At 60.0% G+C, this 57,671-nt stretch carries 46 protein-coding genes, 3 tRNA genes and 1 pseudogene (1 of these 50 only partly in view); 8 read left to right on the top strand and 42 right to left on the bottom strand.

Annotated elements, in window-relative coordinates:
- Nucleotides 1–24 precede the first annotated feature (24 nt).
- Complete coding sequence (locus BQ9846_RS00760) at nucleotides 25–912, top strand: ion transporter (protein ID WP_075878720.1); 888 nt, start codon at nucleotides 25–27, stop codon at nucleotides 910–912.
- Here BQ9846_RS00760 and BQ9846_RS00755 read toward each other — a convergent pair.
- Nucleotides 909–1,535, bottom strand: coding sequence for an L-threonylcarbamoyladenylate synthase (locus BQ9846_RS00755; RefSeq protein ID WP_075878719.1), 627 nt, complete (start codon nucleotides 1,533–1,535; stop codon nucleotides 909–911). The genes BQ9846_RS00760 and BQ9846_RS00755 overlap by 4 nt on opposite strands.
- Before the next feature lie 54 nt (nucleotides 1,536–1,589).
- On the bottom strand, nucleotides 1,590–2,489 hold the full coding sequence (locus tag BQ9846_RS00750; RefSeq protein WP_075878718.1) for a PHP domain-containing protein: 900 nt from the start codon (nucleotides 2,487–2,489) through the stop codon (nucleotides 1,590–1,592).
- 118 nt (nucleotides 2,490–2,607) lie between these two features.
- Between BQ9846_RS00750 and BQ9846_RS00745 the strand changes: the two genes are divergently transcribed.
- Entirely contained in the window at nucleotides 2,608–2,907 is a 300-nt protein-coding gene (locus tag BQ9846_RS00745; RefSeq protein WP_075878717.1) for a YciI family protein, read from the top strand.
- An 18-nt stretch (nucleotides 2,908–2,925) separates the two neighbouring features.
- Here BQ9846_RS00745 and BQ9846_RS16665 read toward each other — a convergent pair whose 3' ends face one another.
- The gene (locus tag BQ9846_RS16665; protein WP_159437899.1) at nucleotides 2,926–3,069 is read right to left on the bottom strand and encodes a hypothetical protein; all 144 of its coding nucleotides are present in this window, start codon (nucleotides 3,067–3,069) and stop codon (nucleotides 2,926–2,928) included.
- A 26-nt stretch (nucleotides 3,070–3,095) separates the two neighbouring features.
- Here BQ9846_RS16665 and mnmC point away from each other — a divergent pair, with 26 nt between their 5' ends.
- The gene (mnmC, locus tag BQ9846_RS00740; protein ID WP_235818878.1) at nucleotides 3,096–5,141 is read left to right on the top strand and encodes a bifunctional tRNA (5-methylaminomethyl-2-thiouridine)(34)-methyltransferase MnmC2/FAD-dependent 5-carboxymethylaminomethyl-2-thiouridine(34) oxidoreductase MnmC1; all 2,046 of its coding nucleotides are present in this window, start codon (nucleotides 3,096–3,098) and stop codon (nucleotides 5,139–5,141) included.
- Nucleotides 5,142–5,170: 29 nt separating this feature from the next.
- Here mnmC and BQ9846_RS00735 read toward each other — a convergent pair whose 3' ends face one another.
- The 14 genes from BQ9846_RS00735 to ccmA form a co-directional block, all read right to left on the bottom strand.
- Nucleotides 5,171–7,759, bottom strand: coding sequence for a putative bifunctional diguanylate cyclase/phosphodiesterase (locus tag BQ9846_RS00735; protein WP_075878716.1), 2,589 nt, complete (start codon nucleotides 7,757–7,759; stop codon nucleotides 5,171–5,173).
- Between the two features lie 147 nt (nucleotides 7,760–7,906).
- The gene (locus BQ9846_RS00730) at nucleotides 7,907–8,182 is read right to left on the bottom strand and encodes a YheU family protein (RefSeq protein ID WP_075878715.1); all 276 of its coding nucleotides are present in this window, start codon (nucleotides 8,180–8,182) and stop codon (nucleotides 7,907–7,909) included.
- Nucleotides 8,179–10,227, bottom strand: coding sequence for an NAD-dependent DNA ligase LigA (gene ligA, locus BQ9846_RS00725; protein ID WP_075878714.1), 2,049 nt, complete (start codon nucleotides 10,225–10,227; stop codon nucleotides 8,179–8,181). Before ligA ends, BQ9846_RS00730 begins: the two co-directional genes overlap by 4 nt.
- A gap of 111 nt (nucleotides 10,228–10,338) precedes the next feature.
- Entirely contained in the window at nucleotides 10,339–11,955 is a 1,617-nt protein-coding gene (zipA, locus tag BQ9846_RS00720) for a cell division protein ZipA (RefSeq protein ID WP_075878713.1), read from the bottom strand.
- A gap of 289 nt (nucleotides 11,956–12,244) precedes the next feature.
- On the bottom strand, nucleotides 12,245–15,739 hold the full coding sequence (gene smc / locus BQ9846_RS00715) for a chromosome segregation protein SMC (RefSeq protein ID WP_075878712.1): 3,495 nt from the start codon (nucleotides 15,737–15,739) through the stop codon (nucleotides 12,245–12,247).
- A gap of 19 nt (nucleotides 15,740–15,758) precedes the next feature.
- Nucleotides 15,759–17,021 (bottom strand): c-type cytochrome biogenesis protein CcmI, encoded by a 1,263-nt coding sequence (gene ccmI / locus BQ9846_RS00710; protein ID WP_075878711.1) that lies wholly within the window; start codon nucleotides 17,019–17,021, stop codon nucleotides 15,759–15,761.
- The gene (locus tag BQ9846_RS00705; RefSeq protein ID WP_075878710.1) at nucleotides 17,018–17,485 is read right to left on the bottom strand and encodes a cytochrome c-type biogenesis protein; all 468 of its coding nucleotides are present in this window, start codon (nucleotides 17,483–17,485) and stop codon (nucleotides 17,018–17,020) included. Before BQ9846_RS00705 ends, ccmI begins: the two co-directional genes overlap by 4 nt.
- Nucleotides 17,476–18,003, bottom strand: coding sequence for a DsbE family thiol:disulfide interchange protein (locus tag BQ9846_RS00700; RefSeq protein ID WP_075878709.1), 528 nt, complete (start codon nucleotides 18,001–18,003; stop codon nucleotides 17,476–17,478). Before BQ9846_RS00700 ends, BQ9846_RS00705 begins: the two co-directional genes overlap by 10 nt.
- Nucleotides 18,000–20,024: a heme lyase CcmF/NrfE family subunit gene (locus tag BQ9846_RS00695; RefSeq protein ID WP_075878708.1), complete on the bottom strand. Its 2,025-nt coding sequence runs from the start codon at nucleotides 20,022–20,024 to the stop codon at nucleotides 18,000–18,002. Before BQ9846_RS00695 ends, BQ9846_RS00700 begins: the two co-directional genes overlap by 4 nt.
- 55 nt (nucleotides 20,025–20,079) lie before the next feature.
- Nucleotides 20,080–20,589 (bottom strand): cytochrome c maturation protein CcmE, encoded by a 510-nt coding sequence (ccmE, locus tag BQ9846_RS00690; RefSeq protein ID WP_075878707.1) that lies wholly within the window; start codon nucleotides 20,587–20,589, stop codon nucleotides 20,080–20,082.
- 7 nt (nucleotides 20,590–20,596) lie between these two features.
- Nucleotides 20,597–20,818, bottom strand: coding sequence for a heme exporter protein CcmD (ccmD, locus tag BQ9846_RS00685; protein ID WP_075878706.1), 222 nt, complete (start codon nucleotides 20,816–20,818; stop codon nucleotides 20,597–20,599).
- A complete protein-coding gene (locus tag BQ9846_RS00680; RefSeq protein ID WP_075878705.1) occupies nucleotides 20,819–21,556 on the bottom strand; it encodes a heme ABC transporter permease in 738 nt (245 codons plus the stop codon).
- Nucleotides 21,557–21,569: 13 nt separating this feature from the next.
- On the bottom strand, nucleotides 21,570–22,310 hold the full coding sequence (gene ccmB, locus BQ9846_RS00675; protein ID WP_075879439.1) for a heme exporter protein CcmB: 741 nt from the start codon (nucleotides 22,308–22,310) through the stop codon (nucleotides 21,570–21,572).
- 26 nt (nucleotides 22,311–22,336) lie between these two features.
- A complete protein-coding gene (ccmA, locus tag BQ9846_RS00670; protein WP_075878704.1) occupies nucleotides 22,337–22,957 on the bottom strand; it encodes a cytochrome c biogenesis heme-transporting ATPase CcmA in 621 nt (206 codons plus the stop codon).
- 283 nt (nucleotides 22,958–23,240) lie between these two features.
- Between ccmA and BQ9846_RS00665 the strand changes: the two genes are divergently transcribed.
- A complete protein-coding gene (locus BQ9846_RS00665) occupies nucleotides 23,241–23,582 on the top strand; it encodes a LexA family protein (protein ID WP_075878703.1) in 342 nt (113 codons plus the stop codon).
- A 35-nt stretch (nucleotides 23,583–23,617) separates the two neighbouring features.
- Nucleotides 23,618–24,253 (top strand): IMPACT family protein, encoded by a 636-nt coding sequence (locus tag BQ9846_RS00660; RefSeq protein ID WP_075878702.1) that lies wholly within the window; start codon nucleotides 23,618–23,620, stop codon nucleotides 24,251–24,253.
- Between the two features lie 74 nt (nucleotides 24,254–24,327).
- Here the strand turns inward: BQ9846_RS00660 and BQ9846_RS00655 are convergent, their stop codons facing one another.
- From BQ9846_RS00655 to BQ9846_RS00645, 3 genes are all read right to left on the bottom strand, one after another.
- Nucleotides 24,328–25,653: a sodium ion-translocating decarboxylase subunit beta gene (locus BQ9846_RS00655; RefSeq protein WP_075878701.1), complete on the bottom strand. Its 1,326-nt coding sequence runs from the start codon at nucleotides 25,651–25,653 to the stop codon at nucleotides 24,328–24,330.
- A gap of 14 nt (nucleotides 25,654–25,667) precedes the next feature.
- Nucleotides 25,668–27,479: a sodium-extruding oxaloacetate decarboxylase subunit alpha gene (gene oadA, locus BQ9846_RS00650; protein ID WP_075878700.1), complete on the bottom strand. Its 1,812-nt coding sequence runs from the start codon at nucleotides 27,477–27,479 to the stop codon at nucleotides 25,668–25,670.
- A gap of 111 nt (nucleotides 27,480–27,590) precedes the next feature.
- Nucleotides 27,591–27,842 carry an OadG family protein gene (locus tag BQ9846_RS00645; RefSeq protein WP_075878699.1) on the bottom strand — a complete coding sequence of 84 codons (252 nt, stop codon included), beginning with the start codon at nucleotides 27,840–27,842 and terminating at the stop codon, nucleotides 27,591–27,593.
- Nucleotides 27,843–28,026: 184 nt separating this feature from the next.
- On the opposite strand from BQ9846_RS00645, the gene BQ9846_RS00640 reads away from it, so the two are divergent.
- Nucleotides 28,027–28,995, top strand: coding sequence for a tRNA dihydrouridine synthase (locus tag BQ9846_RS00640; RefSeq protein WP_075879438.1), 969 nt, complete (start codon nucleotides 28,027–28,029; stop codon nucleotides 28,993–28,995).
- 177 nt (nucleotides 28,996–29,172) lie between these two features.
- Here the strand turns inward: BQ9846_RS00640 and BQ9846_RS00635 are convergent.
- The 9 genes from BQ9846_RS00635 to BQ9846_RS00595 form a co-directional block, all read right to left on the bottom strand.
- Nucleotides 29,173–29,249 (bottom strand) — tRNA-Arg (locus BQ9846_RS00635).
- Nucleotides 29,250–29,283: 34 nt separating this feature from the next.
- Nucleotides 29,284–29,360: transfer RNA gene (locus tag BQ9846_RS00630), tRNA-Arg, on the bottom strand.
- A gap of 52 nt (nucleotides 29,361–29,412) precedes the next feature.
- Nucleotides 29,413–29,505, bottom strand: a tRNA-Ser gene (locus tag BQ9846_RS00625).
- A 144-nt stretch (nucleotides 29,506–29,649) separates the two neighbouring features.
- Nucleotides 29,650–29,838, bottom strand: a complete 189-nt coding sequence (gene csrA / locus BQ9846_RS00620) for a carbon storage regulator CsrA (RefSeq protein ID WP_075878698.1) — start codon at nucleotides 29,836–29,838, stop codon at nucleotides 29,650–29,652.
- A gap of 226 nt (nucleotides 29,839–30,064) precedes the next feature.
- Nucleotides 30,065–31,315 carry an aspartate kinase gene (locus BQ9846_RS00615; protein ID WP_075878697.1) on the bottom strand — a complete coding sequence of 417 codons (1,251 nt, stop codon included), beginning with the start codon at nucleotides 31,313–31,315 and terminating at the stop codon, nucleotides 30,065–30,067.
- A gap of 156 nt (nucleotides 31,316–31,471) precedes the next feature.
- A complete protein-coding gene (alaS, locus tag BQ9846_RS00610) occupies nucleotides 31,472–34,084 on the bottom strand; it encodes an alanine--tRNA ligase (RefSeq protein WP_075878696.1) in 2,613 nt (870 codons plus the stop codon).
- Between the two features lie 147 nt (nucleotides 34,085–34,231).
- Nucleotides 34,232–34,717 (bottom strand): regulatory protein RecX, encoded by a 486-nt coding sequence (locus BQ9846_RS00605; protein ID WP_075878695.1) that lies wholly within the window; start codon nucleotides 34,715–34,717, stop codon nucleotides 34,232–34,234.
- Nucleotides 34,718–34,719: 2 nt separating this feature from the next.
- Complete coding sequence (gene recA, locus BQ9846_RS00600) at nucleotides 34,720–35,817, bottom strand: recombinase RecA (RefSeq protein ID WP_075878694.1); 1,098 nt, start codon at nucleotides 35,815–35,817, stop codon at nucleotides 34,720–34,722.
- A 108-nt stretch (nucleotides 35,818–35,925) separates the two neighbouring features.
- Entirely contained in the window at nucleotides 35,926–36,441 is a 516-nt protein-coding gene (locus BQ9846_RS00595) for a CinA family protein (protein WP_075878693.1), read from the bottom strand.
- A gap of 98 nt (nucleotides 36,442–36,539) precedes the next feature.
- On the opposite strand from BQ9846_RS00595, the gene mutS reads away from it, so the two are divergent.
- Together mutS and fdxA are read left to right on the top strand one after the other, a co-directional pair.
- The gene (mutS, locus tag BQ9846_RS00590) at nucleotides 36,540–39,104 is read left to right on the top strand and encodes a DNA mismatch repair protein MutS (protein ID WP_075878692.1); all 2,565 of its coding nucleotides are present in this window, start codon (nucleotides 36,540–36,542) and stop codon (nucleotides 39,102–39,104) included.
- 219 nt (nucleotides 39,105–39,323) lie between these two features.
- A complete protein-coding gene (gene fdxA, locus BQ9846_RS00585) occupies nucleotides 39,324–39,653 on the top strand; it encodes a ferredoxin FdxA (protein ID WP_075878691.1) in 330 nt (109 codons plus the stop codon).
- Between the two features lie 3 nt (nucleotides 39,654–39,656).
- Here fdxA and BQ9846_RS00580 read toward each other — a convergent pair whose 3' ends face one another.
- The 13 genes and pseudogenes from BQ9846_RS00580 to BQ9846_RS00515 form a co-directional block, all read right to left on the bottom strand.
- Entirely contained in the window at nucleotides 39,657–40,748 is a 1,092-nt protein-coding gene (locus tag BQ9846_RS00580; RefSeq protein WP_144049358.1) for an alpha/beta hydrolase, read from the bottom strand.
- Complete coding sequence (locus BQ9846_RS00575; RefSeq protein ID WP_075878689.1) at nucleotides 40,712–41,053, bottom strand: winged helix-turn-helix domain-containing protein; 342 nt, start codon at nucleotides 41,051–41,053, stop codon at nucleotides 40,712–40,714. The genes BQ9846_RS00580 and BQ9846_RS00575 overlap by 37 nt, the downstream gene beginning before the upstream one ends.
- A 523-nt stretch (nucleotides 41,054–41,576) precedes the next feature.
- Nucleotides 41,577–42,866 (bottom strand): phosphopyruvate hydratase, encoded by a 1,290-nt coding sequence (gene eno / locus BQ9846_RS00570; protein ID WP_075878688.1) that lies wholly within the window; start codon nucleotides 42,864–42,866, stop codon nucleotides 41,577–41,579.
- A 53-nt stretch (nucleotides 42,867–42,919) separates the two neighbouring features.
- A pseudogene (gene kdsA / locus BQ9846_RS00565) lies at nucleotides 42,920–43,778 on the bottom strand (3-deoxy-8-phosphooctulonate synthase).
- Nucleotides 43,779–43,783: 5 nt separating this feature from the next.
- Complete coding sequence (locus tag BQ9846_RS00560; RefSeq protein WP_075878687.1) at nucleotides 43,784–45,439, bottom strand: CTP synthase; 1,656 nt, start codon at nucleotides 45,437–45,439, stop codon at nucleotides 43,784–43,786.
- A 243-nt stretch (nucleotides 45,440–45,682) separates the two neighbouring features.
- Complete coding sequence (locus BQ9846_RS00555) at nucleotides 45,683–47,101, bottom strand: FAD-dependent oxidoreductase (protein WP_075878686.1); 1,419 nt, start codon at nucleotides 47,099–47,101, stop codon at nucleotides 45,683–45,685.
- A gap of 67 nt (nucleotides 47,102–47,168) precedes the next feature.
- The gene (gene gltB, locus BQ9846_RS00550) at nucleotides 47,169–51,611 is read right to left on the bottom strand and encodes a glutamate synthase large subunit (protein WP_075878685.1); all 4,443 of its coding nucleotides are present in this window, start codon (nucleotides 51,609–51,611) and stop codon (nucleotides 47,169–47,171) included.
- A 502-nt stretch (nucleotides 51,612–52,113) separates the two neighbouring features.
- Nucleotides 52,114–53,220, bottom strand: coding sequence for a 3-dehydroquinate synthase (gene aroB / locus BQ9846_RS00540; RefSeq protein WP_075878683.1), 1,107 nt, complete (start codon nucleotides 53,218–53,220; stop codon nucleotides 52,114–52,116).
- Nucleotides 53,221–53,229: 9 nt separating this feature from the next.
- Entirely contained in the window at nucleotides 53,230–53,802 is a 573-nt protein-coding gene (gene aroK / locus BQ9846_RS00535; protein ID WP_075878682.1) for a shikimate kinase AroK, read from the bottom strand.
- Nucleotides 53,802–55,799, bottom strand: a complete 1,998-nt coding sequence (locus BQ9846_RS00530) for a type IV pilus secretin PilQ (RefSeq protein WP_075879437.1) — start codon at nucleotides 55,797–55,799, stop codon at nucleotides 53,802–53,804. Before BQ9846_RS00530 ends, aroK begins: the two co-directional genes overlap by 1 nt.
- 112 nt (nucleotides 55,800–55,911) lie before the next feature.
- The gene (locus tag BQ9846_RS00525; RefSeq protein ID WP_075878681.1) at nucleotides 55,912–56,463 is read right to left on the bottom strand and encodes a pilus assembly protein PilP; all 552 of its coding nucleotides are present in this window, start codon (nucleotides 56,461–56,463) and stop codon (nucleotides 55,912–55,914) included.
- On the bottom strand, nucleotides 56,460–57,107 hold the full coding sequence (locus BQ9846_RS00520) for a type IV pilus inner membrane component PilO (protein ID WP_075878680.1): 648 nt from the start codon (nucleotides 57,105–57,107) through the stop codon (nucleotides 56,460–56,462). Before BQ9846_RS00520 ends, BQ9846_RS00525 begins: the two co-directional genes overlap by 4 nt.
- On the bottom strand, nucleotides 57,097–57,671 hold the 3' portion of the coding sequence (locus BQ9846_RS00515) for a PilN domain-containing protein (RefSeq protein WP_075878679.1). The gene runs 46 nt beyond the window's last position; only the last 575 of its 621 coding nucleotides appear in the window; the start codon falls outside the window, past its right edge; its stop codon occupies nucleotides 57,097–57,099. Before BQ9846_RS00515 ends, BQ9846_RS00520 begins: the two co-directional genes overlap by 11 nt.

The following is a 57,671-nucleotide window of genomic DNA, read 5'->3' as shown; positions in this document are numbered from 1 at the left end:
ACGGCGATGACCTAAGGAGAGACGATGAGCCTGAAACCCGCCGGCAATGGGCTGCGAACCCAGCTTTTCCACGTCATATTCGAATCCGACACACCGACCGCGAAAGGATTCGACATCGCACTGATCGTGGCCATCTTGATCAGCGTCGCCGCACTGCTGCTCGATAGTGTCGATGCCTACCATCAACGCTTTGGTGATCTATTTCTGCATATCGAGTGGGCATTCACGCTGCTTTTCACTATCGAAATAGGCTTAAGGATCTACTGCTTGGAGCGGCCTTGGCTCTATTTAAAAAGCTTCTACGGCATTGTGGATCTCATCGCGATCGTGCCGGCCTGGCTGGTCCTGGTGCTTCCCGGTGCGCAGGCATTGGTGATGATACGCGTGCTGCGGGTGCTGCGTATTTTCCGCATTCTGCGCCTAATGGAGTTTGTCGGTGAAGGGCGTTTGCTGATCGATGCGCTAAAGCGCAGCTTGCGGCAGATCATGCTGTTTTTTTCCAGCATCTTGATGGTGGTCACGCTTTTTGCCACCTTAATGTACGCCATCGAAACGCCCGAAGCCGGCTTTACCAGCATTCCGATGTCAATCTACTGGGCCATTGTGAGCATGACCACGGTAGGCTATGGGGATATCGTGCCGGTTACCCCGCTGGGTAAAGCCATCACCGTGCTGTTGATGCTACTGGGCTACTCGATTATCGCGGTGCCCACCGGGGTGTTTTCCGCGCAGGTGATTCGCTCGATTCGCGAAGAGCGCTACTCCGACGAGGCGTGCCCTGGCTGCGGCCATGACCGCCACGAAAAACGCGCCCGCTACTGCCTGCGCTGCGGCACGTGGCTGGATGAATATACGGAAGACCCGCGCTTGCGCGAGCCTTCAGCGCAGGAGGAGAAAAAGCCCGACACTTAAAGCGCTTGAAACGGTGCCACATCACCGCGCCCTTCGCGCACAATCTTGGGCGGCAGATCGCGTAAATCGATCACGCTGGTCGGGTCCAGGTGGCAGGCGCCGCCGTCAATCACCAGGTCCAGATGGGCGCCGAAGCGGTCGCGGATCTCTTCGGCGTCGGTCATGGGCAGCGTCTCGTCCACCGGAATCAGGGTGACACTCATCAGCGGCTCACCGAGGGCATCCAGCAGCGCATGGGTTATGCGATGATCCGGCACGCGCACGCCGATCGAGCGGCGCTTGGGGTGTAAAAGCAGGCGCGGCACTTCGGTGGTGGCCTCGAGAATAAAGGTGTAAGGCCCTGGGGTATGCGCTTTGAGCAGGCGAAAGACATCGTTATCGACTTTGGCATAGGTGCCAATTTCCGAGAGGTCCGAGCACACCAGGGTAAAGTTGTGTTTGTCATCCAGCGAGCGTAGCCATTTGATCTTTTCGATGGCTTTTTTTTCGCCCAGGTGACAGCCCAAGGCGTAGCCGGAATCGGTGGGGTACGCCACCACACCGCCCTTGCGAATAATCTCGGTGGCTTGGTCGATCAGGCGCTTTTGCGGATTTTCCGGGTGAATCTGAAAAAATTGGCTCATTTGTCAGCCTCCTTTTTGGCACTCAGAAGAAAACAAGGGATAGGGTAGTTCAGTCTAGCCGACAGCGCCGAGCGCGGATAAACGCGGATGGCACCACACCGGCGGCGCGGCGGTACGGGGCACAACGCTCATGCTGCCTGGGGCGGCGTGGCTACCGGGAAAGTGAAAATCGCTGCCGAGTGAGGCGTACAAATCCCGCTCAACCAGTTGACGCGCCAAGTCGCGGGTGGCGTCGGGGTTTTGCTGGCCGTTGACCAGCTCCACCGCTTGACCACCGGCCTCGCAAAAGGCATCCATCAACAGCCCGCGCTTACGCCGCGTTAATTGATAGCGCAGCGGGTGAGCGATCACCGCGACCCCACCCGAGCCTACGATCCACTCGACCGCCTGGCCGACTTCGGGCCACTGGGCTTTTACGTCGCCTTTTTTGCCGCTGCCGAGATAGCGCTTGAAGGCATCGGCCCAGTCCTTGGCCACGCCTTCAGCGACCAGGGCGCGGGCGAAATCCGGGCGACCCAGGGGGCGCTCGCTGCCGGCATGGGCGCGGGCTTTGGCGAGCGCATCGGGCAGGCCCATTTTCTCCAACCGCTTGGCGATGACCAAGGCGCGCTCGATTCGCGCTTGGCGCTGCTGCGCGAGCCCTTCGACCAGCGGGCCTTGCAAGCCGTTGGGCATCAGCGCCACGACATGAATCCCCACGCCCTGCCAGCGTGTGGATATCTCGCACCCCGGCAGCAAACCCACCCCGGCCTCGCGCGCGGCCTTTTCAGCCTCGTCGACGCCCGCCATGGTGTCGTGATCGGTCAGCGCGATATGGCTAAGCCCCCGCTCAGCGCACAGCGCCACGAGCGCCGCCGGCGAGAGTGCGCCGTCGGAGGCGGTGGAGTGCATGTGAAAATCGACGCCGTAGTGCTGATCAGCGGCAAGCGTTGCAGGAAGCGCGGTAATAGGCATGACGCCGTTGGAGGAGTTTGTCAAAATAGCGGCTCACACAGGGCGGAATATGCCGCCATAGTGCGTGCTGCCCACCAAAGGGTCAATGGCACGCTTTCGATATCAAGGAGTTATGCCCATGCTGTACGCCATTATCAGCGAAGACGTTGCCGATAGCCTAGAGCGGCGCTTGACCGCTCGCCCCGACCACCTCGCCCGTTTGGAGGCGCTGCGCGATGAAGGCCGCTTGGTGCTCGCCGGCCCGCATCCGGCCATCGATGCCGATAACCCCGGTGATGCCGGCTTTAGCGGCAGCCTCGTGGTGGCCGAGTTTGAAAGCCTGGACGCAGCGCAAGCCTGGGCGGATGCCGACCCCTACGTGATCGCCGGGGTTTATGCCCACGTCACGGTGAAGCCGTTTAAGAAAGTGCTGCCTTAACCGCGAGCGCGTCCGCGGTTATGCACCGCCCTTTTCCACAGTGGCTTTCTTCACAATGGCTGTGGAAAACTCTGTGAAAACTCGGCGGACGCCTTGCGCTAAGCCAGAAACAGCGCCCGGCGCATCAAATTGGTTATTTTTTAACCACACCACACCTTCCATAGCGCTTCTCGCCGGCGGAGACTTTTGTGCCCCCCTCTCACGTGACACCCTCCCATGACCCTTTGCGTTTTCCTCCGTTGCCCGCGCTCGCCACGCTACACGCACCGGCGCTGCAGTGGGAGAACGGCGCGCCTCACTCGCAAACCTTTAATGACGTGTACTTTTCCCGTGAAGACGGGCGCGCCGAAAGCGAGCATGTGTTTCTCCACGCCAACCGTCTGCCCGAGCGATTTGCCGCCTGGCGGCAGGCGCGCGCGTTCGTCATCGGCGAAACCGGCTTTGGCACTGGGCTTAACATGCTCTGCGCCTGGGCGTGCTTTGAGCGCCACGCTCCCGCCGGGGCACGCTTGCATCTTGTCTCCACGGAAAAATATCCCCTGCCGCGCGATGCCTTGGAGAGAGCGCTCAGCGCTTGGCCAACGCTTGAACGTTATGCCCAGCCGCTATGCGCGCAGTGGCCGGCGCCCGTGAGCGGTGTCCACCGTCTGCACTTAAGCGAGCGCGTAACGCTCGATCTGCATTTTGGCGATACCACTGAGCGGCTTGCGCTCCTCGACGGCCAAGTCGATGCCTGGTTTCTCGACGGCTTCGCGCCGGCAAAAAACCCCGAGATGTGGCAGCCGTCGCTGTTCCATGCCATGGCGGCGCGCTCGCGGCCCGGAGCAACCTTTGCCACTTTCACCTGCGCGGGCTTGGTCAAGCGCGGGCTGAAAGCCGCCGGCTTTGGCTGGCAGAAAGTGCCAGGCTTTGGGCGCAAGCGCGAAATGCTCGCCGGCCAGATCGATTCCCCGCCTGCGGATACACGCCGCCACGATACGCCGTGGTTCACCCCCCCCCCGCCCCAACCGGCCAAGCGCGTCGCGGCAATTGGTGCCGGCATTGCGGGGGCAAGCGTGGCTGCGGCACTTGCTCGACGCGGCGTGGCGGTCACGGTGGTGGAGAAAACCGCCCCGGCCGCGGGCGGTTCGGGCAATCGTCAGGGCGCGCTCTACGTCAAACTCGCCGCTGAAACCAACGCCCAAAGTCGGGTCTATCTCAGCGGGCTTGCGTACAGCCGCCGCTGGCTTGCGTGGCTCGACCCGACGCGGACGCTGTGGGGAGAGAGCGGCGTGCTGCAGCTGGCGCTCAATGACAAAGAGGCCAACCGTCAGCGCCGCTTTATCGAGGCGCACCCATTGCCCAACGCGTTGGTCACGCTCCACTCGCCACACGCGCTTGAAGCAACGGCGGGAGTCCCCGTGGAAGGCGAACAGGGGCTTTTCTACCCCCAAGCTGGCTGGGTGCGCCCCAAGCATTTATGCGAGCGCTTACTGGAAACGCCGGGGATTTGCTATCGCCAGGGCGAGGTGACGGATCTGCGTCGCCTTGACGACGGCTGGCAGCTGGTGATGGCAAGCGGTGACACCCTGGCGGCGGATCAGGTGGTGATTGCCAGCGCCCACCTCGCCAACCGTTTCGCCCAAACCGAGTGGCTCGCGCTGCAGCCGGTGCGCGGCCAGGTGTCAAGCGTGGCCCTGCCAGACGGCGTGAAAGGCCCTGACACGGTGGTCTGCGCGGGAGGGTACGTGCCACCCGCGCTGGAGGGGGTGCTCACCTTCGGTGCAAGCTTTGTGCCTAATAGTGACACGACATCGCTGCGTCGCGAGGAGCATAAACGCAATCTCGACGAGCTTCGCCAGAGCGTGCCCGCGCTTGCCGACGCACTGGAAAGCGCAGGCCTAAACGCCGAGGATTTCGCGGGCCGCGCGGCGGTGCGCGCGGCAAGCCCGGATAAATCCCCCTACGCCGGGCCCGTGCCCGACGCCGCTGCATGGCAAACCGATTACGCCGTGCTGGGTAAGGACGCCACCCGAGTACCGGCGCAGGCAGGCCAGCACCATACTGGGCTTTGGATCAGCGCGGCCCACGGCTCGCGCGGCTTGGCCAGCGCGCCACTATGCGCGGAAGTGATCGCCTCGCGCCTATGCGACGAGCCGCTGCCCCTTGAAGGGCCGCTTGCCGATCATCTGCACCCCGGGCGGCGCCTGATCAGCGCGCTGATTCGCCGTCAGGCGCTATCAAAGCCGGCGTAACCTCGCCGGGCTAACGCAAGAAATAGCGCTTAGGAGATAAAGTTAGGGCCGGGGCGGCCTAGGTGGTAACCCTGGCCGTAATCGATGCCCAGCTCCCGCACCGCGTTCATCACTGCCTCATCCTCGATAAATTCGGCGATCGTCTCGACCTGCAGGCTCTTGGCCAGGGTGACGATACTCTTCACAAAGGCCAAGTACTTGTCGTCGGTGATCATATTGCGGATAAATTCGCCCTCGATCTTGATCACGTCGATGGGGAACTGCTTAAGGTAGTGAAACGATGAGTACCCAGAACCAAAGTCGTCGATGGCGAAATTAAAGCCCTGCAGCTTGAGGTCGAGGACAAACTTCTCCAGTAGCTGCAGGTTGCTGACCGTTTCGCGCTCGGTGAGCTCAAAGACGATCCGCTGCGGGTCGATGGCGTAATCCAGTGCCAGTTGGTGAATGCGATTGATGAATTCACCAATGATCAGCGAGCGCGGCGAAAGGTTGATAAACAGCGTGCCGCTGTAGTTCTGGGCGTGAATCTGCTGAAAAGCCTTTTCGATCAGCAAATAATCCATGCGGTGGATCACCCCGATGCTCTCGGCGATATCGATAAACTCCCCGGCGGGCACGATGCGACCATCCTGCTCGATGCGCATCAAAAGCTCGTGAATCCGCGTCTCGCCGCTAACCACGTCCACAATCGGCTGGAAGTAAGGCACGATGCGCTCCTCTTCCAGCGCGTTAAGCACCATCTGGTTTTTCTCGCCGACTTCGCGGTAGATGGCCGCGACTTCGTCCTCCTCCGGTAGCGCGAGGCAGTTTTTGCCCTGTCGCTTGGCCTTGTACATCATGTTATCGGCGAGCAGGAACAGATCCTTCGGATCCTCGGCGTGCTCGGGGAAGACGGCGATGCCCACCGATGTGGTCGCCCGCACAGGGGAACCATCCGGCGCCATCAGCACCAGCTCGGCGAGCTCCCGGGTAATGCGCTGCGCCACCGAATACGCCTGCGAGGCGCCGGCGTCGGGCAAGATGACCGTGAACTCGTCACCGCCGTAGCGCGAGAGGAAATCCCCCGGCCGCACGGCCTCGGAGAGCGCTTTGCCAAAGGCCTGCAGAAACTGATCGCCGAAAGCGTGACCGTGGCGGTCGTTCACCAGCTTGAAGTTATCCATATCGAGCATCAAAAGGCTGAAGGACTCGTTATGGCGCCTGGCGCGCCCCACTTCGTAGTGAAGCAGGTCTTTGAACACGCGCTGATTGTGCAGCGAGGTGAGCGGATCGCGGGTGGCATAGAACTCAAGATCGCGGGTGTATTTGTAAATGGCTTTGACCGAGCCGACGAGATTCAAAAGCGTCGAGAGAATACCGTCGATGACGATATGGCGGATCGGGTCTTTGGCGATTTCCGACTGCACGCCAATGCCCACGACACCGCCGATACGCGGCGCATCAAGTAGTAGCGATTTGGTTTCAAGCTCGATCTCTTCCGGGCTGATGGTGATCGCCGGGCTATCCACGGCGCCGTTGTGCTCGACGCTGTGATGGGTGATGCGCACGATCGCTACGTCTTCCTGGAAGTGCGGATTCTGCTCTAGTTGGCGAGTGACAATGGACTCCAATAGCGTCCGGTCGCCTTTGGTCGGCTCGCGGTACCAGAAAATCTCTAGCTCATACCCCTCATCCTCTACCTGGAAGATGGTCATCAAGGTATGCGCGTCGATAATGGTATTGATATCGACGAGCAGATCCTTGATGAACTCGCGCCAGTCGCGCACCACGTCCGAGGTGATAATAAACTTGCTTAGAAGGCGAATCTCAAACTCAAGGATGTCTTTATCCACGGCGACGTTTTTCAGCCGCTGCGCCAAGGCGTTGATATCGCCAAAGGCGTGGTTAAGCTCATCAAAGGAGAGATCCACGTCGCTGACATCCAGGGTACGGAAATCCTTCACCGTGTTAACGGTGCTCAAGCGCTTGCGAAACAGATCCAGCGCCCGCTTGACCCGCCGCGCCGCCAGCGAAGAGACAAGCCCGGCGGCAAGCAACATAATCAACGACACAATCACAAACAGCACCACGTAGCCCTGACGCGCCTCAGAGGTCAGCGGACTCATGTCGTGCTGAATATCAATCACGCCCAGCACGTCGCCTTCCTCGGCGTTGGTGTGGCAAGCCAGGCACTCGGCGCGGGCGGTCATGGGGTAGATGCGACGGGTGATATTGTCATTGTAAGTGACGCTTTGTTCGCCCTCGGCGAAGGCGTTTTGAATCGGGCGATCCATCTCCGGCTGGGTAATATGGCCGTAAAGCTCCGCCACCAGCGCGCCGCGATAAATTTCGAGATCAAAGGGGGAGTTTTCGTGGGCCGATTTTGTTGCCTCGACAAAGCGCTCCAGCTCTTCCCGGTTCCAGCCGCGACGCATCACCTCAAACATAGAATTAAACGTTTGTTCGGCGATATTTTGCGATGTCTGCGACGCCTGCCGGCGCATGATGTCTTCGTACAGCAGCGAAGCCGCGAGCGTCACGCCTAAAAAGACGGCGAGTGCCGACGCCGAAATGACGCAAAAAACAAAGCCGCGCAGCGTGCTGAACGGCTGTAGAAGTCGGAAATACCAAGAGCGCATCGTAGCCTGTCGCTTTCTTAATTAAAATTATGTTTAAGTAAAAAGTACTAATACAAAGCGTAAAGGGCAGATTATGTCAGTCGTTAGGCGGGGATAAAGACGCTTTTGGTCGCAGAGCGGCAAAAGCGCGCCTGAGATTGATTTACATCAACTATAGTCACCTTCTTCTTCGTCATCGCCGACATCACGGCCAAAGCTTTGCCACTGCGACAGCGTCATCACTTCGGTCATTTCCAGCTCCAAGTCATGGGCAATGATCAAATCACCCCGCTCAAGCTGCTGTTTTAACTCAGCGACCCAGCCGCGCATCCCTTCGCCAGTATCGGTGGTGTCGTAGCCCTGACGGGTGACAAAGGTCTCCAGCAAGGCATCCAGCGTGTCGGCCGGCAGCATGCGGGCGGGGACTTGGATAAATCGGCTCATGCGTCCTCCTCTTCGCCTTTTTCCCACGCTTTTAAGCGCTCAAGAAACGTCGCTTCATCGATAACGGGCACGTCTAGCTCCTCGGCTTTGGTCAGCTTGCTGCCTGCGGCCTCTCCCGCGACCACGCAAGCGGTTTTTTTCGACACGCTACCGGCGACCTTGGCGCCCAGCGCCTGCAAGCGCGCCTTGCCGTCGTCGCGGGTCATGCTCTCTAGGGTGCCGGTGAGTACCCAGGTTTGCCCTTCTAGCGGCGTAGGGCCTTGCTCGACTTCGCTCTCCTCCCAGCGTACGCCTGATTTCAGCAGCGCCTCGATGGTCTCTTGGTTATGCTCCTGGCGGAAAAACGTATGCACGTGCGCCGCCACCACGGGTCCTACATCCTCCACCGCTTCCAAGGCGTCTTGGTCGGCCGCTTGCAAGGCGCTAAGCGTACCAAAGTGCGTCGCCAGATTGACCGCGGTGGCTTCGCCCACTTCGCGAATGCCCAAGGCATAAATAAAACGGGGCAGCGTGGTGTTTTTGGCTTTCTCTAACGCGTTAACCAGGTTCGTTGACGACTTCTTCGCCATGCGCGGCAGCGTTTGCAGTTGCTCAACGCTTAAATGGAAAAGATCCGCCGGCGTTTCGACCCAGTCACGCTCCACTAACTGATCAATCAGCTTTTCGCCCAGCCCGTCAATATCCAGGGCACGACGGCCGGCAAAGTGTTTAATCGCCTCTTTACGTTGCGCCGGGCAGTAGAGACCACCAGAACAACGCGCCACTGCTTCGCCTTCTAGCCGCTCAACGTCGGAGTCGCATACCGGGCAGCGGCGGGGGAACTCAATCTCACGGGCATCTTTTGGGCGTTTGTCTTTATCGACACGGACCACTTGAGGGATCACATCGCCCGCGCGACGAATCGCAACCGTATCGCCAATGCGCACATCGAGCCTGGCTATCTCATCGGCATTGTGCAGCGTGGCGTTGGAGACGGTGACGCCCGCGACGTTCACCGGCTCCAGGCGCGCCACGGGGGTTATCGCACCGGTACGCCCCACTTGAAACTCGACATCGTTTAGCTGCGTGGTCTCTTCCTGGGCGGGGAATTTGAACGCGATAGCCCAGCGCGGCGCACGCGCAACAAACCCAAGCTCCCTCTGCAGGCGAAGGTCATCTACCTTGATCACCACGCCGTCGATATCAAACCCCAAGCGGTCGCGCTTCTCGCCTAACGCATCGCAGTAATCCACCACTGCGCTGGGGCCGTGCATGACACTCAGTTCCGCGCTGGTGCGAAAGCCAATGTCGGAGAGACGCTGCATCAAGGCGCTGTGGGTCTTATCGTTCATATCCGGCTCGATTCGCGCGGCTTGATAGGCGTGAAACTCCAGCGGCCGTGTCGCGGTGACGCGTGGGTCAAGCTGGCGCAAACTCCCCGCTGCGGCGTTACGTGGGTTGGCAAAGACCTTACTGCCCTCCTCCCGGGCGCGCTCGTTGAGGGCTTCAAATCCCGAGTGGCGCATAATCACCTCACCGCGCACCTCCAAAAGCGACGGCGCTTTTTCGCCTCGCAATCGCAGAGGTACCGAGCGCAGCGTGCGCAGGTTCGAGGTAATGCCCTCGCCGGTGCGGCCATCCCCTCGGGTAGCGCCGCTGACCAAGACGCCCTGCTCATACACTAATGACACTGCGGCGCCATCGAGTTTTGGCTCGCAGGAAAAAGCGATATCGTCCGGCTCGCACTCTAGCCGCTCGGCCACACGCTGGGCGAAAGCGACGATATCGTCGCGGCTAAAGGCATTATCCAGCGACAGCATGGGAATGGCGTGGGTGACTTCCGGAAAGCCCTCTGCAGGGGGTGCTCCCACCCGCTGGGTGGGAGAGTCCGGCGTGACTTGATCGGGGTACTTCTCTTCTAACTGCTTGAGACGCTGAAACTTACGGTCGTACTCGGCATCGGTGAGCGTCGGGTCGTCGAGCACATAGTAGCGATAGTTGGCCTCTTCTAGCTCGGCACGGAGCGTGGCAATTTCCTTAAGCACGGCGGCATCGGGCTGACTCATGAGGGCGAATCCAAGCAAGGGAGAAAAAATGAGGATCAATTATACAAAAAAACACCCGTCAGCCGGTTAGGCAGCGGGTGTTTTTCTTACGCAGTGATCGTTAAAACCGGATCAGTGCGCCTGCATTTGCTGGTGCAAGCGATGGCGACGCTCAAATTCGTGCACACGCTGGCGAGCAAACTCAATGGTTTGCGCGGTCATCACGCTATGGTTTTCGTCTTTGAGTTCCCCGCCCAAGTGGCGCACCACCACCATCGCCGTCTCAACCATGGCTTCGAAAGCAGCACTGCTATCCTCGGCACCGGGCAGCGGCATCAAGAACGTCACGCCTGGTGTGACAAACTCATCCATGTCTTCGATCGGGAATGAGCCCGGCTTGACCACATTCACCATTGAGAACTGCAGCTCGCTATCGGGGCTTTCGGTCTCGAAGCGGTGGAAAATCCCCATGCCACGGCTGTAGCGCAGGCCGCACGCCATGAGAAGCTCAAGCAACGTGCTGCCATCAAACCCCTCTTCGCTGCGTGACATAACGCTAATCACGATCACTTCTTCTGCGTTACTGAGCGTTTTACGCGCATGTCCGCCGCAAACATCGTGGCGCAGCGCCTTCTCCAACGTGGGGTGCGGACGCACGGTGTCGTCAAAGCCGTTATCAAAAGCGGGCTCAGCGTCGTCACGATGCCCGTTTTCATCTTCACCCGCTGAGTAAGCGGCGTGGCGTTGAACTTCTTGAGACTGCGCCCTTATCGGCGGCTCATTCATCGCCTCAGCGGTTTTGGCCGCAGCGGCTTCTTGAGCGCTGGCCTGCTCGGCGACAAGACGCGCTTTCTCCGCCTCGGCGGCCGCCTGCGCTTCAAGGCGCTGCCGCTCTTTTTGAGCTTTACGCTCCGCTTTTTGTTGAGCCAGCGCTTTGGCCCGACGCGCTTTTTCCTCTTTCTTTAGCTGCCTGGCCTTACGCCGTTCGGCCATGCGCTCAATGAACGAGTGCTTGATGCCGTCAAAATCAACCAGCCGGTAGCTGTCATCTTCGTACTGCTCGTCATTGTGCGACGCTTCCTCGCGCTCACCGGCAATATCAGGGCGCAGTTGGCGGCGTGGGGTATCGCTTTTCCCAGCGTGGGCTTTAATGTCATCCTCGTCGGCACGGATGGCCCTAAGGGTCGGCGGCTCGCTTGTATCAGTTGTTGCCGCAGGGGGAATTTCAACGGCCTCACCGCTTTCTGCGTGAGCTGCCGGCGCTTCCCGGGCTTCGTGCCGCGCTTCATGCGCCTTGGGTTCGTTAGTAGCGTCCACCGGAGGTACCGATAGCGTAGGTTCGGCGTGGCGGGGAGGCTCAGCTGTCGCTGTACCGACTTCGGGGGCTTTAGCGTCAGTGTCGGACGGGGTTTCGTCCTGGGACTTCGAGCGGCGAAACTCCGAGAGCACCCGCGAAGGGCCCGGATGCTCTTGGCGTTCTAGTTTGGGTTTACCGTTTAAGCCACTATAGTCCGCCGGTTTCACCACGCGGGCGCCACCGTTGGGTAGTTCCCAATTGAGCTCTGCGTGACGCTGCGCCTCTTCGGGATCTGGACCGGAAGCGCTTTTATTTTCGCCGCCAAGGTCCCCTTCCGCCGCTTGATCTAGCCGAGGAACACGGCGTTGGCGCTGAAGGCGGCGAACGCCGTCAATGACAATCAGCGAAACCAACGCTAGCCCTAAAACTATTAGCCATTCTCTTAGTTCCATGTCGCACGTTCCATGGGTCGTTTTGCCGATTTAAGACCTTACTCTAAATACGCCGAATCGCAATACATCGCACTTTACACAACACGCAATGAACACTGAGATTGTCTATATCGATTATCTTAAAGTGCAGTCTGCCCAATCTCTTTAGCCAAGCATAGCGCTATTACCACAGCTAGGGCCGTTTTTTTGCTATTTTTCACGTTTTAGCACAGTTTCTCGCATTTATTAACACTATTTGTGGGGGCTTGAATACTGCTTTTATGCGGTATTATTAGTCCTAAAGCATGAGTCAGGCATCCGCCAGTGCCGCGGCTTCGTCCACGCCGACCGCCACTAAGCGGGATACCCCGGGCTCTTGCATGGTTACCCCCATCAAGCGTTCTGCCGCCTCCATCGCAATCTTGTTGTGGGTGATATAAATAAACTGCACGTTCTCTGACATCTCTTTAACCAGCTTAGCGTAGCGCCCCACGTTAGCGTCGTCCAAGGGTGCGTCCACTTCATCCAACATACAAAACGGCGCCGGGTTCAGTTGGAAAATCGCAAATACCAGCGAAAGCGCGGTTAGCGCTTTTTCACCGCCAGAAAGTAGGTGGATAGTGCTGTTCTTCTTGCCCGGTGGCCGCGCCATGATCGCCACGCCCGTTTCCAGCAAGTCCTCGCCGGTTAAGGTCAGCCAGGCGGTACCGCCGCCGAACACTCGCGGGAAAAGGGCTTGCAGACCACTGTTCACCTGCTCGAAGGTCTCTTTAAAACGCACCCGCGTCTCTTGATCGATACGCCGAATCGCGCGCTCCAGGGTCTCCAGCGCTTCGGTTAACTCGGCGTGCTGCGCCTCTAAATAGTGTCGCCGCTCGGCCTGCTGATCGTACTCCTCAATCGCTGCGAGGTTGATCGCCCCCAGGCGCCGAATTTTATCGCTGGTGGCGTCCAGCATCTCCTGCCAACGAGCTTCTGTGGCCCCTTCTTGTAATTCCGCCGCCAGCGCATCGGCATCGTGCCCCAGTTCTGCTAGCTGCTCGTCTTGGGTGGCGGCCTTCAGCGCCAACGCTTGCACTTCCATTCGGCGGTTTTGCAGCTGCTCGCGGCTCTGGGTCAGGTTGCGCTCATGGGATTGACGCGCTTGCTCATCGTGGCGCATCTGCTCAGCGATGGTGTGGGCTTGCTCGCGCGTCGCGTTGAGCCGCTGCTCTTGCTGCTCGCGCTGAAAAAGTAGCGCCTCAAGTTCTTCGGCCGCGAGCTCATCCGGCTCGATAAGGGCTTCGCGGGTTTGCTCCAACTCACTGATACGCTGCGATAACCGCGCTTCGCTTTCCGCGCTGCGCGTCTTTTGCGCGCTTAGGCTCGCCTGCTCGGTGCTTAAACGTTCACGCTCAAGCGCCAAACGCTGCTGTTCGGCTTTAAGCGGTGCGTGCTCGTGAGTGAGACGCTGGCGCTGCTCGCGCTGCTCCTCACGCGCGGCACTCGCGTCTTCTCGCTGCAACGCCGCCTCTTCAAGACGCTCCATCGCCTCGTTCCAGCGTGCGCGCTGCTCCTCTAAGGTAAGGGCAAGCTCAGCCTCATCCTCTTGGAGCTGAATTAGCTCTTCATCCAACTCGGTGGCACGGTCCTCAAGATGCTTCACTTGCTGAGCGAGCGTCTGCTCTTTAAGCGCTAGGCGCTGACGTGATTCGCTGCTTTCGCGCTCCTTTCGCGCGTGCGCTTCGCGCGCTTCCTCAAGAGACTCCAGCGCGGCGAGCGCTTCATCGCAGCGCGCTTGCGCTAGTGTTACGCTCGCTTGTTGTGCTTGGCACTGCGTTTGGCACTCAGCGAAACGCCGGCGCGTCACCAACAGCGCGTCGATCGCCTCTCCCTCGGCTTGCTGGCGCAGCCAGCCTCGGGACTGCCAGACACCGTCGCGGCTGATGACGCTTTCACCGATCGATAGTGTCGCCAGCCGCGACTCCACCAGTCCTGCCTTTTCGACACAATAGATAGTGCTTAACCAGCCACGTAGCGCGCCCGCACCCTCCACCAAGGCGGCAAAGCTGTTTTCCGGCACGGTGACGCTGGGCGTCTCGGCCAGCAGGCACCAGTCCGTTGCCAGCGCTTGGGGCAAGGCGGCGAGCTTTTCTGGCGCGACCATCCTGGCGTTCATCCACGGGGCAAGCAGCCAGGAGGCCACGCTCTCCCAACCGGGCGCGACCTGGATGACTTCGCCCAAGCGCGGGGCATCACTCAGGCCCTGCGCCTCAAGCGCTGCCTCCAGGGCGGGATCGTGATCGGTTAGCTGGGCATCAATCAACGCCTTGAGCGAGGCCTGCTCGCCCTCCAAGCGGCTGAGCAGCGCCCGCGCTTCATCACGCTCATCGTTAGCGGCTTGTTGCTCGCGCTTTGCCTCGGTAAGACGCTGCTGCCAGGTGTCGCGCTCAAGGCTGAGCCGGGAGGTTTCGGCATCGGCGTCGCTGAGCTGCTCTTGCGCCTGCGCGTGTTCGGCGCGCAGGGCGTTCAAATCGGCGATATCGCTGCGCTGCTGACGGCGCCGCTGCTGTTCGCTATGCAATCGCTGCAGTTGTTGCTCGATATCGCGGAGCTGATCTTGGCTGCGCTCGGCGTGACGACTCGCTTGACGCCACTTTTCGTCGGCGTCCACCCAGGCCGCTTCGGCGCGCTCCAGCGCCGGGGCCGCTTCAGTCATCGACGCTTCAAGCGTTTCAAGCTGCTCTTCCAGCGCTTCCGCCTCCGGGAGCAGTGAATCCAGGCGCTCCTCAATCGCCAGTAAGCGCTCACTGTCTGACTCACCTAGCTTAAGCTGCTCATCGAGTTCGCGGCGGGCGTTATCGATCTCGCTGGCAAGCTGAGCCAGGCGGCTACGCCGGTGCGACTGATCTTGCTCAAGGCGGGCAATGCGGGTCGTGGTGTCGTAAAACTGCTGCTGGTGGCGCTCTAGCACTTCAGCGAGCTCGTCGTGCTGCTCGCGCGCAAGTTCTAGCCGCGCTTCGCACTCGCGCACACCAAAGACGTCTTTCTCCACGCTGATCTCAAGCTCGCGAACGCGGCTTTCTTGGAGCTGCTGCTCAGCCTTAAGCGCGCGCCCGCGCAGCAACGCAAGCTCGCCTTTGAGCCGGTGCTCCTGCTGCTGCAAGGTTTGATAGCGCTTGGCGGCCTCGGCCTGGCGCTTCAAGCGCTCTAGCTGTTTATCCAGCTCTTCGCGAATATCGTCGAGGCGGTCCAGGTTGTCCTGGGTGCGCCGCATGCGATTTTCGGTTTCGCGGCGGCGCTCTTTGTATTTGGAAATGCCGGCGGCTTCTTCCAGGGTGGCGCGGAGGTCATCGGGGCGCGCCTCGATAAGCCGCGAGATCATGCCCTGGCCGATAATGGCGTAGGAGCGGGGCCCAAGGCCGGTTCCCATGAAGAGATCGGCGATATCGCGCCGACGGCACTTTTGCCCATTGAAGAAGTAGTGAGATTGACCGTCGCGGGTGACTTGGCGCTTCACCGCGATTTCGGCGTATTGCGCGTAGGGGCCGCCCATCACGCCCTCGCGATTGTCGAATTTCAGCTCAATCGCGGCTTGCCCCACCGGCTTGCGTGCCGTGGAGCCATTGAAAATAACATCCGCCATCGACTCACCGCGCAGGGTTTTAGCCGAGGACTCGCCCATCACCCAGCGCACCGCGTCGATGATATTGGATTTACCACAGCCATTGGGCCCCACGATGGCGGTCATATTGCCATCGAAGGGGACCGTGATGGGGTCGACAAAGGATTTGAATCCGACCAGGCGGATGGAGGTTAAACGCATAGCAGGGGGCGACGATGACTCAACGGGTGGGCTCGTCAACAACACGGTCGACCACGACATCGACGCCCTGCTGCGTGTCGACCGGCGCCACGTTGGCGCCTTCGTGCACGCCGAACAGATCACCCGGCTGCGGCGTGGCCTGCCCGGAGGAGGAGACCCGCACGATCAAACGCGCTTGCTCAACCTGCGACAACGAAGCTTGAGGAGACATGGCGTTGGTTTCATCCAATACCACGGTCATGGGTAACTCCGACACCTGCGCTCTCACCACGGCCAACGGGGGCAGCTCGCCTTCCATATCGCGGGCGGTAACAAACACCGTCGCATCATCCGGTACGCTGTCGGCCAGCGCTTCATCCAGCGATACATTGACCACGATACCGGGGGCTCTCCCCTGGTCTTGGGTTTGGGTCTGCTCCGGTGCAACACCCAGGCGCTGCTGGGCAACGCGAATCCCTTCTCGCAGCGAGTCCGCCGTGGCTTGGTCCTCAATATTGGCGATGGCGCGGCGCCAGCGATCGATGGCGGTTTCATACTCGCCCTGATCGAAGGCGTGTACGCCCAAAAGCCCTAGCACAGTGGGCTGACGCGGATCCTTTTCCAGCGTCTCATCCACCAATGCCTGCACCTCAGAAGTGAGCTCACGCCCCTCCATAAAGAAGCGCAGCTGCGCAAGCTGAGCCAGCAGCGGGGCTTGGCGGCCTTCGATATCGATCAACCGCTCAAGCGCATTTACCGCTTTTTGCGTTTGGCCCGTTTCGCGGTAGAGGGGAAAAAGCTCCGACCATACATTGGGGTTATCCGGCTGACGCTCGGCCTGCGCTTCCATTCGCTCGATGTACAGGGCAAGCGACGCTTCCGGGTCTGCCTGTACCTCGCGGCGGGTTTCCAGCAGCATTAAGTCGCCTTCAGCGCCCTGAAACTGATACCAAACCACGCTCACCGCCACGACGCTGACCATGACCAGCGGCACCACAAAGCGTCCGGAGGAGTAAGTTTTCAACGGGCGGCGCTTCAGGTTTTGCGTATCCTCCAAAAGGTTACGCTCAAGCTCCAGCCGATCCTCATCAAAACGCGCCTCATCGATATCACCGCGCTCGCGAGCTGCTTCCAACGAGGCAAGTCGACGCTCAAAGATCGCGATATTTTGCTCTACCGAGGTGTCGTTGTCTTCGAAGTCTTTTTGCTTGTCATGCAGCTTGCGCGCCTGGCGCAGCGGCAACACCAAAAGCCACAGAGCCGGCAACAGCAGCACGGCGAACGCAATCCACAGCAGCGTCATGAGGACCTCTCGCGATTGATTAATTCATCCAGGCGAGCACGCTCTTCCGCGCTCAGCGCTGCCGCCGATGCATTGCGCCGCGCCCGCACCATCCATACCACGAGCAAGGTACCCAGCAGTACCAAGCCCACCGGAATGCCCCACAAAAGATAAGTGCGGTTTTCCAAGCGCGGGTTATAGAGAATATACTCGCCGAAGCGCTCGACCATATGGTTGATAATTTCGGTGTCCGATTGCCCATCCTGCAGCAAGCGGTAAACGCGCTCGCGCATATCACCAGAGATCGGCGCGTCGGAGTCGTTGATCGCCTGATTTTCGCACAGCGGGCAGCGCATCGACGCCGTAAGGTCGTGGTAACGCTGTTCGGTCACGGGGTCGTCGAACTCGCGTAACTCAATCGTCTCTGCCAGTGCGCTGCTTGCAAGCAAAAGCAGCATGGCCATCAGCCAGCGGGTTAACGCCATTTTTCTACCTCCGGCATAATGGTATCGCGCACGTCAGCGGGGGAAATATACCCTGTATGGTGGTAGCGAATGATGCCCTCCGCGTCGACCAAAAACGTCTCCGGTGCGCCATAAACCCCAAGATCGAAGCCAATATCGCCCTCGGGATCGAAAATATTCAACTCAAAAGGATCGCCGAATTCGCTTAAGAATTCGCGCCCCTTTTCCCGGGTATCGCGGTAGTTGATCCCCACCAGGCGCACACCCCGGTCAGCCAGGTCCAAAAGCTGAGGCATCTCCTGCTTACAGGCGGGGCACCATTCGCCCCAGACATTGACCAGCGTCACCTCGCCGGTTAGCACCGATTGATCCACGCGGCGATCTGGGTCTTCCAGCGTGCTAGCCTCAAAGGCAGGAAAGTCGCGCGCCATCAACGCAGAGTCACGATGGGACGGGTCTTCCGAAAGCCGCAAATAGAGGAACACCGCGAGCAGTAAAAAGCCCACCAGGGGCAAAAAGAGCAGTAAGCGACGCTTCATGCTAGCGCCTCCTTGGATGCGCTGTCGTTGGGGGAAGCCGCATTGCCTACCGCGTCGCGCGGCATCTGGCGAACGCGCGCTCGGCGGTAGCGCTTATCCGCCACGGCCAGAAGACCGCCGGCGGCCATCAATAAACCACCCAGCCACAGCCAACGCACCAGCGGTTTGTACTGAACGCGCATGGCCCAGCTTTCATCACCCAGGTCCTCGCCCATCGCCACATAGAGGTCACGGAAAAAGCCAGGCCGCAGTGCCACTTGCGTCATCGGCATGCCGGTGGCCAGGTAGAGGCGCTTTTCCGGCTTCATGGTGAAGGTACGCCCGCTTTCGCCGCGCTGAACCTCAATCTCGGCCGTATCGGCGAGAAAGTTCGGTCCACGGCGGCTAGTGAGCTCGGTCATGGTAAAGTGGTAGCCGGCCACCTCGACGCTATCGCCCGGTCCCATTCGCACGTTGCGTTCGATACTGTAATTAGAGACCACGGCGACGCCTACAATGGTAAAAGCCACGCCCAAGTGCCCTAGCACCATGCCCCAGTAGGTCAGGGACAGCTTTTTCAGGCCTGCGCCAAAAGAGCGCGCATGGCGGGTTTTGTCCCAAATATCGCGCAGCATCGGCAGCACGATCCATAGCGCCATGAGCAACCCAAGCGCCACCCATACGTTCCACTCGGAGCCATAAAAGAGCGGGATTAAAGCGCCCAGCACCAGCGCCGCGACGCCCGATAGCCAAAGCTTGGTGTACAGCTCTTTGGCTGCCATACGCTTCCAGCGCGCCACCGGCCCCAGGCCCATGAAGACACACATGATGGCCATCAGCGGGACAAATAGCGCATTAAAGTAGGGTGGCCCCACGCTGATCTTGCCTAACCCGAGCGAGTCCAGAATCAGCGGGTAGAGCGTGCCCAGTAGCACCGTGACGGTCATGATCACAAGCAGGATATTGTTGATCAGCAGCAGCGCATCCCGCGACAGCCAGTTAAAACCAACCTTGTGACTAACGCGCGGCGCGCGCAGGGCAAAGACCAAAAGCGACAGTGTGACCGTGATCGCCAGCAGCATCAAAATGAAAAAGCCGCGCGAGGGGTCATTGGCGAAGGCGTGTACCGAGGTCAACACCCCCGAACGCACCAGGAAGGTCCCCATCAGCGAGAGCGAGAAAGTGGCAATCGCCAAAAGCACCGTCCAACTCTTGAACGAGCCGCGCTTTTCCGTCACCGCTAGCGAGTGAATCAGGGCGGTACCGGTCAGCCAAGGCAGCAGCGAGGCGTTCTCTACCGGGTCCCAGAACCACCAGCCGCCCCAACCGAGTTCGTAGTACGCCCACCAGCTACCCAAAGCGATACCCACGGTAAGAAAGGCCCAGGCGATATTCGTCCAGGGGCGGGCCCAGCGCGTCCACGCCGCATCCAGGCGCCCGCCCAGAAGCGCGGCGATGGCAAACGCAAACACCACGGAAAAACCCACATAGCCCATATACAACATCGGCGGGTGCACGACGAGACCAAAATCCTGCAACAGCGGATTAAGGTCGGCGCCATCTTGCGGGATATTGGGCAGCAAGCGCTCAAAGGGGTTGGAGGTGGCCAGAATAAAGAGCAAAAACCCGACGCTGACGGCCCCCAAAATCCCCAACACACGGGCGACCATATCGCGCGGTAGCTGCCGCGAGAAGACACCGGCAACAAATCCCCAGCCGGCCAGCATCAGGCTCCAGAGCAGCACCGAGCCTTCATGGTTGCCCCAGACGGCGCTCAACTTGTAGTACCAGGGCAGCATAGAATTGGAGTTATTCGCCACGTTAGCCACGCTGAAATCATCGAGCATGTAGCTGGCGGTTAAGCAGGCATAGGCAATCGCTAAAAATAGAAACTGCCCCGCCGCCATGGGCCGGCCATACGCCATCCACAGCGGACGCCGGGTTGCCGCCCCTGCCAACGGCATGATGGCCTGAGCCACGGCCAAAATTAGGGCGATAACAAGGGCAAAGTGGCCGATTTCGGGAATCATCTCAGTGAACATGCGCACTCCGGGTTAGCACGTAACAGTCGGCATAGGCAGTTGGCAGGACGTGGCACTAGTATTCACTCGCTTTGGGCACGCCCTCAGCCTCTAGGCGCTTGCCGACTTCAGCGGCTTTGGCCTGGAAGTCGGCCGGCTTGTAGCCTGCCTCCTCAAGCGCTTGAGCCACTTCCGGCGGCATGTAGTTCTCATCGTGGCGGGCCAGCACTTCATCCGCTCGCATCCGGCCGTCGGCTTGCAGCTGCCCCACCACGACCACGCCCTGCCCCTCGCGGAACAGGTCCGGCAAAATGCCGCTGTAGTAGACGTCTAGATCATCGACGTAGTCGGTGACTTGAAACTCCACGTTAAGGCTATCGGGATCGCGCGCTACCGACCCCTCTTTCACCATGCCCCCGGCGCGGATCGTGCGCTCAAGCGGCGCATCGCCCTGGGCGATCTGCACCGGACTGAAGAACAAGTTGATATTGGCGCGCAGCGCATACAGCGTGAGCCCCACGGCAATGGCGGTAAGCGATACCAAGCCGAGAATCACGAACAGTTTCTGTTTACGTTTAGGCGTCATGCTGACCTCACTCTCCCACCGATTGAAATGGCGCTTGGGAGGGATTTTGCTGCTCCCTGGCGCGCTCGCGCCGTTCACGGCGCTTTAAACTATGAATAAGCTGACGGCGTTCAAACCGTGCATGCCACACCAGGGCCACGATGAAAAACAGCGTCACGCCCCAGGCAGACCACACGTAGGGCGCGTGGCCTCCCATGGCAATAAAGGCTGCGATTGAGTCAAACGCCATTTATCTCTCCTGAGCCAGCTCTCGCACCCAACGCTTGTTGGATTCGCGGCGCAAAATTTCGTTTCGTGTACGCATCAGCGTCAAGGCAATAAAAAAGCTATAAAACCCTAACACCATGATCAAAAGCGGCAGCCACATTTCGGTGGGCATCGCCGGGCGCGAAGTGATCGTGAAGGTCGCGGGCTGGTGCAAGGTATACCACCAGTCCACCGAGTATTTAATGATGGGGATGTTGATCACGCCCACCATCGCCAGCACGGAGGCCGCGCGGGAGGCGCTATCTCGGCTAGAAAAAGCGCCGCGCAGGGCAATCACCCCTAAGTACAGAAACAGCAAAATCAGCATCGAGGTGAGACGTGCGTCCCACATCCACCAAGTTCCCCAGGTCGGCACTCCCCACACGGCGCCGGAAAATAGCGACACAAACGTCATCGCCGCGCCCAAGGGCGCCATCACCGCCGCCGCCATATCCGCGACTTTAATTTTCCAGACCATGAACACCAGACCGGCGATTGCCATCGAGACAAAAATGGACTGCGCCAAAAACGCAGCGGGCACGTGGACGTAAATAATCCGGAAGCTATTGCCCTGCTGATAATCCGCCGGGGCGAAGGCCAGCCCCCAAACGGTGCCTACCCCGATGCAAAGCACCGCTGCCACCCAGAACCAGGGCTCAAGTTTTGCGCTGATGCCGTAAAACCACTTGGGCGAGCCCAGTTTATGAATAAAAGCCCACATAGTGAGTCTGTCCTCAACCGTTAATACTAATTCGCAACGATGCGGCAATCGCCCAGGGGGCAAGCATCAGGGCCGCTGCCAGCAGCGCGCCCAAAATGGCCAAATGCGCGCTGACGCTATCGCCGGCAATCGCCGCCTGCACCGCCCCGGCGCCAAAAATAAGCACGGGTATATAAAGCGGTAGTACCAGCAGCGACAACAATACCCCTCCCCGGGCAAGTCCCACCGTCAGCGCCGCCCCTATCGCGCCGATAAGGCTTAGCGTCGCGCTGCCAAGGGCTAGCGACACGGCAAGTATCAAGTAGCTCCCCGCCGGCAGCGCCAACATGATGCCCAAAACGGGCGCCATTAACGCCAGCGGCAGCCCGGTCAACAGCCAGTGCACCGCCACTTTGGCAAGCGTTAAAGCGGCCAGTGGCTGAGGCGCCAGCAGTAGCTGCTCCAGGCTACCGTCATCAAAGTCGCTGCGAAACAGGCTATCCAGCGACAGCAACGCCGCCAGCAGCGCGGCAACCCACAAAAGCCCCGGTGCAATTAACGCTAACAAATCGGGGTCGGGGGAAATACCGATAGGAAACAGCGTGATCACCAGGGCAAAAAAGACCAACGGATTAAGCACTTCGCCACGCCGACGTAGCATCAATACCAGATCGCGCCTCAGTGTCGCGGTTAATGCCAGTGACAACCCTTCACCGGGCTCTTTTAGATGCGGGGCAACCGCTGTGGTTTCCTGCTGCACCACACTCTCCTTCATACCGACCTTCATACCTAGCCCTTAACTCAGCCCAGCGCGATACGCCGTAACGCCGGGGATGAGGCTAATTCATGGTGGGTGGTCACGATCACACAGCCTCCGCTTAGCGCGTGCGTCACCAGTTGCGCTTCAAGCGCGGCGACACCGTGACGGTCAATGGCGGTGAAGGGCTCGTCGAGCACCCATAAAGCACGCGGGGTAAGGGTCAACCGCGCCAGCGCAATGCGGCGCTGCTGGCCGGCGGAAAGCTGGCCGGCCGGCACGTCTTCGAACCCGGCAAGCCCTACGTTGGCCAACGCGTTCAACCGCTCGGCCTCGCTGCCGCGCTGGCCATCGAGCGCTTGGTACCACGCCAGGTTTTCTAGCGCCGTAAGCCCTGTTTTGACTCCCGGCGCATGGCCAAGGTAAAGCAAATTGGTCAAAAAATGCTCTCGCACCTCGCGCATGGGCTGGCCATTCCAGTACAGCTCGCCATGGTAATCGCTTAGCTGCCCCGAGAGAATTTTCAGTAACGTGGTTTTGCCGCTGCCGTTGGGCCCTTCGATTCGGACCACTTCGCCGCTTTGGATATCCACATCGAGACCTTCAAACAGCCAACGATCGTCGCGTTCACAGGCTAACTGTTGGGCTTGTAGGCGCAGGCTCAAAGGGCACTCCAGGCATAATGATTTCGCGTCGAACTCTACACGGAAAGCGCCCGCCTCGCCAGTCGTGCTCTGCGGCGCCCGGTCGCAGGTTGACCTTGATCAACTATGTCTTTCACGTCGGCTTTTGCATCGGCACGACCGTCCTTAAAGGCATTTTTATCCAGGGCTAGACTGTATAGAAAAACACCGATACAGTTAACCATGTACATAACAACAGACTGTACTAAAAAACATTTTTAAAGCCACAGGATGTCGCTACCAAACCTTGCCCCGGGAGACTTCCATGACCGCCTTGCCCGCTATCGCCCCATTGTATTCCGCCCCCACCACTAAAGGTGTCATACGGCGTAATACCTACGCCATCAAAGTGCGCGGCAACCGAATGCACGATTGCAACCTGTTTGACGGTGATGTCATTATTATTCGCCGTTTTCAGCACGATACACACGAGGAAACCGCGGTTGCCGAGATAAACCGCCGCCCCCTCGCGCTTAAACATCTCGCTATCGGCCGCGACGGCGTTTACCTACAGCCGGAACCAGCGGGCACGCCCGCCATGTTTCTGCACAATCGTGATATTCAAGTACTTGGGCTGGTCATGGGGGTTGGGCATCAGGCCACATAGCCCTCTATCCTTCACCCTCATCACCAGGAGCATTGATGCGCTACTCCGTTCCCCATCTTGCACAGAACGCCTGGCATGAAGAGCGCATTGAGGTCGAGAAAAGCCAGTTTATCGCCTGGGTGTGCCACACTCCCACCGTTGGCGCTTTCGAAACCCTGCTCGCCGCCGCCAAGCAGGCGCACCCCAATGCCAGCCACCACTGCAGCGCCTATATTGCCGGTGCGCCGGGCGAGCAAAACCGCATCGGCTTTGCCGACGACGGTGAGCCCGGCGGGACAGCCGGGCGCCCCATGTTCCAGGTCTTAAGCGGAAGCGGCATGGGCGAAATCGGCTGCGTCGTGATTCGCTATTTTGGCGGCACCAAACTGGGTACCGGCGGTTTAGCCCGCGCCTATGCGCAAGCCGTGAGCGCGGCGCTAGAAACGCTACCCACCCGCGAGATTGTCGAACGCGATGCTTACACCCTACGCCTGACATTCGCTCAAGAAGCCGATGCACGCGCCTGGTGTCGCGACAAAGCCCTTCCCGTTGATAAGGCCGAATACGACAGTGCCGGCGTCCAACTCACCATTGGATGGCCGAGGGATCGGGCGTTTGAGATTAGCGAGCTGGAAAATCGGCTCAAGGCGCCTATTACCGTTAGCCCAACGAAAAAAACGCGGCACGCTTGAAAGCGTGCCGCGTATCCTGGGGGTTACAACCGCTCCCTAACGAGCAGTGTTATTTCTAGGGGAGCCCTTAACCCTTAACCCAAGTACTTAATCATCACCCCGGCCGCCACAGCCGAGCCGATAACACCGGCGACGTTGGGACCCATCGCGTGCATTAACAAAAAGTTGTGCGGGTTAGCTTCAAGCCCCACTTTGTTAGCCACGCGGGCAGCCATCGGCACCGCCGATACCCCCGCCGCGCCAATCAACGGGTTGATCGGCATCTTGCTCATCGTGTTCATCAGCTTGGCCATCAGCACCCCAGCCGCGGTGCCGATACCAAAAGCCACCATGCCAAGCCCAAGAATACCGAGGGTCTCCACAGAGAGAAAGCTATCCGCCATCAATTTGGAGCCGACCGACAGCCCCAGAATGATGGTGACGATATTGATCAGCGCATTCTGCGCGGTATCCGATAAGCGCTCGACCACACCGCACTCGCGCATCAGATTACCAAAACAGAACATGCCCAAAAGCGGCGCCGCATCGGGGAGAAACAGCGCGACCAAGATCAGCAGCATCACCGGGAAAATGATTTTCTCAAGCTTTGAGACCGGACGCAGCTGCGTCATGGTGATCTCGCGCTCTTTCTGGCTGGTCAACAAGCGCATGATGGGCGGCTGAATCAGCGGCACCAGGGCCATGTAAGCGTACGCCGCCACCGCAATCGCGCCGAGAAGTTCCGGTGCCAGCACGCTGGAGACGTAAATTGAGGTGGGGCCATCCGCCCCGCCAATGATCCCGATCGCCGCCGCCTGATTGAGCGAAAAATCCATCACGCCCATGGAGGTGAGCGCCACGGCGCCAAACAGCGTGGCAAAGATACCAAACTGCGCCGCCGCTCCCAAGAACAAGGTCCGCGGGTTGGCCAGCAACGGGCCAAAATCGGTCATCGCCCCGACCCCCATGAAGATCAGCAGCGGTGCAATCGTGGAGCCGATCGCCACCGAGTAAAAGCTGTAGAGCATGCCGTTGCTATAGCCAAAACTCGCGGCCACGTCACGCGCCTCTCGCAGCGCCTCAACCGATGCATCTCCCCCGTCTACCACGCTTTTCAGCGCCACGCGCCAGCTCTCAATATCCGCCAGCGGGTCGAGCCCCACGCCAAGCGCCGCGGCGATCTGCTGCAACACCGCCGGCTTTGCCACCTCGATCGCCTGCTCAAGCGCGGGCAGCGCGAGTCCCGCTTCAGGAATATTGGCCAAAATCCCGCCAAAGCCGATGGGCACGAGCAAAAGCGGCTCGAACTTTTTGTAGATCGCCAGATAGAGCAATCCAAGCCCCACCCCGATCATCACCGCCTGGCCCAGCTCAAGGTTATAAAGCCCCGAGCCTTCCCATAACGTGATTAACTTATCCATAGCGTGAAAGCCCCTTAGAGTTCGATCAGCGTATCGCCAACGGCGACGCTGTCGCCCTCATTGACCTTCACCGCGGATACCGTGCCGCTACTTGCCGCCCGTACTTCGGTTTCCATCTTCATGGCCTCAAGAATAATCACCACGTCGCCTTCGGCAACCGTATCACCGGGTTTGACGTTGACCTTAAAGATATTGCCCGCCAGCGGCGCGGTAATTGCTTCGCCACTTGGCGCCGGGGCCGCCGCTTGCGGTGCGGCGGTGGCAGCGCTCGCCTGCTCCTGCACCTGGCCAATCTCGCCGCCTTCGGCGACTTCGACCACAAATGCCTTGCCGTTGAGTTTGACGGTGTAGGTTTCAGGGCCGCTCGCCGCAGCCGGCGCTTTCGGCTCCTGCTTCGCGGGCGCCTGGGCGGTAGCGTCCGGCGCCTGCGGTGCTGGCTCGAAGGCGTCCGGGTTATCACGATTTTTGAGGAATTTCAGGCCGATCTGCGGGAACAGCGCATAGGTCAGCACATCGTCCACTTCGCGCTCGCCCTCGGCCAAGCGGATATTTTCCGCCTTGGCTTTCTCTTTGAGTTCGCTTGCAAGCTTATCCATTTCGGGGCTTAGGTTATCCGCCGGCCGGCAGGTAATCGGCTCGCCGCCGTCGAGCACGCGCTTTTGCAGCTCGGCGTTGAACGGGGCCGGGGCCGCGCCATATTCGCCCTTGAGCAGCGCCTGCACTTCTTTGGAGATCGACTTATAGCGGCTACCCATCATCACGTTCATCACCGCTTGGGTGCCGACGATCTGCGAGGTGGGCGTGACCAGCGGGATAAAGCCCAGGTCTTCGCGCACACGCGGGATCTCATTGAGCACGTCGTCGAGCTTATCGCCGGCGCCCTGCTCTTTGAGCTGGCCTTCCATGTTGGTCAGCATGCCGCCCGGCACCTGCGCGGTCAGAATGCGCGAATCGATCCCCTTGAGCGAGCCTTCGAAGGCGGCGTACTTCTTGCGTACATCGCGGAAATACGCGGCGATGTCTTCCAGCAGTTCCAAGTCCAACCCGGTGTCGCGGTCGGTATCCTTGAGCATCGCCACCACCGACTCGGTGGGGCTGTGGCCGTAGGTCATCGACATCGACGAAATCGCTGTGTCGACGTTATCGATACCCGCTTCGACAGCCTTGAGAATCGTCGAGGTGGAAAGGCCGGTGGTCGCGTGGCACTGCATGTGGATCGGGATCGACAGCTCCTGCTTTAAGCGCGTCACCAGGTCAAAAGCCGTGTACGGCGTCAGAAGCCCCGCCATATCCTTGATCGCCAGCGAGTCGGCGCCCATATCGGCAATGGTTTTGGCCAAATCGACCCAGCTATCCAGGGTATGGACCGGGCTCACGGTGTAGGAGATCGTACCTTGGGCATGACCTTCAACGTCGCGCACGGCCTTAAGCGCACGCTCCAAATTGCGCGGATCGTTCATGGCATCAAAAACGCGGAATACGTCAACGCCATTGGTCTTGGCGCGCTCGACGAACTTATCCACCACGTCGTCGGCGTAGTGGCGATAACCCAGCAGATTTTGGCCGCGCAGCAGCATTTGCTGAGGCGTATTGGGCATCGCCTCTTTCAGCGCGCGGATGCGCTCCCACGGATCTTCGCCCAGGTAGCGAATACACGCATCAAAGGTGGCACCGCCCCAAGACTCCAAGGACCAAAAGCCCACTTTATCCAGCTTTTCGGCGATGGGCAGCATGTCATCAAGGCGCATCCGCGTCGCGAAGAGCGATTGATGAGCGTCACGCAGCACAACGTCGGTAATACCCAAAGGGCGCTTTGTCTCATTCATGACATTATCTCGTATTGATAAGTGAGTAGCGTAAGTGAGGAAAGTGGTATCGGTGTTTGAACGTGTCGTTAGTTTACGAACAAACCTAACGTTTTTTCGCGACCGCCTTAGTTAGTCGCGCCCTTTCTGGTGCCGGTAACGATGAACGGCCGCGCTAATGACGGCGAGCGTTTCATCATCTTGCAAGGCGGCGGATGGCGCCTGCTTAACGGGGGCTAATGGAGCAGGCGCGGGCTGAAAACGCCGCACGACGCTCGACATCAGGGTGACACTGATGACCAGAACGGTAAGAAAAACAAATACGAACCCCATGCCTAACGCCATCAAGGCAAGCCCTTCGTTCAATAGCTCAGCATTTTGCATTTGGTATTCTCCTAAATTCACGCCGAATCATGGCGTCTCATGTAGCAAACCCAGCGGCATTACCACGGTTGGCGCAATAAGGGTGGTACAATAAACTGCCACACTCAGAAAAGATTGCAATGGCGCCATAGTGGAAGTCAAAGTTGTTAATTTACTACAAAAGGGCAAAATCGGCCTTGCGCCGATGGAAGGCGTGATCGATGCGCTGACCCGTAACCTATTGACGCGAAAAGCAGGTTTTGATTGGACGGTGACCGAATTTGTCCGTGTAGTCGATGCCCGTTTGCCGCCGCGTGTGTTTTATAAACACTGCCCCGAACTACAAACACTCCTCGCCGCGACACCTAGCGGCGTACCCGTTCACCTACAGCTGCTCGGCTCTGACCCGCAAGCGCTGGCAGCCAATGCCCGTCAGGCACTCTCATTGGGCGCGCTGAGCATTGACCTCAATTTTGGCTGCCCCGCCAAGCTTGTCAACCGCCATGACGGCGGCGCATCGCTCTTACGCCGCCCTGAGCGGGTCTACGCGGCTGTCAAAGCCGTCTTTGACGCCGTGGGAGAGCAGATTCCGGTCACGGCAAAAATTCGCCTGGGCTTTTCCGATCGCCGCCTAGCGATTGCGTGCGCACAAGCGGCGGAGGCAGGCGGTGCCTGCCAGCTCGTGGTGCACGGACGCACGCGTGATGAGGGTTATCGACCACCGGCGCACTGGGAGTGGATCGGCAAAATTCGCCATCGGGTAAAAATTCCCGTGGTTGCAAACGGCGATATCTGGACGCTGGAGGATTATTGGAAGGCGCGCACGCTGTCGGGTTGTCGCGATGTCATGCTGGGCAGAAGCGCCCTCGCCGACCCCTGGCTTGCCCCGCGTATTCGCCACTGGCAGCGAACCGGTGCGCGTTTACCCGAGACCACCTGGCCCATGCGCGCTGGCGTCCTCAAAGAGTACGCCTGCCTTCAGCGCCAACACCTGCCGGAGCGCATCGTTACCTCGCTGGTCAAACAGTGGCTTGCCCAGATGCGCCAGGGTAACGCTGACGCCGAGCGCCACTTTCAGCGGGTAAAGCGCATCACCGACCTAACCACCCTCCTGGATGCGCTGGTGGTAGAGGCGCCCACCCATCGCGCCCCCGTGCACGAGCCAAAGATGTAACCTGACCCTCCACCCCTGGAGCAAAAAAAGCGCCCTACCGCAACGAACGGGGGCGCTATACACGATCGCAAGATCGGCGGCGAGCACTGCCGACCTAGCCAGGAAAACAGAACGATAGAGAGGCGAGAGCGCCTAGCAAACAGAAAACCCGCTCTCTTTGAGAGCGGGTTGGTAATCTGGCGCGCCCGGGAGGATTCGAACCTCCGACCACCTGATTCGTAGTCAGGTACTCTATCCAGCTGAGCTACGGGCGCAAAACAAAACTTCACTTTAAGCGTACTTGCTAGGTGGCGCGCCCGGGAGGATTCGAACCTCCGACCACCTGATTCGTAGTCAGGTACTCTATCCAGCTGAGCTACGGGCGCTTACCTTTTGCTATCTCAGTTAACGATTACGTTGCTGGGATAGCGTACCGGTTGGCGGAGAGAGAGGGATTCGAACCCTCGATAGGGCTATAAACCCTATACTCCCTTAGCAGGGGAGCGCCTTCAGCCACTCGGCCACCTCTCCTTAACGGCACGGCGCGAATATTACCGATTTAGCCTGACTCTGTCCAGCCTTGTGCCAAATTTTTTCGCGCTCGCGATAAAAAGCGGGCATGGCTTACGGCACCTAACCTTGTGTGCCATCGGCAAAAACCCGCTCTTTTGGTGCTTACTCGTCGTCACCTTCGGTACTGCGCTCACGCTGAATACGTTGATAAATCTCTTCACGGTGAACAGCAACATCCTTCGGCGCGTTAACGCCAATACGGACCTGATTGCCTTTTACTCCGAGCACGGTAACGGTAATTTCATCGCCGATCATCAGGGTTTCACCAACGCGGCGGGTTAAGATGAGCATGGCTGATCTCCTTCTCAGACGTTTTTTGTTGCAACGGGATGTGTCCGCCAAGGCGGCGCAACGCCATTATGCGCCATGACGCCGCTGTCACCAATGGTACGCGGCTATCTTCAACTTAACGCCCCGTTGAAAGAGAGCTCACCACCCCACGGCGGCGAGCTCTCTTATGTCGGACCTGCATACAGCGTAGAAGGTTTTACCCGTCTTACGTTAGCTAAATGGCGCTTTACTCGGATTCGATATCCGATTTATCCAAGCCAAACGCCTTGTGCAACGCTTGCACCGCCAACTCCATATGCTTTTCATCGATCACCACGGAAATCTTGATTTCCGAGGTCGATACCATACGGATGTTGACGTTTTCATCGGCCAGGACACGGAACATCTTCGACGCCACGCCCGCGTGCGAGCGCATCCCGACACCCACCAGCGATACCTTGGCGATGTTGTCGTCACCGCGCAGGTCGCCGCCGCCGAGGTCGGGGATCACCTGCTCTTCGAGAATTTTCTTGGTCGCTTTATAGTCGCCTTTGGCAACGGTAAAGGTGAAGTCAGTGTAGTCACCGGCAGGCGCTACGTTCTGCACGATCATATCGACTTCAATATTGGCATCGGCGATCGGCCCCAGAATGCGCGAGGCCACGCCCGGCACATCGGGGGTGTTCAACAGAGTCAGTTTGGCTTCGTTTTTGGTAAAGGCGATACCGGAAATCAGCGGTTCTTCCATGGAGTCCTCGTCTTCGTCTGAGTCTGCAACAATAAGGGTACCGGGGCCATCTTCAAAGCTTGAGAGCACCCGTAGCGGAACGTTGTACTTGCCGGCGAATTCCACCGCGCGGATCTGCAAGACTTTAGAACCTAAACTCGCCAGCTCCAGCATCTCTTCCACGGTGATCGACTCTAGGCGCTGCGCTCTGGAGCAGACGCGCGGGTCGGTGGTGTAAACGCCGTCAACATCGGTGTAAATTTGGCACTCATCGGCGTTCAGCGCCGCCGCGAGCGCAACGCCGGTGGTGTCGGAGCCGCCGCGGCCCAAGGTAGTGATATTGCCCTCGTCATCGACCCCCTGAAAGCCTGCCACCACGACAACCTTGCCCGCATCCAGATCCTCTTTCAGCTCATCGGTTTCGATGCGCTGGATGCGTGCCTTGGTGTAGGCGCTGTCGGTGTGAATACCCACTTGCGCCCCGGTGTGCGATGTAGCGGGAACGTCCAACTGCTGCAGCGCCATTGCCAGCAGCGAAATCGTCACCTGCTCACCGGTGGAGAGCAGCATGTCCATCTCGCGCGGATCAGGGTCGCTGTTGAGCGACGTGGCCATGTCGGTCAAGCGGTTGGTCTCGCCGCTCATCGCGGAGACCACGACCACCACTTGGTGGCCTTGGTCGCGGAACCCTTTGACCTTTTCCGCCACGGCCTTGATGCGCTCGACAGAGCCCACCGAGGTACCGCCGAACTTCTGTACGTATAGTGCCATATGCCGTTTTCCTATTACGTCGGGAATGGAGGGTGAAATGTAAAACCGTTCTTCTTAAAACTGTTGTTCTGAAAACTGCGGCTCTTAAAACCGTTACTCTTCAACTCTTAGTAGCCAACAGAAAGGCCGGCGACATCGTGCCACCGGCCTTTGCAATCAGGTGAGTTCGCCTTCCAACCAGGCAGGCACGCTCTTCAGTGCGCCGGGCAGCGCCTCCGGCTGACTACCGCCCGCCTGCGCCATGTCCGCGCGGCCGCCGCCCTTGCCGCCTACCTGTGAGGCGACATGGTTGACCAGCTCGCCCGCTTTCACGCGCCCAGTGAGGTCTTGGGTCACCCCCGCGATCAAGCTGACCTTGCCGGCGCCCTTATCGGCCACGCCGAGCACGATGACGCCGGAGCCGATTTTGTTTTTGAGCTGATCCATCACGCCGCGCAACTCCTTACCGGAGACGCCCTCTAGCTCCTTGGCGAGTAGCTTCACGCCGGCCACTTCTTGCGCCTGGCTGAGCATATCGCTGCCCGCCGCACTCGCCAGTTTGGCTTTCACCTGCTCAAGCTCTTTTTCCAGACGGCGGGTGCGCTCGACCAGCGATTCGACGCGCGACTCCACCTGCTCAGGCTTGGCTTTCAAACGCTCGCCGATACGCTGAACACGCGCCTCTTGCTCGCGGAAATAAGCCAATGCATTCTCACCGGTAATCGCCTCAATCCGCCTAACGCCTGCGGCGATACCGGCTTCGCTGACAATATGGCAGCAGCCGATGTCCCCGCTGCGCGCCACGTGCGTGCCGCCGCAAAGCTCAATGGAGAAATCATCCGCGCCAATGGTCAGCACGCGCACGCTATCGGCATACTTCGCCTCAAATAACGCCGCAGCCCCCTTGGCCTTAGCTTCATCGAGGGTCATCTGCTCGGTTATGGTGGGCGCGTTGGCGAGAATCTGTTCGTTCACCAGGCGTTCGACTTCATCCAGCTGCTCGGCGGTCATCGGCTCAAAATGGCTGAAGTCAAAGCGCAGCCGCTCGGCCGTCACCAGCGAGCCTTTCTGCTGAACGTGATCGCCCAGCACCATGCGCAGCGCCTTATGCAGCAAATGCGTCGCCGAGTGGTTACGCACGGTCGCACCGCGCAGCGTCGCATCCACTTGCGGGCGCACGCGGCCACCCACGTTGAGCACGCCCCCGACCATCACCCCTTGATGCAGGTGATGACCGCTCTGTTTTTGCGTATCCAAGACCTGAAAGCGACCGCCATCATCCAAATGCAAATATCCGGTATCGCCAACCTGGCCGCCGGACTCGCCGTAAAACGGCGTGCGGTCGAGCACGACAACGCCTTTTTGCCCGGCCTCTAACGCGGCAAGCGCATTGCCTTCGCTATCCACAATCGCGGTGACGCTGGCCTCATCTTCCAAGCGCTCGTAGCCGGTAAACGCCGTTTCGCCGTCGAGCTCGATCTTGGCGCTGTAGTCGGCGCCAAACTGGCTCGCCGCCCGGGCACGCTCGCGCTGCGCTTGTAGCTCACGCTGAAAACCGACTTCATCGAGGGTGACCTCGCGCTCACGGCACACATCGGCGGTCAGGTCATAGGGAAAGCCGTAGGTATCGTAGAGCTTGAAGACCGTCTCGCCTGGCAAGACGCTACCCTCAAGCTCCTCGAGCGCAGCGTTCAAAAGCCCCATGCCGTGATCGAGCGTACGGGCAAACTGCTCCTCCTCCTTGAGCAGCACGCGGGCGATCTGGTCACGCCCCTCGCGCAGTTCCGGATAGGCCTCGCCCATTTCCACATCGAGCGCACCCACCAGCGTATGAAAAAACGGCTCGGCGGCGCCTAGCTTATGGCCGTGGCGAATCGCGCGACGAATGATCCGGCGCAGTACATAGCCCCGCCCTTCGTTGGAGGGCAACACGCCATCGGCAATCAAAAACGCGCACGAACGGATATGGTCGGCAATCACGCGCAGCGACGGCGAGGTGGTATCGCTGTGGCCGGTGGCCTGGGCCGCCGCCTGGAGCAAGTTCTGGAACAGATCGATTTCGTAGTTGGAGTGAACGCCCTGCATCACGGCGGCGACACGCTCCAAACCCATACCGGTATCGATCGACGGCTTGGGCAGCGGATTCAGCGTTCCCTCGGCGTCGCGGTCGAACTGCATGAACACCAGGTTCCAAATCTCGATGTAGCGATCGCCATCCTCTTCGGGGCTTCCCGGCGGCCCGCCCCACACCTCGGGGCCGTGGTCAAAAAAGATCTCGGAGCTTGGCCCGCACGGTCCGGTATCGCCCATCTGCCAGAAGTTATCTTCATCAAGCTTGGAGAAGCGTTCGGGGTCGATACCGATCTCATCTTTCCAGATACGTTCGGCTTCGTCGTCGCTGATATGCACCGTCACCCAGAGCTTTTCTTTGGGCAGGCCGAGTGTTTCGGTCAGAAAGGTCCAGGCAAAGCGGATGGCATCACGCTTGAAGTAGTCGCCGAAGCTGAAATTGCCCAGCATTTCGAAGAAGGTGTGGTGGCGCGCGGTATAACCGACGTTGTCCAAATCGTTATGCTTGCCGCCGGCGCGCACGCAGCGCTGTGCCGAAGTAGCGCGCACATAGGGGCGCGGGTCACGGCCGAGAAAGACATCTTTAAACGGCACCATGCCCGCATTGGTAAAGAGCAGCGTCGGGTCGTTATCCGGTACCAGCGAGCTAGTCGGCACGATGGTGTGGCCGTGCTGGGCAAAATAGTCGAGAAAGGCTGTTCTGATTTCTGCGCTTTTCATAGGGTATCCGTAACAAGAGAGCGTGATGCCCCAGGGCGCTTTAGCCGCTACCCGCCGGGGTCGCAAAAGCGCCATTATAGCGCAGTTGTCAAACGACTAAAGCCGCAGTTAGTGGGATGTACGCGAAAAACGCCATATTGGGTGGCGTCAAAGCATGGAAAGCGCGTAGCGAATCTGGTCAAAATCAAAGCCGCGATTGGCCAGAAAGCGTTCGCGCTTGGCCCGCTCTTTGGGGCTATCACCGGGAGAAGAAAAGCGTCGGGAAAGGGTCTCGCCGGCGAGTTCAAACCAGTCGACGCCCTCTTGTGCCTCCACCTCGGCCAACGCGGCGGCGTAGGTGGCGGCGTCGATACCGCGCTGGCGCAGCTCGCTATCAATGCGCCGAACGCCCTGCCCGCGCAAAATACGCGCGCGGATAAAGCTTTGGGCAAAGCGTGCATCGGACTGCAGCCCCTGCTCGGCTAGGGCGTTCAAACAGGTGTCGATCTCTTCAGGCGACACCTGTTTATGCGCAAGGCGATCGGCTAGCTCAGCGCGCGAATACTCGCGCCGAGCCAGCAGGGTAATGGCGATATCGCGGGGTGAGCGCGCTTGCGGGTTGCGCTCACCGGGGCGTGAAGCGCCAAACGCCATGGTTACAGCAGCTCGTCGCTGCCTGACTCAAGCGGCGCTTGCTCAGCGGCTTTTTCAGCCGTGCCCTTCTTGCCATCCCCTTTGTCGCCCTCTTTATTCGGCTCGGGCTGCGCGAGAAGCTGCCCGCGGATTTGGCTCTCGATCTCTTCCATGGTCTCGGGGTTGTCTTCCAGGTACTGCGCGGCGTTGGCTTTGCCTTGGCCGATTTTTTTGCCTTTGTAGCTGTACCAGGCACCGGCTTTATCGACCAGATTGCACTGCACGCCGAGGTCAATAACCTCGCCGGCGTGATAAATCCCCTTACCGTAGAGAATCTGGAACTCAGCCTGTCTAAAGGGCGGTGCTACCTTGTTTTTCACCACTTTCACCCGGGTTTCATTGCCGGTGACTTCATCACCCGACTTCACCGAACCGGTGCGGCGGATATCCAAACGCACGCTGGAGTAGAATTTCAGCGCGTTACCGCCGGTCGTGGTTTCAGGGCTGCCGAACATCACCCCGATCTTCATGCGGATCTGGTTGATGAACACCACCAAGCAGTTGGCGTTTTTGATATTGCCGGTGATTTTACGCAGCGCCTGCGACATCAAACGCGCCTGCAGGCCCACGTGGGAGTCACCCATCTCACCCTCGATCTCAGCGCGCGGCGTGAGCGCGGCCACGGAGTCGATAATAATGACATCGACACCACCGGAGCGTACCAGCATGTCGGTAATCTCCAACGCTTGCTCGCCGGTATCGGGCTGCGAGACCAAAAGATCATCCAGGTTAACGCCCAGCTTTTCCGCGTAGCTCGGGTCCAGGGCGTGCTCGGCGTCGACAAAGGCGCACACCTTGCCCTGCTTTTGCGCCTCGGCAATAACCGAAAGCGTCAGCGTGGTTTTGCCCGAGGATTCCGGGCCGAATATCTCCACCACACGGCCAAAGGGCAAGCCCCCAATGCCCAGCGCGATATCCAGCCCCAGCGAGCCGGTGGACACCGAGGGCATCACCACGCGCGGGGTATCGCCCAGGCGCATCACGGTGCCTTTACCAAACTGACGATCGATCTGGCTAAGCGCGGCGTTTAGCGCCTTGGTGCGGTTTTCATCCTGAGCCATCTGGAGAGTCCTCATGAAAGCTGTTTACATAAACTGTATAGTTAGCCAGCAGTATGCCAAAGATTGGCTGATAAACAAATGCCCGGCGGCATTTTCTACGCTTTTCTTTTACTCGCGCTTATCCAGCGCCACGACCAGGCGCGCGATGCCTTGGCGCACCGCCTGCTCTCGCACGGCTTGGCGATCGCCGTAGAAGTGCAAGCACTCCGCCTGCTGCGCGTCCACGCTGCCCCAGGCAAGCCAGACGGTGCCGACCGGCTTTTCGTCGCTTCCCCCCTCGGGGCCGGCGACGCCACTCACCGCGATGGCCATATCCGCCCCGCTTTCGCGACAGGCTCCCGCTACCATCGCCTTGACGACCGCCTCACTGACCGCACCGTGGTGGCTGAGCATCTCCTCCGGCACGCCCAACAGGCGTGTTTTGGCCGCATTGGAGTAGGTGACATAGCCGGTCGTGAAGTAGGCCGAACTTCCCGGCACCGCCGTGATGGCACTGGCGATCCCACCGCCGGTACACGACTCGGCGGCACTCACTTCCACTTGGTGGGTGGTGCATAATTTGCCGAGGCGTTGCGCCAGCAGGGTTAAATCCAGGTTTTTTAGACTCTCAACGCTTGCTGCCATGGTCTCTCCTTCATGTCGATCATCACTTCAGCGTAGAATAGCGGGTTTCACCCGACGATTTCACATACTCGACGAACACGCGCATTTTCAGGACGCTCATGGCCACCAGCACACCGGCGCATACGCCGATGATCGCACAGTATTTAAAGATCAAGCGCGAACACCCCGAGGTATTGCTGTTTTACCGCATGGGGGATTTTTATGAGTTATTTTTCGACGACGCCAAGCGTGCCGCCGCGCTTTTGGATATCACTCTCACCCAGCGCGGCCAATCGGGCGGCAAGCCCATTCCCATGGCAGGGGTTCCCTACCACAGCGCTGAAGGGTATCTCGCGCGCCTGGTCAGCGCCGGCGAATCCGTGGCCATCTGCGAGCAAATAGGCGACCCCGCCACCAGCAAAGGCCCCGTCGACCGCCAAGTGGTGCGCATCGTCACCCCGGGGACGCTGCACGACGAAGCGTTGCTTGATGCGCGCCGCGACAACGTACTCGCGTCGATCGCCCCGGGAAGCGAGCGCTGGGGGCTTGCCTGGCTGGAACTCTCCAGCGGGCGCTTTAGCGTACTGGAAGTGGAAAACGAAGAGGAGATGCTTGCCGAGCTCACCCGCCTCTCCCCCGCGGAGTTGCTGGTGCCGGAAAACCTGGCGCTGCCCGAATCGCTTGCCCGCGAACGCGGCCTGCGCCGCCAAGGCGAGTGGCTTTATGACCTTGAAAGCGCCACGCGCAGCCTATGCGATCAATTCGAAGTGCAGGACCTGCGCGGGTTTGGTTGCGCCCACCTGAGTACCGCGCTGGTTGCTGCCGGCGTGCTGATTGATTACGCCCGCGACACTCAGCGCTCACGCCTGCCGCACGTCACCGCGATCGCTGTGGAGAATCGCGACGATAGCGTCGTGATCGACGCGGCCAGTCGGCGTAATTTAGAGATCGACACCAACTTGGGTGGCGGCCAGGAGAACACCCTCGCGAGCGTGCTGGATACCTGCACCACCGCCATGGGTTCGCGGCTGCTAAAGCGCTGGCTCAACCGCCCGCTGCGCCAGCGTGAGGTGGTACAAAAGCGCCAGGCGGGTGTGGCGCTCTTGACCCTCGATGCCACCTATATGGGCCTACGCGAGACCCTAAGCGCCGTCGGCGATGTGGAGCGGATTCTCGCCCGCGTGGCGCTCTACAGCGCCCGTCCACGGGATTTGGCCCGCCTGCGCGATGCGCTTGCCACTTTGCCCGAGCTCGAACGCGCGCTTAGCGCTATCGATACCGGCAGCGCGCTGGACAATTTGCGCCCGCATATCCGGCCTTATCCGGAGATCACCGACACCTTGCAGCGCGCATTGATGGAAAACCCGCCGGTCATCATTCGCGATGGCGGCGTGATTGCCGCTGGCTTCGACGCCGATCTCGATGAGCAGCGCGGCATGGCCGAAAACGCCGGCGATTACCTGGTTCAGCTCGAAACCCGCGAGCGTGAGCGCACCGGCCTTAGCCACTTAAAAGTCGGCTACAACCGCGTTCATGGCTACTTTATCGAGCTGCCCCGCGCCCAGGCCCAGCAGGCCCCCGCCGACTATATTCGTCGCCAGACGCTGAAAAATGCCGAGCGTTTCATCATCCCCGAGCTCAAAGAGTTCGAGGACAAGGCGCTGTCGGCCAAATCCCGGGCGCTGGCGCGGGAGAAGTGGCTCTACGACCGCCTACTGGAGGAGCTCAACGCCACGCTGCACGCGCTTCAGGGCACTTCACGCGCGCTTGCAGAGCTTGATGTGCTGTGCGCCTTCGCCGAACGCGCCGAAGCGCTCAACTGGGTGCGCCCCACGCTAAGCGAAGAGACCGGGCTTAACATCGACGCGGGGCGCCACCCGGTGGTCGAGCAGGTAAGCGAGACCCCGTTTGTGCCCAACGATGTCACGCTCACCCCCGAGCAGCACATGCTGATCATCACCGGCCCCAATATGGGGGGGAAATCCACCTACATGCGCCAGACGGCGCTGATCGCGCTACTCGCCCACAGCGGCTGCTTTGTGCCCGCTGACGCCGCCAAGATCGGCCCGGTGGACCGCATTTTTACCCGCATTGGCTCCTCGGATGATTTGGCCGGCGGGCGCTCCACCTTCATGGTCGAGATGACCGAAACCGCTAACATCCTGCACAATGCCACCGAGCACAGCTTGGTGCTGATGGATGAAATCGGCCGCGGCACCAGCACCTTTGACGGCCTCTCGCTTGCCTGGGCGAGCGCCGAGCATTTGGCCAACACGCAGGCGCTGACGCTCTTTGCCACGCACTACTTCGAGATGACCGCCCTGCCCGAGCAGGCCGAAGGCGTGGCCAACATTCACTTGACGGCGACCGAACACGGTGAGCGCATTGTGTTTATGCACCGCATCGAAGCCGGCCCCGCAAGCCAGAGCTATGGCCTACAGGTCGCGCAGCTCGCCGGTGTGCCCCCGCAGGTGATACAACGCGCCCGCGAAAAGCTCGTGGCGCTTGAGCAGCGCGATACCGAAGGCCCCGGGGCGGTCAAAAGCCATGAGGCGCCGCTGCAAAACGACCTCTTTGCCCAAGCGCCTCACCCCGTGGTGGAAGCGTTAGAGACGCTTAATGTCGATGACCTTTCACCGCGGCAAGCGCTGGAGCTTCTGTATCAGTGGCGCGCTCAAGTGTGAGGCCGAACCCGGCACGCGCTGTGCCAGGCTCACTTCGGCAGGCTCAGTGTGAACGGCAGAGGGCTGAGCACACGGAACTTGCCGCTAGGCGGTGGCGCCTCTAAAATGACGCCCAGCATTTAACTTATAAGCAACAATCAATCTATAACCATCCGTGATTAAAAACATTCGCCATTTAACCACGCCGGCCTCACCCGGCGTCGCAAGAGGGATACCGAGATGACCTTTGTCGTGACCGAGAACTGCATCCAATGCAAATACACCGACTGCGTGGAAGTTTGCCCGGTCGACTGCTTCTACGAGGGCCCTAACTTCCTGGTAATCCACCCGGATGAGTGCATCGACTGCGCGCTGTGCGAGCCCGAATGCCCCGCCGAGGCGATATTCTCCGAGGATGAACTGCCCGAGGGGCAAGAGCCCTTTGTCGAGATCAACGCCGAACTCGCAGAAGTATGGCCCAACATCGCCGAGAAGAAAGACCCGCTGCCGGACGCCGAAGAGTGGGATGGCAAGCCCGGCAAGCTGGAGAAGCTTGAGCGAGACGCGTAACGCTCAGCGACATAGGCGCCGTTGAGCCGCCTTTTTATCCAGCGCATGCCCCGAAGGCAGCGTAGCGGCAGGGTCGAAAAGCCAGGCGCCAATATCGGCGGCGGTCTGTTCACGCCGCGTGTAGCGGGTCAGCATATGATAGCCCTCGGGATAGAGCGCCATACGCCAGCGGCCCTCGTCGGCTGGCGGGAGCTTTTCGAGCAGATGACAGATGGCCTCGGGGGGAATGAGATCATCCTTCTCGCCGTAGAGCAGAAGCGCCGGCCCCTGCAGGGCGGGCGCGGCCTCAAGCGCGCGCTCCATCGCCACGCTCACCCCATGCAGGGCATCCACTCGAGCATGGTGTAATACCCTTGGGTCTTTTGCCAGCTGGCGGCGAATCTCCGGATCGTCGGTCGCCCTTATGCCTAGCGTCTCCACGATATCGCCGGAGAAACTGAGCCCGGGAAAGAGCCGTACGCCAAGCCAGAGCGCAAAGCGGCGATACCACGGCATGTCCGCAAGCCCCCAAACCGCCGGTGAAATCAGCACGCTCCCAGCAACATCAAGGGGGCCATCCTCCATGGCCAGTAGCACCACCGCTCCCCCCATGCTGTGGCCCGCCAGGTACAAGGGAGTATCGGGATGGCGCTCACGCAAGAGGCGCACCATCAAGCGCACATCCTTCACGAGCCGCTCGTGGCCAGGCCAGCGGCCACGGCTTGCGGTGTTGCCGAAACCACGCTGATCATGGGCATAGAGGGTGATGCCTTGGGGAGTGAGGCGGTTAGCGAGCCGCTCAAAGCTTCCGCCGTGATCGTTAAAGCCATGTACGCCCAGCACGATCGCCGCCGGCTGGCCACTTTCCTGCCGCGCCGACCAGCGATGCAAGGGCAGCGCGTAGCCGTCTTCGGCAATGACTCGGCCTGATGCCAGGCGCGCCGTCTCGCCGCCTACGTTCTCGTCACCCCTGTTCTTGTCACCCCTATCGGGTAGCGGCGGGCGAGCCGCGCCGCAAGCAGTCAGAAAAAGCATGCTCAGCAAAAGCACGGCAAGGCCGCAAGGGAGAAACCTGGCCGTCATAAAGCGGGGTAGCCAAGCGCTAGACGCAGGCATTCGGCCTGCTCAGCCACCCACTCCGGCTTGATCGGCCCCCAGTCGCGAATCACGTAGCGGCCGCTGTTGTGGCGCTCTCCTGGTTCGGGTTCGAATTCGCAGTGGATATCGAGCTCGGCCAGGGCATTCAGGGTATCCTGAGCGGTGCGCCGGGGCATGCCGGTAGCGGCCATAAGGGCAGGAACGTTGGCAATGCCACGCGCGATCAGATGGGCCACATAGAGGCGGCGGTAAAAGCTTGTTTTGGTCTTGCTCAGCGTCTTGGTCGGTTCTGCCTTACTCGATTCTGTTTTACTCGATGACATGGGGGCCAGCTCCGCTCCGTCGTGTCCGCTCAAGATGCCAGAGCCGCCTTCTGCTGGCCACCCTCGCTTGCGACTTACTCTTTTGATGTGAGCGGATAGGACGTTCGAAGAAAGTTTCAGGCATAAAAAAAGCGGCCCGTAGGCCGCCCGCTCCAAGCACTCCCTTTGATGCTCCCTGCATCAATACTTCCTAGGGTGCTGTCCCTGCCGGGGCCTACGTCACTGTATCGCCCGGCGCACCCTAACATCCCGTTGCATCCTGCTTGAAAGCGTCCTTGCCTCCCCTTGTCCTGAGCACATTGTGTCAGATTTACGCTTAGGCTCAAGGCGGCCCAAAACGCCAAAAGCGGACCGATCGGTCCGCTTTTGATGGAGGGTGGCTAATAAAAACAGTATGTTAGGTGAGCATCGGCGCCTTATTGCGCTTTTTCATACAGCGTTTAGCGCCAATATCGTCGGCTTTTGTAAGAGATCTCTTACAACAACTGAAGCTATCGCTTACATGCAGCGATGGGCAATGGCCTTATTGCCCCTTGATCGCCTTCAAACCAGGGTAGCTGACATCCCCGAGTTCCGCCTCGATCATCAGCAGACGGTTATATTTCGCCACGCGATCCGAGCGGCACAGCGACCCGGTCTTGATCTGGCCGGCGCAGGTGCCCACGGCGAGATCGGCGATGGTGGTGTCTTCGGTTTCGCCAGAGCGGTGCGAAATAACGGCGGTGAAACCGGCGTCCTGGGCCATTTTAATCGCCTCCAGGGTCTCGGAGAGCGAGCCAATCTGGTTGAACTTGATCAGAATGGAGTTGCCAATCTGCTCGTCGATCCCCCGCTTTAAGATCTTGGTGTTGGTGACGAACAAGTCATCGCCGACCAACTGCACCTTGTCGCCGAGCTTCTCGGTCAGCGCTTTCCAGCCGTCCCAGTCCGACTCATCCATACCGTCTTCGATGGAGACGATCGGGTACTCTGAGCAGAGGCCGGCGAGATAATCGGCAAAGCCTTTGGCGTCGTACTGCTTGCCTTCGCCGGCGAGGTCGTACTGACCGTCTTTATAGAACTCGGAAGAGGCACAATCCAGCGCCAGGGTGACATCGCCACCGAGCGTGTAGCCGGCATCGGCCACCGCCTGCTTGATCACCGCCAGTGCATCGGCGTTGGACGCAAGGTTAGGGGCAAAACCGCCCTCGTCGCCCACCGAGGTCGAAAGGCCTTTGGCGGCGAGGACTTTTTTCAGCGCGTGGAAAATTTCCGCGCCCATGCGCAGCCCTTCACGGAAGTTCGGCGCGCCCACCGGCTGCACCATGAACTCCTGAATATCGACGTTATTATCCGCGTGCTCGCCGCCATTGAGGATGTTCATCATCGGCACCGGCATGCTGTACTGACCCGGCTGGCCGTAGAGTTCGGCGATGTGAGCGTATAGCGGTACACCCTTGGCGTTAGCCGCGGCTTTGGCGGCGGCCAGGGAGACGGCGAGAATCGCGTTCGCGCCAAGATTGGCTTTGTTGCCGGTACCGTCGAGTGCGAGCATGGCGTTATCCAGGCCGCGCTGATCGCGCGCATCCATCCCCAGCAGCGCCTCGCGGATCTTGCCATTCACCGCGTCAACGGCCTTGAGCACGCCTTTACCTAAATAGCGGGATTTATCCCCATCGCGTAGCTCCAACGCTTCCCGCGAGCCGGTGGAGGCGCCGCTTGGCGCGCAGGCTTCGCCCATGGCACCGCTTTCCAGGCGAACGGTCGCCGAAACGGTCGGATTACCTCGGGAGTCCAGCACTTCCAAGGCGCGAATTTCAACAATTTTGGTCATAGCTGCGTCCTTTTTTATGGGCGAAAAGGGTCGATTGACGTTCAATGGCCCGCTTAGCGAATGGCAAGCGGGGCAAAACCTTTAACCAGCGCGTCCAACTGCGCCACCTGGGTCAAAAACGGCTCCAGCTGATCAAGCGGCAGCGCGCACGGGCCATCGCACTTGGCGCTGTCCGGGTCGGGGTGCGCTTCCAGAAACAACCCCGCCAGCCCCACCGCCACGCCGAAGCTCCGCTACCTGGGCGCGGCGACCACCGGCGCTATCGGCGCGCCCACCCGGGCGCTGAAGCGCGTGGGTCACGTCGAAAAACACCGGGAAGCCGGTCTCCTTCATATCGCCAAAGCCGAGCATATCCACAATCAGGTTGTTGTAACCAAAGCTTGCGCCGCGCTCGCAGAGCATCAGCCGATCATTACCCGCTTCCTGAAACTTGGTGAGGATATGGCGCATTTCGTGGGGGGCGAGAAACTGCGGCTTCTTGATATTGATCACCGCCCCCGTCTTGGCCATGGCCACCACCAGGTCGGTTTGGCGGGCGAGAAACGCCGGCAGCTGGATAATATCCGCCACCTCCGCCACTGCCGCTGCCTGCCAGGGTTCGTGGACATCGGTGATGATCGGCACGCCAAAGCGTGCTTTCACCTCGGCGAGTATCTCAAGCCCCTTTTCCAGCCCGGGGCCGCGAAACGAGTGGATAGAGCTGCGGTTGGCTTTATCGAAACTGGCCTTGAAGACGTAGGGGATCGAAAGCTTTTGGGTGACCTCGACGTAGGTCTCGGCGATTTCCAGGGCAAGCTCTTGGGATTCCAGTACGTTCATGCCGCCTAGCAGCATGAGGGGCAAAGAATTGCCGGCCTCTAGGCCGGCAAATGCGATATGACGTTCGGGGGCGGATGCGTTGATCGCCGACATCACACTCACTCCTGATGGGAGGACTGGGCGCGGGTGCGCGCCGTTTTGTGCTCAAAGGCGGCGTTGACGAAACCAGAGAAGAGCGGGTGGCCGTCACGCGGTGTGGAGGTAAACTCGGGGTGGAACTGGCACGCCACGTACCAAGGGTGATCGGCCAGCTCGACCACTTCCACCAGCGACTGATCGACGCTCTTGCCCGAAATGATCAAGCCCGCCTTTTCCAGCTCATCGACAAACTGGTTGTTAACCTCAAAGCGGTGGCGGTGGCGTTCGACGATTTCATCGCCGCCGTAGGCCTCGCGCGCTTTGGTGCCTTCGCGCAGATGGCAGACTTGGCCGCCCAGGCGCATGGTGCCGCCTAAATCGGACGCCGCGTCGCGTAGCTCAATCTTGCCTTCGGCATTGATCCACTCGGTGATTAGCCCCACCACCGGGTGCTGGGTATCGCGGGTAAACTCGGTGGAGTTCGCATCCGCCCAGCCGACGACGTTGCGCGCGTACTCAATCACCGCCACCTGCATCCCGAGACAGATCCCCAGGTAGGGCACTTTGTTTTCGCGGGCGAACTGCGCGGTCATGATCTTGCCTTCCACGCCGCGCTCGCCGAAACCGCCCGGCACCAGAATGGCGTCTTTGCCCGCCAAGCGCTCGGTCCCGTGGTGCTCGATATCCTCGGAGTCGATAAAGTCGATATTGACCTTGATGCGACCCTGAATACCGGCGTGAATCAACGCTTCGTTGAGCGACTTGTAAGCGTCCAGCAGCTCCATGTATTTGCCCACCATGGCGATGCTGACCGACTTGAGCGGGTTGAGCTTGGCATCGAGCACCTTGATCCACTCGGAAAGATCCGCCTCGCCCGCTTCCAAACGCAGCTTGTCGCAGACAATCTCGTCCAAGCCGTGCTCGTGGAGCATTAGCGGAATGCGATAGATAGTATCCGCATCCTGCAGCGGCACCACGGCGCGCTCTTCCACGTTGGTGAACAGCGCGATTTTACGCCGCTCGCTCTCTACGAGCTCGACTTCGCTGCGACAGATGAGAATATCCGGCTGAATACCGATCGAGCGCAGCTCTTTGACGCTGTGCTGGGTAGGCTTGGTCTTGGTCTCGCCCGCCGTCTTGATGTAGGGCACCAGCGTCAAGTGCATGTAAATCGCGCGGCTAGCGCCTAGTTCGCTTCTGATCTGGCGAATCGACTCCAAAAACGGCAGCGACTCGATATCGCCGACGGTGCCGCCAATCTCCACCAGCGCCACGTCGAAGCCTTCGCCACCCTCGTAGACACGCCGCTTGATCTCGTCGGTGATGTGCGGAATCACCTGCACGGTGCCGCCGAGGTAGTCGCCGCGGCGCTCTTTGCGCAGCACGTGCTCGTAGACGCGGCCGGTGGTGAAGTTGTTGCCCTGGGTCATTTTGGTACGAATAAAGCGCTCGTAGTGGCCCAGGTCAAGGTCGGTCTCGGCGCCATCTTCGGTGACGAACACCTCGCCATGCTGGAAGGGGCTCATGGTGCCCGGGTCGACGTTGATGTACGGGTCGAGCTTGAGCATGGTGACCTTAAGGCCGCGGGCCTCGAGAATCGCCGCCAGCGAGGCCGACGCGATGCCCTTGCCAAGGGAGGACACAACGCCGCCGGTCACGAAGATATATCGTGTCATGGAAAACCTGTCGAAACGTGATCAAAAGGCACGGCAGAATGCCACACCAGGATGGGAGGGCAGAATAGCAGAGTACGCCTAAAGGCTCAATTAGCGCTCAAGGACGTTTGGCGGCTTCCCCGGCGACAGAGCTAAGCGAGGGCGCTGTGAACCCATCCCTGGGCGCTACTTTTGGCATCCATGCCAAAAGACCCTCGCTACGCTCTATCCCCGGCGCCGCTTATGCGTAAGTGGCAAAACCCTTTAAACCCCCAGGTAATCCAGCATCCCCTCGGCGGCCTGGCGGCCTTCGTAGATCGCGGTGACCACCAGATCCGAGCCGCGCACCATATCGCCACCGGCAAAGATTTTCGCGTTGCTGGTCTGGAAGGCAAGCTCACCATGCTCCGGCGCTTTTACCCGATCGCGCTCGTCGACCTGGATATTGGCACTTTCAAACCACGGCGCGGGGCTGGCCTGAAAACCAAACGCCACCACCACCGCATCGGCCGGAATCACCTCCTCGGAGCCCGGTACCACTTCGGGGCGCTGGCGACCGTTTTCGTCCGGCTCGCCCAGGCGTGTGCGCACCACCTTGACGCCTTCGACCTTGCCTTCGCCGACCACGGCGACCGGCTGGCGGTTAAAGAGAAAATCAACCCCCTCCTCGCGGGCGTTGGCCACCTCGCGGCGCGAGCCCGGCATGTTCTCTTCGTCACGGCGATAGGCGCAGGTCACGCTCGCCGCCCCTTGACGGATCGAGGTGCGGTTACAGTCCATCGCGGTATCGCCACCGCCGAGCACCACGACGCGCTTACCTTCCATCGAAATATAATCGGCGGGGTCCTTCTCAAAGCCGAGGCAGCGGTTGACGTTGGCGATCAGGAAATCCAGCGCCTTGTAGACGCCCGGCAAGTCTTCGCCGGGGAAGCCGCCTTCCATGTACTTGTAGGTCCCCATCCCGAGGAAGACGGCATCGTACTCCTGCAGGATCGTGTCGAACTCGATATCGGTGCCGATCTCGGTGTTGAGACGAAACTCAACGCCCATCTCCTCAAAGACCGCCCGGCGACGCTCCATCACGCTCTTTTCGAGCTTGAACTCGGGGATACCAAAGGTCAGAAGACCGCCAATTTCCGGGTATTTATCAAACACCACGGGCTTGACGCCATTGCGGGCGAGAATATCAGCGCAGCCCAGCCCCGCAGGCCCCGCGCCGATGACCGCGACTTTTTTGTCGGTCCACACGACCTTGGACATATCCGGGCGCCAGCCCATGGCAAACGCCGTATCGGTAATGTACTTCTCCACCGAGCCGATGGTCACCGCGCCAAAGCCGTCGTTCAGGGTGCAGTCGCCTTCACACAGGCGGTCCTGCGGGCAGACGCGCCCGCACACCTCGGGCAGCGAGTTGGTCTTGTGCGAAAGCTCGGCGGCTTCGATGATATTGCCTTCCACCACCAGCTGCAGCCAGTTGGGGATATAGTTGTGTACCGGGCACTTCCACTCGCAGTACGGGTTACCGCAGTGCAGGCAGCGATGCGCCTGGCTCGCGGCTTCCGTGGGCTTATACGGCTCGTAGATTTCGGCGAACTCTTTGGCCCGCGAGCGCGCGTCTTTCTTTTTCGGGTCTTGGCGACCCACGTCGATAAACTGAAAGTCGTTATTTAAACGGTTAGGCATGTTGTCTCTCCTCTCGGCCGGCATCGGATTCTGATTTTCAGCACGCCCCGGTGTCCCGGGGCCAAGCTCACTCCGGCCGCCGCCGGGATTCGTCAAGCAGGCTACCCAGGCTCGCCGCCTTGGGCTTCACCAGCCAGAAATGGCGCGCATACTCACTGAAGTCTTCCAGAATCGCCAGCCCGCGCGCTGAGCCAGTCTCGACAGCGTAGGCTTCGATCACCTCGCGCAGATGGCGGCGGTGCGCCTCCATCGCCTCGGTATTGATGCGGTGAATCTCCACCAGCTCGTGGTTGTACTTATCCACGAAGGTGCGATCCTCATCCAGCACATAGGCAAACCCACCGGTCATGCCCGCGCCGAAGTTGACGCCGGTTTCTCCCAGCACGCAGACCAAACCGCCGGTCATGTACTCGCAGCAGTGATCCCCCGCGCCCTCGATCACCGCGTGCGCGCCGGAGTTGCGCACCGCGAAACGCTCACCGGCGATGCCTGCGGCAAAGAGCGTGCCGCCGGTGGCACCATAAAGGCAGGTGTTGCCGATGATCGCCGTCTTGTGGCTCTCGAACTGGCTCTCTTTCGGCGGCACGATCACGATCTTGCCGCCGTTCATGCCCTTGCCGACGTAATCGTTGGCATCGCCTTCCAGATGCAAGTGCAGGCCACGGGCATTCCACACGCCGAAACTTTGGCCGGCCACGCCGGTAAAGCGCGCGACAATTGGCGTCTCTTCCAGCCCCGCCTCACCGTGCTGTTTGGCGATCGCCCCGGAGGTCATCGCCCCCACGCTACGGTCGCAGTTAGTGATCTTGAAGCTAAACTCGCCGCCCGATTTTGACTCGATGGCGTCGCGCACCGCTTCCAGCACTTCCTGGTTTTTAGCCCCCGGGTCGTGGGGGACGTTGCGGCTCACCTGGCAAAACTGCGGCGCATCGGCGGGCACAAAGTCGTTGGCCAAAAGCGGCGTCAAGTCGAGCTTGCGCTGCGAAGCCGTGCTGCCTTCGAGCACGTCAAGCAGATCGGTGCGACCGATCAGATCGGTCAGCTTGCGCACGCCCAGCATGGCCATCAGCTCGCGCACCTCTTCGGCGATAAAGCGGAAGTAGTGCTTGACCATGTCGACCGTGCCCCGGAAGTGCTCGCCGCGCAGGAAGTCATCCTGGGTAGCGACGCCGGTGGCGCAGTTGTTCAAGTGGCAAATACGCAGGTACTTACAGCCCAGCGCCACCATCGGCGCGGTGCCAAAACCAAAGCTCTCGGCGCCTAGAATCGCCGCTTTCACCACGTCTAGGCCGGTTTTCAACCCGCCATCGGTCTGCAGGCGAATCTTGTCGCGCAGGCCGTTGATGCGCAGCGCCTGATGCACTTCGGGCAAGCCAAGCTCCCAGGGGCTCCCGGCATGCTTGATCGAGGTCAGCGGGCTTGCCGCCGTGCCGCCGTCGTAACCGGAGACGGTGATCAGGTCCGCGTACGCCTTGGCCACCCCCGTGGCGATCGTGCCAATCCCCGGCTCGGAGACCAGCTTCACCGACACCTGCGCGTCGGGATTGACCTGCTTGAGGTCAAAGATCAGCTGCGCCAGGTCCTCGATCGAGTAGATATCGTGGTGCGGCGGCGGCGAGATCAGCGTCACGCCGGGCACCGAGTAGCGCAGACGGGCGATAAGCTGATTCACCTTGCCGCCCGGTAACTGCCCGCCCTCACCGGGCTTGGCGCCCTGTGCGACCTTGATCTGCAGCACTTCGGCGTTGACCAAGTAGTGCGGGGTGACCCCGAAGCGGCCCGAGGCGATCTGCTTGATTTTGGAGGAGCGAATCGTGCCGTAGCGCGCCGGGTCCTCGCCGCCCTCACCTGAGTTGGAGCGTCCACCCGCCTCGTTCATCGCCTGCGCCAAGGCCTCATGGGCTTCCGGCGAGAGCGCGCCCAGCGACATCCCGGCGCTGTCAAAGCGCGGGATCAGCTCGTCGACCGACTCCACCTCATCCAGCGGCAGCGGCGTTTCGGCCGGTTTGAGCGTTAAAAGGTCACGGATGGTGGCCACCGGACGCTCGTTGACCAGCTGGGCAAACTTCTTCCACTTGGCGTAGCTGCCCTCCTGCACGGCCTGCTGAAGGGTCATTACCACGTCCGGGTTATAGGCGTGGTACTCATGCCCATGCACGTACTTGAACATGCCGCCTTGCGAGATACCTTTGCGCGCAATCCAAGCGTCACGCGCCAGCGCTTCCTGCTGCAACTGCAGCTCGGCGAAACCGGTGCCCTGAATCCGCGACGCCATCCCGGGGAAACACATCTGCATGATCTCGTCGCTCAACCCCACCGCTTCAAACAGCATCGAACCGCGGTAGGAAGCGAGCGTCGAGATCCCCATCTTGGAGAGAATCTTGAACAGCCCCTTCTGTAGCCCTTTGCGGTAGTTCTCGCGGGCATCCGCCGGATTGCCGGTCAGCTCGCCCACGCGATGCATATCGGCCATGACCTGATACGCCAGCCACGGATAGACCGCCGTGGCCCCCACGCCAAACAGCACCGCCATCTGGTGAGCATCCCGCGCATAGCCGGTTTCCACCACGATGTTGGCGTCGGGGCGCAGCGCCAGGCGACCCAGGTGAGTATGCACTGCCCCCACCGCGAGCGCGGCTTGAATCGGGATCTGCCCCTTGGGTAGTTCGGCATCCGAGAGCACCAGCAGTACCTTGCCGCTGCGCACCTGGTTTTCGGCGTCTTGGCACAGCGCCTTGAGCGCCTGCTTGAGCGACTGCTGCTCCGGGTCGTACCCCATGGGGAGCGTCACGCTAGCGAAGGCCGGGTCTTCATGACTCACCAGCGCCGTGAACTTGCGCGGCGAGAGAACCGGTGTGGTCAGAATGATGCGGTGGGCGTGCTCCGGCGTGGCCTTAAAGACGTTAAGCTCCGCCCCGATACAGGTCTCAAGCGACATCACGATCGCTTCGCGCAGCGGGTCGATCGCCGGGTTGGTGACTTGGGCGAACTTCTGGCGGAAGTAGTCCGAGAGCAGACGCGGACGACTGGAGAGCACCGCCATGGGCGTGTCGTCGCCCATGGAACCCACCGCTTCCTGGCCGCTCTCTGCGAGCGGGCGCAGCACCTGGTCGCGCTCCTCAAAGCTGACCTGGAACATCTTTTGCTGCGTATTAAGCGCGTCGGTGTCCATGCTCTGAAAGCGAGCCAGCTCAGTGAGGGCGGACTCCAGATAGTTGGCTTCCTGCTTCAACCAGCGCTTGTAGGGGTAGGCCGATTTCAGCCGGTTATCGATCTCTTCGGTATGCAGCACTTCGCCGGTTTGAGTATCCACGGCGAGCATCTGCCCCGGACCGACGCGGCCCTTGGCCACCACATCCGCGGGCTTGTAGTCGTAGGTGCCGATCTCGGAGGCTAGCGTGATGTAACCGTTTTTGGTGATCACCCAGCGCGCCGGACGCAGACCGTTACGGTCGAGCATACAGACCGCTTGACGGCCATCGGTCATCACCACGCCGGCCGGGCCGTCCCACGGCTCCATGTGCATGGAGTTGTATTCGTAGAAAGCGCGCAGCTCGGCGTCCATGGTTTCCACGTTCTGCCATGCCGGCGGCACCATCATGCGCACCGCACGGTGCAGCTCCATGCCACCGGTGAGCAGCACCTCAAGCATGTTATCCATGCTTGAGGAGTCGGAGCCGGTGGTATTGACGATCTCGTCTAGCTCGGCGATATCCGGCAAGCGGTCATTGACGAAGTTCTGCTTGCGCGAATTCGCCCAGCCACGGTTGGCTTCGATGGTGTTGATTTCGCCGTTGTGGGCGAGCAGACGGAACGGCTGCGCCAACGGCCAGCGCGGAGCGGTGTTGGTCGAGAAGCGCTGGTGGAAAACGCAGATCGCCGTTTCCAAGCGCGAATCATTCAGGTCGTGATAAAACGCCGGCAGATCTTCCGGCATCACCAAGCCTTTATAGGAGACCACCTCGCTTGAGAGCGAAGCGACATAGAAATCGTCATCATCGCGCAGTGTTTGCTCGGCCCGGCGACGCGCCATGTAAAGGTCCACGTCGAAATGCGCTCCGCTGCCCGGCTCCACAAACACCTGGTGGATACGCGGCAGGCAGTCGAGCGCCATCGGGCCGCAAACGGATGCATCCACCGGGACTTCGCGCCAGCCGGCCACCTTCAGGCCGCGATGTTTAAGCTCGCTTTCCAGCACCTCACGGCCATGCTTGGCGCGGCTATCATCGTCGGGCAGAAACACCACGCCCACGGCAAAGCGCTCGCCCAAGGTAACGCCTAGCGCATCAAACGCCACGTCGCGCATGAATTGCACGGGCATTTTTAACAGCAGGCCGCAGCCGTCGCCAGTTTTGCCATCGGCCGCGATACCGCCACGGTGCGTCATGCAAGTCAGCGACTCAATGGCCGTTTTCAGCAAGTCATGGCTTGCCTCTCCCTCCATGTGGGCGATCAAACCGAAGCCGCAGTTGTCGCGAAACTCGCCGGGCTGATGAAGACCTCTGTTCATGGGCGTGCCTCTGATAAGCGTATTTTATTAACAGCGAGCCCATGATATAAAGAAAGGTTTTTTTGTATTTTTACCGCTTACCTTTCTGGCCTTTAGTGGCCGCTTTTGGTGCTCGCCGGGATGAGAAAATGGCCGCTCAGCATAGCCATCACCCCCCACCTCGCGCAATCGCATTCCCCTTTTTGCACCGCAAAAAACCTTGGCAAATCGCAGCGTTGCGCTCTAGCAAAGTCAAAAAACCGATACACTTCAACGACTTGTAACAGCGTATAACGCTATTTTAACGAACCCCAAAAGCGCATAGACTTTAGTCTAAAAAGACACTAAAACCCCATGCCGATAGCGCATAAGGCATGCCGATTGTCTTATTGGAAGTGAGCCATCGAGTGCAGCCCACACAAAAAAGCCCACCCCTCGATAAGTGAGAAGTGAGCCACAGGTGTTACCTCTTATTGAGACAAGGGAATAGGGAAAGGCGGGGCAACCCGGCGAGGAGAGCTGATTAAGCGCGCGGGTAGGCGTCCAATAGCGCCGCTAATCGCTCAGGCGGGGTGGCATCGCTGATACAGGCGTCACCCAAGGCGTTGAGCAGCACCAGACGCAAGCGGCTATCGATATTTTTCTTATCGCGGCGCATGTGCGTCAAAAAGTGCTCGCGGGTCATCTCGGCGGGCGCGGCAAGCGGCAGGCCAGCGCTTTCGATCACCGCTAGCGCGCGGTCAAGGGCGGCGTCATCGATAGCGCCAAGCTCCCGGGATAGCGTCGCCGCCATGGCCATGCCGGCCCCCACCGCCTCGCCGTGCAACCAGTTGCCGTAGCCTTGATGCGCCTCGATGGCGTGACCAAAGGTGTGCCCTAGGTTCAAAAGCGCGCGCACCCCTTGCTCGGTTTCATCCTCGGCGACGATATCGGCCTTGATCTGGCAGCTACGCGCGATGGCCTCGGCTAGCGTCTCGGGGTCACGCTGACGAAGTGCCGTCATGTTCGCTTCAAGCCAGCTCAAAAACGCCGCGTCGCGGATAAAGCCATACTTGATCACTTCGGCAAGCCCCGCCGAAAGCTCACGATCAGGCAGGGTATCGAGCGAATCGATGGCCACTACCACCGCCTTGGGCTGCCAAAACGCGCCGATCATGTTTTTCCCCAGCGGGTGATTGACACCGGTCTTGCCGCCAACGGACGAATCCACCTGGGAGAGCAGCGTCGTGGGTATCTGGATAAATGCCACTCCACGCTGGTAGCTTGCCGCTGCAAAGCCGACCATATCGCCGATCACGCCGCCACCGAGGGCGATTAGCGTGCAGCGACGATTAAACCCGGCTTCCAATAGCGCATCCCAAATGCGCCCCACCTGCTCGACGCTTTTGTACTGCTCGCCGTCCGGCAGCACGACGCTGCGCACGTCGAGTGTCTCGGGCAGACACTGGGTCAACGCCTCAAGGTAGAGCGGGGCGATGGTCTCATTGGTGACAATCATCACTTGCTGGCCGGCAAGATACGGCACGATCGATTCGGAGCGGCTCAACAGCCCCGTGCCAATATGAATGGGGTAGCTGCGCTCGCCGAGCGCGACCTGAAGCGTGCGTAGCACGCCGTTTGGGTGTGTCATGTTAATCCCTTATTTTTGCGCCGCGCCCGCTTTACGCACCGCGCCGGCGGTTTGCAAGGGGTCCACCAACCGCTGGACGCGACGTAAAATCTCGTTAACCACGGCGCGCGGGCTGCGACGGTCGGTGCGTACGGTAATATCGGCCGTGGCACGATAGAGGGGGTCGCGCTTGGCGAACATGTCGTAAAGCACTTGTTCGCGGTCGGCGCACTGTAAAAGCGGCCGGTTGCGGTCTTTCGCCGTGCGCCTAAGCTGCTGCTCCACCGTGGTCATCAAGTAGATCACCGTGCCGCGCTCACGTAGCGCGCGCCGGTTCTCTTCGCGCAGCACCGCTCCGCCGCCGGTGGCCACCACGACATTAGGGTATTGGGTCAGCTCGTCGATCATCTGCACTTCGCGCTGACGAAAGCCCGCCTCGCCCTCGACGTCAAAAATCCAGGGGATATCCGCGCCGCAGCGGTCTTGAATGGCATGATCGCTATCGTAGAAAAGGCGCGACAGCTCGCCCGCCAACAGGCGGCCAATGGTGCTTTTGCCAGCCCCCATGGGGCCAATCAGAAATAAGTTGGGTAAATCCTGCATTAGGGAACCGTCAGGGCGTCATCAAGGAGTCGTGGCGTAATGAAAACCAGTAACTCGACCTTTTCATTACTCTCTTCATTGTACCGGAACAGTCTACCAATTAACGGCAAATCGCCCAGCAGCGGTGTTTTCGCGATTTGGCGTAGCTCTTCGGTGGTTAAAATGCCGCCCAGCACCACAGTTTGGCCGTTGTCCACCAGCACCTGGGTTTCAATGGTATTGGTATCGATGGGCGGCTCGCCGCCAAACTCGGAGTCGCGGAAGCTGTCGTTGCGAATCACCAAGTCCATAATAATGCGGTTATCGGGAGTAATCTGAGGTGTCACCTCCAGCTCCAACAGTGCTTCTTTAAACTCGGTATCCGGGTTACCTTGTTCGTCAACACTCTGGTAGGCGCGCTCTTCCCCTTGGCTGATGGTCGCAGAGCGCTGGTTGGCGGTGATGATACGCGGCTGTGAAATGGTCTGGCTTTTGCCCTCGCTCTCCAGGGCGCGCAGCTCCAGATCGAGCAGAATATCGCCCGCCAAATACCCGAAACTAAAATTCGATGTTCTGCCCGCGAAGTTACCCAGATCCACGTCAAGACCGCCCCGTGCACGGTTTAACCCGGCCGGATTAATATCACGCGCTGCGTAAGTACCGTCCTCCGCCTGCTGAAATCCCCGCGTGCTGGATGCGTCCCAGTTAACCCCCAACTCCCGGGAGGCCGTATCGCGAGCAATGACAATACGCGCCTCGATTTGCACTTGGCGCACGGCGACATCAAGCCGATCCAGCGTACTCATAATCTGCTCTAGCTGCTCGCGGGTATCCTGCACCAGAAGCGTGTTGGTGCGCTGATCGGTGGTTACCCGGCCGCGGTCAGTCAGCAGGCCAAACCCCTCTTCACCGCGCAAGAGTTGGGCTAAATCTTCCGCGCGGGCATACTTCACTTCCACAAACTCGGTGACCAAGGGCGATAGCGTCTCGCGCTGCTGGCGCGCTTCAAGCTCTTGCTGCTCCAGCGCGGCAAGCTCGGCGGCCGGGGCGACCACGATCACATTGCCCCGCTTGCGGCTAGAGAGCCCTTGGCTTTGCAGAATCAACTCCAACGCCTGGTCCCAAGGCACATCGTTGAGGTTCAGTGTCACGCGCCCGGTCACGCCGTCGCTTGCCACAATATTGAAACCGGAAAAATCCGCCAGGGTGGAGAGCACCGAGCGCACTTCAATATCTTGAAAGTTAAGGCTTAAGCGCTCGCCGGTGAACGCCTCTTCCTTGGCTTTACGCTGCTCTTGCGGCGCCTCGCTGACCGGTTGCACCTCCACCGTCAGCGTGCGCCCACTCTGCGAGGAGACCATGGCGTAAGCGCCTTGAGTCTCCAGGGCTAACTCGGTGCCGCGAGCGCTGGCACGTGGCACGACCCGGGTAATCGGCGTGGCAAAATCCGTCACGTCATAGATTTGGTTGAGCGAATCTGGAATCGCCACATCACGTAAGCTCACCACCACCTCGCCACCGCGCTCTTCTACGCGCGGGTCGATCGTGTCGCGATCAAAGATCACCTCTAATCTACCCGCGCCCTTTTCGCCGCGATGAAAGTCGATCTCCTCGATCTGAGGCCCTTCCGTGGTGGCGAGCGCGTCCGGCTCTAATGCAGGTGCCTGCGCATCTGTAGCAAAGGCGATGCGCAGCCGGCCGTCACCGGGCTCTGTGGTGTAGTCGTACGCCTCGGCGAGATTGATGACCAGCCGTGTACGCTCGCCCGCCTCAATCGCGGTGATATGCTCGACCCCTCCCTTTGCAACGTCTAAGCGGCGTGTGGCTAACCCGCTACTGGTATTCGGAAGGTCAATGGCCAAACGCGGTGGATCGTCCAGGCGGTAGCTTTTGATCTCGGGCACACTGCCAAAAAACTGCAGGTCGATATTAACCCGCTCACTGCCGTTATCATCAACATTGATATGGGTAAGCACGGTCGCCGATGCCCAGGCGGGCAGCAGTGGCAACAGCGCCATTGCCGCACACCCTAAACAACGGCGGGTGGTAAGCAGTGTTTGATTCAACGCTTTTCGCAACACGGTTACGCCCATACCCTCTCCTAATTTGCTCTTTTGGCCGCGGCCCTATTTATTCGTCGGCGTTCTCGCCATCGGCAAGCGTCAGCGCGGCGTCACGGACTTGCCATCCCTGGCGCTGCGTAAAGACGCGCTCTTTGATGTCGATGCGCTGCTCCGTGATGCGGCTGATCCGCCCGTAATTCGATCCCACGTAATTGCCCACGCCGACGCTGACTACTTCCTCGTCCGGCGTGCGTATCAGCGCGCGCTGGCGCTGGCCCATTTGCAGTGTCCCCACAAGCTGCAGCTCTTGCAGCGCGTAGCGCTCCAGAGGCTCAGGTGAGCGCTCTTGATTGGGCGCCAACTCGCTGTCGCCTGGCTGCGTGAACGTGTTTTCCACTACCGCATCGGGGGCTAAAAACGGGCTGCGCGCATCGCTATAACGGTACGGTAGCGGTTCGTAATCGGGCACACGGGGAATCTCGATCATGGGCTGACTGCCCGGCGCCTCACGGATGTCCGCCAGCTTTTGTTTGAGTTGGGCCATATTGGCGTCGGCACAGCCGGCGAGCATCAACGCCACGCCTGACAGGACCATGAGTTTCGCTTGGCGCCACGTCATGCATCATCCTCCGATGCTTGCACACGGGACAGATCGCTATAGGTGCGCGCCAACATGGAGAGACGCAGCGTACTGCCCTGCCCCTCTACCGGCTCTAGGGTAAAGTCATGCTGGGTGACGATCCGCGAGAGGGCCGCCATGTCCGCCACGAACTGGGCAATTTGGTGGTACTCCCCCCGCACCTGAATATCGAAAGGATGCTCCACATAGTGCTCTTGCGTCACCGTTGAGCGCAGCCGAATATTTTCAATGTTGAGCTGATTGTCCACCGCCGCGTCGCTAATGCTATCGAGCAGCGACGGAATCTCAACGCTTGTCGGCAACATCGCGCGCAAGCGGGTCATTTGGGCATTAATCTCTTCTAGCTTCTCTTCCATGTTCGGCAGGTGCGCGGCCTCCGCGGCTTTACTGCGGTACTCTTCCAGTAACCGCGTTTCTTCCCGCTCCGCGGCCGCCCATCCATCGCGGCGCTCACTAATCACAAACCAGTACATGGCGCCGAGTGAGAGCAACAGCGCCAACACCAGGCAGAGTGCTTTCAGCAACAGCGGCCAACTCCCGGCCTCTTTGATATCCAGCGCCTGAATATCCACCTCATGCAAGCGCTGCCACTCGTCTAGCCACCAGTCACGATCAAGCCTCATTATCCCTCTCCTGATCGCTGCCCTCGGCGTCGCCGTCGGCGTCGCCGTCGGCGGTTCCATCATCGTCGGATGCGACGCTTTGCTGCTTCACTTCAAAGCGAAACACCCGTCTGGCGCTGTCGCTATCGCTCTCAAGCTCGGTAAATTGCGCCACCCCAAGCCCTGGCATCTGCTCAATACGGCGTAGCTGTTCGGAAACCTGGCGGTCACTGCCCGCTTCTGCCGTCGCGCTCAAGGTGTCACCGCTACGGGACAGACGCTGGTAAATCACCCCGTTGGCCACGCTTTGGGCAATCTCGTTAAAGACACGCACGGTTTTGATCCGCTCATTTTGCAGCGTTTGGAAGAGTTCAAGTTGGTTGCTGAGCTCAACCGCGTCCTCTTCGTAGCCGCGCACTTCGCTAATATCCGCTTCCAGCTCTTGGATTTGCGCGGTGATATAGCGATTTCGCTCGCGCTGCGTCTCTAGCTCCGCCTGATACAATCGCGCGACCACAAACCCCAGCGCCGTTCCCAGCACCAGCATCGCCACCAGCAGTATATGGAAGCGGCGGGTCTGGCGCT

The sequence above is a fragment of the Vreelandella massiliensis genome (assembly GCF_900155385.1).
GTDB classification, from domain to species: domain Bacteria; phylum Pseudomonadota; class Gammaproteobacteria; order Pseudomonadales; family Halomonadaceae; genus Vreelandella; species Vreelandella massiliensis.
Note: the sequence above shows the minus strand (reverse complement) of the source record. Positions and strands in the feature narration are given on the sequence as shown.

Excerpts from the sequence above, each read along its gene's own strand:
- fdxA (WP_075878691.1), top strand. The coding sequence starts at position 39,324 with ATGACCTTTGTCGTGACCGAGAACTGCATCCAATGCAAATACACCGAC.
- BQ9846_RS00755 (WP_075878719.1), bottom strand. The coding sequence starts at position 1,535 with ATGAGCCAATTTTTTCAGATTCACCCGGAAAATCCGCAAAAGCGCCTG.
- aroK (WP_075878682.1), bottom strand. The coding sequence starts at position 53,802 with ATGCAGGATTTACCCAACTTATTTCTGATTGGCCCCATGGGGGCTGGC.
- BQ9846_RS00615 (WP_075878697.1), bottom strand. The coding sequence starts at position 31,315 with ATGGCACTATACGTACAGAAGTTCGGCGGTACCTCGGTGGGCTCTGTC.
- recA (WP_075878694.1), bottom strand. The coding sequence starts at position 35,817 with ATGGCTCAGGATGAAAACCGCACCAAGGCGCTAAACGCCGCGCTTAGC.
- BQ9846_RS00730 (WP_075878715.1), bottom strand. The coding sequence starts at position 8,182 with ATGAGCCGATTTATCCAAGTCCCCGCCCGCATGCTGCCGGCCGACACG.
- BQ9846_RS00695 (WP_075878708.1), bottom strand. The coding sequence starts at position 20,024 with ATGTTCACTGAGATGATTCCCGAAATCGGCCACTTTGCCCTTGTTATC.
- BQ9846_RS00655 (WP_075878701.1), bottom strand. The coding sequence starts at position 25,653 with ATGGATAAGTTAATCACGTTATGGGAAGGCTCGGGGCTTTATAACCTT.
- ccmB (WP_075879439.1), bottom strand. The coding sequence starts at position 22,310 with ATGAAGGAGAGTGTGGTGCAGCAGGAAACCACAGCGGTTGCCCCGCAT.
- BQ9846_RS00555 (WP_075878686.1), bottom strand. The coding sequence starts at position 47,101 with ATGCCTAACCGTTTAAATAACGACTTTCAGTTTATCGACGTGGGTCGC.
- BQ9846_RS00705 (WP_075878710.1), bottom strand. The coding sequence starts at position 17,485 with ATGGCGTTAACCCGCTGGCTGATGGCCATGCTGCTTTTGCTTGCAAGC.
- BQ9846_RS00750 (WP_075878718.1), bottom strand. The coding sequence starts at position 2,489 with ATGCCTATTACCGCGCTTCCTGCAACGCTTGCCGCTGATCAGCACTAC.
- BQ9846_RS00520 (WP_075878680.1), bottom strand. The coding sequence starts at position 57,107 with ATGAGGCTTGATCGTGACTGGTGGCTAGACGAGTGGCAGCGCTTGCAT.
- ccmI (WP_075878711.1), bottom strand. The coding sequence starts at position 17,021 with ATGACGCTGCTGTGGATTGCGTTCGCCGTGCTGCTGTTGCCGGCTCTG.
- alaS (WP_075878696.1), bottom strand. The coding sequence starts at position 34,084 with ATGAAAAGCGCAGAAATCAGAACAGCCTTTCTCGACTATTTTGCCCAG.
- BQ9846_RS00760 (WP_075878720.1), top strand. The coding sequence starts at position 25 with ATGAGCCTGAAACCCGCCGGCAATGGGCTGCGAACCCAGCTTTTCCAC.
- BQ9846_RS00530 (WP_075879437.1), bottom strand. The coding sequence starts at position 55,799 with ATGGCGCTGTTGCCACTGCTGCCCGCCTGGGCATCGGCGACCGTGCTT.
- BQ9846_RS00745 (WP_075878717.1), top strand. The coding sequence starts at position 2,608 with ATGCTGTACGCCATTATCAGCGAAGACGTTGCCGATAGCCTAGAGCGG.
- BQ9846_RS00560 (WP_075878687.1), bottom strand. The coding sequence starts at position 45,439 with ATGACACGATATATCTTCGTGACCGGCGGCGTTGTGTCCTCCCTTGGC.
- BQ9846_RS00575 (WP_075878689.1), bottom strand. The coding sequence starts at position 41,053 with ATGTCATCGAGTAAAACAGAATCGAGTAAGGCAGAACCGACCAAGACG.
- BQ9846_RS00640 (WP_075879438.1), top strand. The coding sequence starts at position 28,027 with ATGGAAGGCGTGATCGATGCGCTGACCCGTAACCTATTGACGCGAAAA.
- gltB (WP_075878685.1), bottom strand. The coding sequence starts at position 51,611 with ATGAACAGAGGTCTTCATCAGCCCGGCGAGTTTCGCGACAACTGCGGC.
- BQ9846_RS00735 (WP_075878716.1), bottom strand. The coding sequence starts at position 7,759 with ATGCGCTCTTGGTATTTCCGACTTCTACAGCCGTTCAGCACGCTGCGC.
- BQ9846_RS00525 (WP_075878681.1), bottom strand. The coding sequence starts at position 56,463 with ATGACGTGGCGCCAAGCGAAACTCATGGTCCTGTCAGGCGTGGCGTTG.
- smc (WP_075878712.1), bottom strand. The coding sequence starts at position 15,739 with ATGCGTTTAACCTCCATCCGCCTGGTCGGATTCAAATCCTTTGTCGAC.
- aroB (WP_075878683.1), bottom strand. The coding sequence starts at position 53,220 with ATGACACACCCAAACGGCGTGCTACGCACGCTTCAGGTCGCGCTCGGC.
- csrA (WP_075878698.1), bottom strand. The coding sequence starts at position 29,838 with ATGCTCATCTTAACCCGCCGCGTTGGTGAAACCCTGATGATCGGCGAT.
- BQ9846_RS00680 (WP_075878705.1), bottom strand. The coding sequence starts at position 21,556 with ATGTGGGCTTTTATTCATAAACTGGGCTCGCCCAAGTGGTTTTACGGC.
- BQ9846_RS00700 (WP_075878709.1), bottom strand. The coding sequence starts at position 18,003 with ATGAAGCGTCGCTTACTGCTCTTTTTGCCCCTGGTGGGCTTTTTACTG.
- ccmE (WP_075878707.1), bottom strand. The coding sequence starts at position 20,589 with ATGACGCCTAAACGTAAACAGAAACTGTTCGTGATTCTCGGCTTGGTA.
- BQ9846_RS00645 (WP_075878699.1), bottom strand. The coding sequence starts at position 27,842 with ATGCAAAATGCTGAGCTATTGAACGAAGGGCTTGCCTTGATGGCGTTA.
- BQ9846_RS00605 (WP_075878695.1), bottom strand. The coding sequence starts at position 34,717 with ATGGCGTTTGGCGCTTCACGCCCCGGTGAGCGCAACCCGCAAGCGCGC.
- ligA (WP_075878714.1), bottom strand. The coding sequence starts at position 10,227 with ATGAGTCAGCCCGATGCCGCCGTGCTTAAGGAAATTGCCACGCTCCGT.
- BQ9846_RS00660 (WP_075878702.1), top strand. The coding sequence starts at position 23,618 with ATGCGCTACTCCGTTCCCCATCTTGCACAGAACGCCTGGCATGAAGAG.
- ccmD (WP_075878706.1), bottom strand. The coding sequence starts at position 20,818 with ATGGCGTTTGACTCAATCGCAGCCTTTATTGCCATGGGAGGCCACGCG.
- BQ9846_RS16665 (WP_159437899.1), bottom strand. The coding sequence starts at position 3,069 with ATGGAAGGTGTGGTGTGGTTAAAAAATAACCAATTTGATGCGCCGGGC.
- BQ9846_RS00595 (WP_075878693.1), bottom strand. The coding sequence starts at position 36,441 with ATGGCAGCAAGCGTTGAGAGTCTAAAAAACCTGGATTTAACCCTGCTG.
- oadA (WP_075878700.1), bottom strand. The coding sequence starts at position 27,479 with ATGAATGAGACAAAGCGCCCTTTGGGTATTACCGACGTTGTGCTGCGT.
- BQ9846_RS00665 (WP_075878703.1), top strand. The coding sequence starts at position 23,241 with ATGACCGCCTTGCCCGCTATCGCCCCATTGTATTCCGCCCCCACCACT.
- eno (WP_075878688.1), bottom strand. The coding sequence starts at position 42,866 with ATGACCAAAATTGTTGAAATTCGCGCCTTGGAAGTGCTGGACTCCCGA.
- zipA (WP_075878713.1), bottom strand. The coding sequence starts at position 11,955 with ATGGAACTAAGAGAATGGCTAATAGTTTTAGGGCTAGCGTTGGTTTCG.
- BQ9846_RS00580 (WP_144049358.1), bottom strand. The coding sequence starts at position 40,748 with ATGCCTGCGTCTAGCGCTTGGCTACCCCGCTTTATGACGGCCAGGTTT.
- mutS (WP_075878692.1), top strand. The coding sequence starts at position 36,540 with ATGGCCACCAGCACACCGGCGCATACGCCGATGATCGCACAGTATTTA.